Origin of the sequence: uncultured Fibrella sp., assembly GCF_964250085.1 — a bacterium.
Classification (GTDB): Bacteria; Bacteroidota; Bacteroidia; order Cytophagales; family Spirosomataceae; genus Fibrella.
Map to the genome: position 1 here is coordinate 1,211,104 of NZ_CAXUEC010000001.1, position 57,671 is coordinate 1,268,774.

General features: G+C 53.6%; 48 protein-coding genes (2 of these 48 only partly in view). 24 read left to right on the forward strand and 24 right to left on the reverse strand.

What is annotated here, in order from left to right; genetic code table 11:
* Positions 1 to 779 carry the 5' portion of an endolytic transglycosylase MltG gene (gene mltG / locus ACFE8Q_RS04855; protein ID WP_375444356.1) on the reverse strand. 265 nt of this gene lie to the left of the window's left edge, so the window shows 779 of its 1,044 coding nt (coding positions 1-779); the start codon lies at positions 777 to 779; the stop codon falls past the left edge of the window.
* A 324-nt stretch (positions 780 to 1,103) separates the two neighbouring features.
* Here mltG and ACFE8Q_RS04860 point away from each other — a divergent pair, with 324 nt between their 5' ends.
* The 3 genes from ACFE8Q_RS04860 to ACFE8Q_RS04870 all read left to right on the forward strand — a co-directional run bounded on the left by ACFE8Q_RS04860 (position 1,104) and on the right by ACFE8Q_RS04870 (position 3,010).
* Positions 1,104 to 1,811 carry a head GIN domain-containing protein gene (locus ACFE8Q_RS04860; RefSeq protein WP_375444227.1) on the forward strand — a complete coding sequence of 236 codons (708 nt, stop codon included), beginning with the start codon at positions 1,104 to 1,106 and terminating at the stop codon, positions 1,809 to 1,811.
* Between the two features lie 12 nt (positions 1,812 to 1,823).
* Entirely contained in the window at positions 1,824 to 2,534 is a 711-nt protein-coding gene (locus ACFE8Q_RS04865) for a head GIN domain-containing protein (RefSeq protein ID WP_375444228.1), read from the forward strand.
* A gap of 86 nt (positions 2,535 to 2,620) precedes the next feature.
* Positions 2,621 to 3,010, forward strand: a complete 390-nt coding sequence (locus tag ACFE8Q_RS04870) for a hypothetical protein (RefSeq protein WP_375444229.1) — start codon at positions 2,621 to 2,623, stop codon at positions 3,008 to 3,010.
* A gap of 29 nt (positions 3,011 to 3,039) precedes the next feature.
* Here ACFE8Q_RS04870 and ACFE8Q_RS04875 read toward each other — a convergent pair whose 3' ends face one another.
* The 5 genes from ACFE8Q_RS04875 to egtB form a co-directional block, all read right to left on the reverse strand.
* Positions 3,040 to 3,471, reverse strand: a complete 432-nt coding sequence (locus ACFE8Q_RS04875; protein ID WP_375444230.1) for a DsrE family protein — start codon at positions 3,469 to 3,471, stop codon at positions 3,040 to 3,042.
* A gap of 11 nt (positions 3,472 to 3,482) precedes the next feature.
* Positions 3,483 to 4,529 carry a c-type cytochrome gene (locus tag ACFE8Q_RS04880; RefSeq protein WP_375444231.1) on the reverse strand — a complete coding sequence of 349 codons (1,047 nt, stop codon included), beginning with the start codon at positions 4,527 to 4,529 and terminating at the stop codon, positions 3,483 to 3,485.
* A 60-nt stretch (positions 4,530 to 4,589) separates the two neighbouring features.
* A complete protein-coding gene (locus ACFE8Q_RS04885; protein WP_375444232.1) occupies positions 4,590 to 5,612 on the reverse strand; it encodes an SDR family NAD(P)-dependent oxidoreductase in 1,023 nt (340 codons plus the stop codon).
* A 69-nt stretch (positions 5,613 to 5,681) separates the two neighbouring features.
* The gene (gene egtD / locus ACFE8Q_RS04890; RefSeq protein WP_375444233.1) at positions 5,682 to 6,680 is read right to left on the reverse strand and encodes an L-histidine N(alpha)-methyltransferase; all 999 of its coding nucleotides are present in this window, start codon (positions 6,678 to 6,680) and stop codon (positions 5,682 to 5,684) included.
* Positions 6,681 to 6,798: 118 nt separating this feature from the next.
* Positions 6,799 to 8,013, reverse strand: a complete 1,215-nt coding sequence (gene egtB / locus ACFE8Q_RS04895; RefSeq protein ID WP_375444234.1) for an ergothioneine biosynthesis protein EgtB — start codon at positions 8,011 to 8,013, stop codon at positions 6,799 to 6,801.
* A 219-nt stretch (positions 8,014 to 8,232) separates the two neighbouring features.
* On the opposite strand from egtB, the gene ACFE8Q_RS04900 reads away from it, so the two are divergent.
* The 3 genes from ACFE8Q_RS04900 (at position 8,233) to ACFE8Q_RS04910 (ending at position 11,295) form a co-directional block, all read left to right on the forward strand.
* On the forward strand, positions 8,233 to 8,718 hold the full coding sequence (locus ACFE8Q_RS04900) for a DUF4385 domain-containing protein (protein WP_375444235.1): 486 nt from the start codon (positions 8,233 to 8,235) through the stop codon (positions 8,716 to 8,718).
* 100 nt (positions 8,719 to 8,818) lie between these two features.
* Positions 8,819 to 10,285, forward strand: a complete 1,467-nt coding sequence (locus ACFE8Q_RS04905) for an ATP-binding cassette domain-containing protein (protein ID WP_375444236.1) — start codon at positions 8,819 to 8,821, stop codon at positions 10,283 to 10,285.
* Positions 10,286 to 10,413: 128 nt separating this feature from the next.
* Positions 10,414 to 11,295 (forward strand): bifunctional 5,10-methylenetetrahydrofolate dehydrogenase/5,10-methenyltetrahydrofolate cyclohydrolase, encoded by an 882-nt coding sequence (locus ACFE8Q_RS04910; RefSeq protein ID WP_375444237.1) that lies wholly within the window; start codon positions 10,414 to 10,416, stop codon positions 11,293 to 11,295.
* Positions 11,296 to 11,439: 144 nt separating this feature from the next.
* Here the strand turns inward: ACFE8Q_RS04910 and ACFE8Q_RS04915 are convergent, their stop codons facing one another.
* The 3 genes from ACFE8Q_RS04915 to ACFE8Q_RS04925 all read right to left on the reverse strand — a co-directional run bounded on the left by ACFE8Q_RS04915 (position 11,440) and on the right by ACFE8Q_RS04925 (position 16,264).
* A complete protein-coding gene (locus ACFE8Q_RS04915; protein ID WP_375444238.1) occupies positions 11,440 to 12,264 on the reverse strand; it encodes a PepSY-like domain-containing protein in 825 nt (274 codons plus the stop codon).
* Positions 12,265 to 12,369: 105 nt separating this feature from the next.
* Entirely contained in the window at positions 12,370 to 13,161 is a 792-nt protein-coding gene (locus tag ACFE8Q_RS04920) for a hypothetical protein (RefSeq protein ID WP_375444239.1), read from the reverse strand.
* Between the two features lie 118 nt (positions 13,162 to 13,279).
* The gene (locus ACFE8Q_RS04925) at positions 13,280 to 16,264 is read right to left on the reverse strand and encodes a hypothetical protein (RefSeq protein WP_375444240.1); all 2,985 of its coding nucleotides are present in this window, start codon (positions 16,262 to 16,264) and stop codon (positions 13,280 to 13,282) included.
* Positions 16,265 to 16,395: 131 nt separating this feature from the next.
* Between ACFE8Q_RS04925 and ACFE8Q_RS04930 the strand changes: the two genes are divergently transcribed.
* Both ACFE8Q_RS04930 and ACFE8Q_RS04935 read left to right on the forward strand, forming a co-directional pair.
* Complete coding sequence (locus ACFE8Q_RS04930) at positions 16,396 to 16,971, forward strand: DUF4136 domain-containing protein (protein ID WP_375444241.1); 576 nt, start codon at positions 16,396 to 16,398, stop codon at positions 16,969 to 16,971.
* A gap of 152 nt (positions 16,972 to 17,123) precedes the next feature.
* Positions 17,124 to 18,368 (forward strand): ABC transporter permease, encoded by a 1,245-nt coding sequence (locus tag ACFE8Q_RS04935; protein ID WP_375444242.1) that lies wholly within the window; start codon positions 17,124 to 17,126, stop codon positions 18,366 to 18,368.
* Positions 18,369 to 18,490: 122 nt separating this feature from the next.
* On the opposite strand, the gene ACFE8Q_RS04940 is transcribed toward ACFE8Q_RS04935, so the two are convergent.
* Genes ACFE8Q_RS04940 through ACFE8Q_RS04950 form a run of 3 tightly spaced genes read right to left on the reverse strand, consistent with a single transcriptional unit; the run spans position 18,491 to position 20,090 of the window.
* Entirely contained in the window at positions 18,491 to 19,351 is an 861-nt protein-coding gene (locus ACFE8Q_RS04940) for a TraB/GumN family protein (RefSeq protein WP_375444243.1), read from the reverse strand.
* A 53-nt stretch (positions 19,352 to 19,404) separates the two neighbouring features.
* Entirely contained in the window at positions 19,405 to 19,836 is a 432-nt protein-coding gene (locus ACFE8Q_RS04945; RefSeq protein WP_375444244.1) for a hypothetical protein, read from the reverse strand.
* A complete protein-coding gene (locus tag ACFE8Q_RS04950; RefSeq protein ID WP_375444245.1) occupies positions 19,833 to 20,090 on the reverse strand; it encodes a helix-turn-helix transcriptional regulator in 258 nt (85 codons plus the stop codon). Before ACFE8Q_RS04950 ends, ACFE8Q_RS04945 begins: the two co-directional genes overlap by 4 nt.
* 296 nt (positions 20,091 to 20,386) lie before the next feature.
* Between ACFE8Q_RS04950 and ACFE8Q_RS04955 the strand changes: the two genes are divergently transcribed.
* A complete protein-coding gene (locus ACFE8Q_RS04955) occupies positions 20,387 to 23,764 on the forward strand; it encodes a methylmalonyl-CoA mutase family protein (protein ID WP_375444246.1) in 3,378 nt (1,125 codons plus the stop codon).
* Positions 23,765 to 23,812: 48 nt separating this feature from the next.
* Here the strand turns inward: ACFE8Q_RS04955 and ACFE8Q_RS04960 are convergent, their stop codons facing one another.
* On the reverse strand, positions 23,813 to 24,340 hold the full coding sequence (locus tag ACFE8Q_RS04960; RefSeq protein ID WP_375444247.1) for an NADPH-dependent FMN reductase: 528 nt from the start codon (positions 24,338 to 24,340) through the stop codon (positions 23,813 to 23,815).
* A gap of 56 nt (positions 24,341 to 24,396) precedes the next feature.
* Here ACFE8Q_RS04960 and ACFE8Q_RS04965 point away from each other — a divergent pair, with 56 nt between their 5' ends.
* The 9 genes from ACFE8Q_RS04965 (at position 24,397) to ACFE8Q_RS05005 (ending at position 35,376) form a co-directional block, all read left to right on the forward strand.
* The gene (locus ACFE8Q_RS04965; RefSeq protein WP_375444248.1) at positions 24,397 to 25,107 is read left to right on the forward strand and encodes a tRNA1(Val) (adenine(37)-N6)-methyltransferase; all 711 of its coding nucleotides are present in this window, start codon (positions 24,397 to 24,399) and stop codon (positions 25,105 to 25,107) included.
* A gap of 126 nt (positions 25,108 to 25,233) precedes the next feature.
* Positions 25,234 to 26,208 carry a glycosyltransferase family 2 protein gene (locus ACFE8Q_RS04970; protein WP_375444249.1) on the forward strand — a complete coding sequence of 325 codons (975 nt, stop codon included), beginning with the start codon at positions 25,234 to 25,236 and terminating at the stop codon, positions 26,206 to 26,208.
* 183 nt (positions 26,209 to 26,391) lie between these two features.
* Complete coding sequence (locus tag ACFE8Q_RS04975; RefSeq protein ID WP_375444250.1) at positions 26,392 to 27,033, forward strand: inorganic pyrophosphatase; 642 nt, start codon at positions 26,392 to 26,394, stop codon at positions 27,031 to 27,033.
* A gap of 217 nt (positions 27,034 to 27,250) precedes the next feature.
* On the forward strand, positions 27,251 to 29,035 hold the full coding sequence (gene sppA / locus ACFE8Q_RS04980; protein WP_375444251.1) for a signal peptide peptidase SppA: 1,785 nt from the start codon (positions 27,251 to 27,253) through the stop codon (positions 29,033 to 29,035).
* Between the two features lie 146 nt (positions 29,036 to 29,181).
* Entirely contained in the window at positions 29,182 to 30,804 is a 1,623-nt protein-coding gene (gene tssD / locus ACFE8Q_RS04985; RefSeq protein ID WP_375444252.1) for a type VI secretion system tube protein TssD, read from the forward strand.
* A 25-nt stretch (positions 30,805 to 30,829) separates the two neighbouring features.
* Entirely contained in the window at positions 30,830 to 31,744 is a 915-nt protein-coding gene (locus ACFE8Q_RS04990) for an ankyrin repeat domain-containing protein (protein ID WP_375444357.1), read from the forward strand.
* A gap of 172 nt (positions 31,745 to 31,916) precedes the next feature.
* Positions 31,917 to 33,281 carry a glutamine synthetase family protein gene (locus ACFE8Q_RS04995; protein WP_375444253.1) on the forward strand — a complete coding sequence of 455 codons (1,365 nt, stop codon included), beginning with the start codon at positions 31,917 to 31,919 and terminating at the stop codon, positions 33,279 to 33,281.
* Positions 33,282 to 33,384: 103 nt separating this feature from the next.
* Positions 33,385 to 34,425 (forward strand): hypothetical protein, encoded by a 1,041-nt coding sequence (locus tag ACFE8Q_RS05000; RefSeq protein ID WP_375444254.1) that lies wholly within the window; start codon positions 33,385 to 33,387, stop codon positions 34,423 to 34,425.
* Positions 34,426 to 34,536: 111 nt separating this feature from the next.
* The gene (locus ACFE8Q_RS05005) at positions 34,537 to 35,376 is read left to right on the forward strand and encodes a TIGR01459 family HAD-type hydrolase (protein WP_375444255.1); all 840 of its coding nucleotides are present in this window, start codon (positions 34,537 to 34,539) and stop codon (positions 35,374 to 35,376) included.
* Between the two features lie 8 nt (positions 35,377 to 35,384).
* Here the strand turns inward: ACFE8Q_RS05005 and ACFE8Q_RS05010 are convergent, their stop codons facing one another.
* On the reverse strand, positions 35,385 to 36,911 hold the full coding sequence (locus ACFE8Q_RS05010) for a DUF1501 domain-containing protein (protein ID WP_375444256.1): 1,527 nt from the start codon (positions 36,909 to 36,911) through the stop codon (positions 35,385 to 35,387).
* Positions 36,912 to 37,049: 138 nt separating this feature from the next.
* The gene (locus tag ACFE8Q_RS05015; RefSeq protein WP_375444257.1) at positions 37,050 to 38,744 is read right to left on the reverse strand and encodes a DUF1800 family protein; all 1,695 of its coding nucleotides are present in this window, start codon (positions 38,742 to 38,744) and stop codon (positions 37,050 to 37,052) included.
* Between the two features lie 328 nt (positions 38,745 to 39,072).
* Between ACFE8Q_RS05015 and ACFE8Q_RS05020 the strand changes: the two genes are divergently transcribed.
* The gene (locus ACFE8Q_RS05020; protein ID WP_375444258.1) at positions 39,073 to 39,777 is read left to right on the forward strand and encodes a VIT1/CCC1 transporter family protein; all 705 of its coding nucleotides are present in this window, start codon (positions 39,073 to 39,075) and stop codon (positions 39,775 to 39,777) included.
* Positions 39,778 to 39,813: 36 nt separating this feature from the next.
* Here ACFE8Q_RS05020 and dinB read toward each other — a convergent pair whose 3' ends face one another.
* A complete protein-coding gene (gene dinB / locus ACFE8Q_RS05025) occupies positions 39,814 to 40,869 on the reverse strand; it encodes a DNA polymerase IV (protein WP_375444259.1) in 1,056 nt (351 codons plus the stop codon).
* A 241-nt stretch (positions 40,870 to 41,110) separates the two neighbouring features.
* Between dinB and ACFE8Q_RS05030 the strand changes: the two genes are divergently transcribed.
* Entirely contained in the window at positions 41,111 to 42,805 is a 1,695-nt protein-coding gene (locus ACFE8Q_RS05030) for an AMP-binding protein (RefSeq protein WP_375444260.1), read from the forward strand.
* An 83-nt stretch (positions 42,806 to 42,888) separates the two neighbouring features.
* On the opposite strand, the gene ACFE8Q_RS05035 is transcribed toward ACFE8Q_RS05030, so the two are convergent.
* Positions 42,889 to 43,314, reverse strand: coding sequence for a LytR/AlgR family response regulator transcription factor (locus tag ACFE8Q_RS05035; RefSeq protein ID WP_375444261.1), 426 nt, complete (start codon positions 43,312 to 43,314; stop codon positions 42,889 to 42,891).
* Between the two features lie 231 nt (positions 43,315 to 43,545).
* Between ACFE8Q_RS05035 and ACFE8Q_RS05040 the strand changes: the two genes are divergently transcribed.
* The 4 genes from ACFE8Q_RS05040 to ACFE8Q_RS05055 all read left to right on the forward strand — a co-directional run bounded on the left by ACFE8Q_RS05040 (position 43,546) and on the right by ACFE8Q_RS05055 (position 49,538).
* Positions 43,546 to 44,355, forward strand: coding sequence for an MbnP family protein (locus tag ACFE8Q_RS05040; protein WP_375444262.1), 810 nt, complete (start codon positions 43,546 to 43,548; stop codon positions 44,353 to 44,355).
* An 18-nt stretch (positions 44,356 to 44,373) separates the two neighbouring features.
* Positions 44,374 to 45,465: a cytochrome-c peroxidase gene (locus tag ACFE8Q_RS05045; protein ID WP_375444263.1), complete on the forward strand. Its 1,092-nt coding sequence runs from the start codon at positions 44,374 to 44,376 to the stop codon at positions 45,463 to 45,465.
* A gap of 128 nt (positions 45,466 to 45,593) precedes the next feature.
* Positions 45,594 to 47,831 (forward strand): S9 family peptidase, encoded by a 2,238-nt coding sequence (locus ACFE8Q_RS05050; protein ID WP_375444264.1) that lies wholly within the window; start codon positions 45,594 to 45,596, stop codon positions 47,829 to 47,831.
* A gap of 72 nt (positions 47,832 to 47,903) precedes the next feature.
* Positions 47,904 to 49,538 (forward strand): NFACT RNA binding domain-containing protein, encoded by a 1,635-nt coding sequence (locus ACFE8Q_RS05055; RefSeq protein WP_375444265.1) that lies wholly within the window; start codon positions 47,904 to 47,906, stop codon positions 49,536 to 49,538.
* An 80-nt stretch (positions 49,539 to 49,618) separates the two neighbouring features.
* On the opposite strand, the gene ACFE8Q_RS05060 is transcribed toward ACFE8Q_RS05055, so the two are convergent.
* From ACFE8Q_RS05060 to ACFE8Q_RS05090, 7 genes are all read right to left on the reverse strand, one after another.
* Positions 49,619 to 50,863 carry a glycosyltransferase family 1 protein gene (locus ACFE8Q_RS05060; protein ID WP_375444266.1) on the reverse strand — a complete coding sequence of 415 codons (1,245 nt, stop codon included), beginning with the start codon at positions 50,861 to 50,863 and terminating at the stop codon, positions 49,619 to 49,621.
* Positions 50,864 to 51,104: 241 nt separating this feature from the next.
* Positions 51,105 to 51,545 carry a VOC family protein gene (locus tag ACFE8Q_RS05065; RefSeq protein ID WP_375444267.1) on the reverse strand — a complete coding sequence of 147 codons (441 nt, stop codon included), beginning with the start codon at positions 51,543 to 51,545 and terminating at the stop codon, positions 51,105 to 51,107.
* Positions 51,546 to 51,663: 118 nt separating this feature from the next.
* Positions 51,664 to 53,052, reverse strand: a complete 1,389-nt coding sequence (locus ACFE8Q_RS05070; protein ID WP_375444268.1) for a glucoamylase family protein — start codon at positions 53,050 to 53,052, stop codon at positions 51,664 to 51,666.
* Between the two features lie 69 nt (positions 53,053 to 53,121).
* Positions 53,122 to 54,786 (reverse strand): glucoamylase family protein, encoded by a 1,665-nt coding sequence (locus ACFE8Q_RS05075; RefSeq protein ID WP_375444269.1) that lies wholly within the window; start codon positions 54,784 to 54,786, stop codon positions 53,122 to 53,124.
* A 105-nt stretch (positions 54,787 to 54,891) separates the two neighbouring features.
* A complete protein-coding gene (locus ACFE8Q_RS05080; protein ID WP_375444270.1) occupies positions 54,892 to 55,794 on the reverse strand; it encodes a LamG-like jellyroll fold domain-containing protein in 903 nt (300 codons plus the stop codon).
* A gap of 55 nt (positions 55,795 to 55,849) precedes the next feature.
* A complete protein-coding gene (locus tag ACFE8Q_RS05085) occupies positions 55,850 to 57,385 on the reverse strand; it encodes a RagB/SusD family nutrient uptake outer membrane protein (RefSeq protein WP_375444271.1) in 1,536 nt (511 codons plus the stop codon).
* A 13-nt stretch (positions 57,386 to 57,398) separates the two neighbouring features.
* Positions 57,399 to 57,671, reverse strand: the 3' portion of a protein-coding gene (locus tag ACFE8Q_RS05090; RefSeq protein WP_375444272.1) for a SusC/RagA family TonB-linked outer membrane protein. The gene runs 2,754 nt beyond the window's last position; the window shows 273 of its 3,027 coding nt (coding positions 2,755-3,027); its start codon lies beyond the right edge, outside the window — the gene reads right to left on this strand; its stop codon occupies positions 57,399 to 57,401.

Genomic DNA, 57,671 nt, shown 5'->3' on the forward strand with positions numbered 1-57,671 from the left:
GTGAAATCATTGTTGGCGAAAACCACCGTCGGGTCAGCTTCGAGTTTGATGCCGCGTTTGAGGCGGTTCAGATACACACCCGCCACGCGGGGTTGCTCGTCGGCTTTGATGGTTTCGGCCCTGACAATAGACGCCAGCGTTTGCACCTCGGTCTGAGTGAGTCCCAGGGCCGCCGCTTTGGCCTTGCGGGCGGGCGTCCAGAACTTCTTATACTCGTCGGCCATCCGGTTCAGCAGGGCCGTAGGCTTGGCTGTCCAGAACAGCTCGTAGGTATTCGGAATAAACAGGCAGATAATCGTGGTGGTGTCGAGGCCGTAGTGTTTGCAGGTGTCCGGGTTGTCGAGCAGTTCACGCAACGCCGCCGGTCCAAACGCGAATTTGCTGCCTACCTTGTCGATCAGCTCACTTTTCAGGCGAATGCTGCTGTTGAAGGTCAGTTCGATGGGGTCCTGGCTGCCACTCCGAAGTTTCTTGATGGCTTCGTAGTTACCCATGCCCGGTTTCATTCGGTAATGGCCGACCTTTATTCGCTCGGGGTATTTCATTAGTTTCGAAACAAACCGGAAGGTCATCTCATTCTCAAGCACCTTATGGGCCTGCATCGAATCAATGACCGATTCGAAGGTTGCTCCCTTGGGAATATAGAGCGAAAAGGGCTTGGCGTCGTCGGTATGAGCGTTGATGTTAGGCGTCTTGGCTAGTTGCCAGGCGTAGAACGTAAACGAAACAAACAGGACCGTAAAGGCGATGTACAGGCCAATTTTGGCGTTGCGCGACAGTGTCATTGGGTGAAATAAGTCTGATGGTGCCTTCCGAAACAATGCGTTTATCGGCAGGCAGCGGCGCAAAGGTACGGCCCTGACGCAACAATGTGCTGACCGGCGTTTTTTTGTATCAGGCCACTGCTTACTTTTTGACAGGATTTACGGGATGAACAGGATTTGTTTTTGCTCTAGTTTTTCCAAAGCAAAAACAAATCCTGTTCATCCCGTAAATCCTGTCAAAAAGTAAGCAGTGGCCTGTACAACAAGCCGTTTGTCATAAATGGCTGCAACCTTTCGGCGTCAGCGTGCATCTTTCCAGTACATAACTCCATATTCCAGATGAAAACGCCTTTACTGATCACGTACCTGGCCATGTGCCTTACGCTAACGTCCTGCCTGTCGGCCCAGGATGTGAAACGAAACCAGACGTTTGCCGGTATAGCCGGGCTTGATGTAAGTGCCGGTATCAATGTGTATCTGACCCAGGGCAGTACCGAATCGGTTCGTATCGAAGCCAGAGGGTTCGAGGATGACGAAGTGATTTCGGAACTTCGCGGTGGCAAACTCGTGCTTACCATTCGGCGGCAGAACGGCTGGAAAGGGGTTTTTGGCCGAAATAATTCGGTGAAAGCTTATGTAACGGTGAAAAACCTGAATAGCATCGAGGTATCGTCGGGGGCTGATCTGGAAGGCGAAACCAACCTGGTAGCCGACGATCTGACGCTGAATACCAGCAGTGGGGCCGATGTGAAACTGGACGTTAAAGTAAACCGGATGACCGTGTCGGTCAGCAGTGGGGCCGACGTAACCCTCAGCGGATCGGCGGCAAAGCTAACGGCGTCGGTATCGAGCGGCGCTGATCTGGATGCCGATAAACTGGTGACCGACGTTTGTTATGCAGAAGCATCTGGTGGGGGCGACGCCAGGGTGCATGGTCGAAAAGAATTGTACCTGCGGGCATCTGGTGGTGGCGACGTAACATACAGTGGCCCCGGACAGTTGGTAAGTCGGAAAACCTCCGGCGGGGGCGATATCAATCGGGATTAAGCAATAAAACTCATGAAGACATCATTCTTAGGCCTGATCGTGGCCTTTTTACTGTTGGTAACCAGCCATGTTCATGCGCAGGATATCACCCTGAACCCCAGTGTTTCAGGGTTCACCACGTTGAAAGTCAGCACGGGCGTGCAGGTTTTTCTGACCCAGGGCGATTCAGAATCGCTGAAAATTGACGCCAGAGGCTTCGACAAGAAAGACATCATTGCTGAAGTAGACGGGAGCGAACTGAAGATCAGTATTCGTCTGCAAGGCTGGTTAGGTACCAATAAAGCGGATAAAAACACGAACCGCTACGTGAAAGCGTACCTGACGGCCCGTCAACTCCGCGAGATCACGGTGTCGTCGGGAGCGCAACTCACCGGTGAGGCCCCTTTTCAGGCGGAAAAGCTAACGCTGGCGGCGAAGTCGGGGGCAACGGTCACGATAGCCCTGAAAGCGACCGATGTTGAGCTAAGTTCGGGCGCGGGCTCTACCGCTACCGTAACCGGTTCGGCCAAAACGGTGAGCGCATCGGCCTCTGGCGGGGCAACGATCGAAGCCAACAAACTGATAGCGGCTACCTGCCAGGCCGAAGCCACAAGCGGGGCCAGCGTGCGGGTATACGCCGAAAACGAACTGTTCCTGAAAGCCTCGACGGGCGGAAGCGTAGATCACAGCGGCCCCGGCCGAATCGTGAGCCGCAAAACCTCTCTGGGGGGCAGCGCCAACTAACTTGTCATTGGGTTTCATTACCGGGTTGGGGGTAGAACCCGATAATGAAACCCAATGACTATTACGATCAATGACAGCGTAACTCAATGACCCTAAACGACATTGAACCCGGTATTCTACCGCTGGTTGAGGCACTGAACCGGACGGGGCTGGTCCAGACGTTTTCGAGTTGTGAAGGCCATTTCACGCCCGACGAACAGCGCCTGCGCGACCGGAATCATGCCGAGGTTCGTTTTCTCCCCGCGTCAGGTAAGTTGCCCGATCAATGGGTGGGTACGTTGCTGGCCCGGTTCAAATCTCGTCATGGATTGATGCCGGTGACCGTGGTGGGTTACAAACTCTTCACGCCCATCGACGAGGCTACCGTCGACGAAACGTACGTGCTGGAACTGCGCCCGTTCAATCGTTTCGACCCGCCCGCTACCAAACGGTCTGATATTGACCGCGCCATTCTGCAACTGGTTGAACTGATTTAGATCAGGCGGTGGCCTTGATAGACACCAGTTTATAAGCCGGCTTTAAGGTAGGCCCAGCCCTGTTCCTGCTTCATAATCAGCTCGGCCATGGCCATTGGTACGGTACCAACAAAGGGCAGAAGTTCAGCTTTGGTGACTTTCTGCATACGCATCGTGTTTTCGCAAACGACCATCTTCACGTTTTTCTTCTGAACCAGGTCCTGAAGCATACTGGCATACCTGGTCTTTTCGGTCATAACCATAGCAATACCACCGCCGTGGAAAACAACTTCTACTTCGGCGTCGGGCCAGCCTTCGCGCAGGTTGCGCAGGTTCGTAACGAGTGATTTCTGAGAGAGCGTGTCAGATGCCACAAACTGGAAAACAACTTTATGTCCTTTCCCTGTATCCTGTGCATTGCCAGTTTGATTCATGCCGAGGACAGTAAACAGGAGCGAAAGGATGAATAGTAGCTTCTTCATAGCTTGTCGGGTTATCGATTTGGTTGACGAGTTTGTATCTGTTGATCCTGCCAATTCTTTATTGGCTTGAATGGTCCGAATTTATGCTGTTTTTCGGAAAATGAATCTGCGTAGGGACCAAACGGATGATCAATTGGTTTGCCGGCGATGTTGGGCCAGTCACGGCTCAGATCTTTGGCTGGTCGCGGCATCGATTCGATGTAGGCGGCAATGTCCCAGGCCTCTTCGTCGGTCAACGTGGGTTTCTCCCAGGTGGCGCCCAGCGGCATATTGGTTTTAACGTACCCCGCCAGTCGTGAAATGCGGAAGAGACCCGCGCCCTGGTTGTAACTATGTGGCCCCCACAAAGGCGGAAACGTATAGCCTGTTCTGTTGGTATTGGCGACGCCATGCCCGGTAGTGCCGTGGCAGGAAACGCATTTCTGCTCATAAGCCAGTTTGCCATTGCCGGGGTCCGCCGCCCGGTCGAGGTAGGGCAGTTTCCAGATTCCTGATCCATTGGGCGTTTCGCCCCTGGGTACGTTGCTGCCAACGGAGAGGATATAGGCTACGATGGCCTTCATCTCCCGGCTGTTGCTGTCGAGAGTTTTACCGTTAAGGCTGCGTTCGATGCAGTCGTTTACGCGTTTTACAATGGTTTCAATAGTACCCGACCGTTCCCGGAATTTTGGGTAGGTTGCCGCCACCGCGCCGTAGTTATTGCCCCAAGGTTTGGTGCCGGCGTCGAGATGGCAATTCTGGCAGTTCATGCCGTTCGACAGGCGGGCCACCTTTCCCTTCGGACCCAGGTACGTTGCCGTATGCGCAATCAGGTCTTTTCCATACATTATCAACACCCCGTTGGTATCAATAGCTTTTGCGGGTGGCTGCCTGGGCAATTTCTGCCGCACGGTCCGTTGCGGGGCAGGTTTCTTCTGAATAAGCGTAGGAGGCCGGTCTGCTGGGCCGATTACCGGAACAAAGCTGGCAGTGACTGTGATAATCAGCAAACCCAGTAGCAGTGTCAATGCCGGCTGTAGTTTCTGAAATGGGTGAGTCAGGGTATCTGTTGAACGCATATAAGCGAGGTGGGGCGTTGGTTGGCAACAAGGTACGATAACTACCAATCCCCAATTCACTTAAATCAATTCATTATTGTGCTGGGCAGCTTCTTCGGTAAGAGTAGTCAGTGGATTCTGTGATAAGCTAGTTTCCAGCTCTTTGCCTTCTTTACGAATGCTATTATGACCTGACAGAGAAGGGTCGGGTAACAGAGTGTTGATGAAGGCGAGCGTGTCAGTGACGAGTCCGGGGAATAGCCCATGAACAGCACCCGCGAATTTGGCAGGCAACGAAACGATGCGCTCTGCTTCGCCGTATCGAGTTGCCTCGATAATTTCCGACGCTACCTTTTCGGCACTCAGCGACAGGCCGGGTAGCGAATCGCCGATTTTGAACCAGGCATATTCCTTTTCATGCTGCCCCCGCACCAACGCCTGCCGTGGGCTACCCGTGCGAATCAGGCCGGGGCAAATGGTGGTAACAAAAATATTGTCGCGGGCCACCTCCGCACGTAGTCCTTCTGAATAACCAACCAACGCGAATTTACTGGCCGAATACGGCAACAGGTGCGGAACGGACACCTTGCCGCCAAACGATGCTACGTTAACGATTCGACCTGCTTTGCGCGCCTGCATATCGGGCAAAACGGCGTTGGTTGCGTGGTAGGCCGCCCAGAAATTGGTGTTCATTGAATCGTGGAAATCATCATCGGTCGTGTTGGCGTACGGCCCGGCCATGATCACCCCGGCATTATTGATGAGCACATCCACCGGACCGAGCTGCTGATTGACATGCTCGAAAAAGTCGTCTAGCTGGTCTTTATCGGTCAAATCGCAACGGTGCGCATACACGTCGTGGCCGTGGGTACGTAGCTCGGCTGCGGCTGCGTCGAGTGCTTCCTGGGTACGTGCGCAGATGGCCAGGCGTGCGCCCTCCTGCGCCAGTTGCCGGGCTATAACCAGGCCCAGGCCGCGTGAGCCGCCGGTGATAACCACCACTTTATCCCGAAAATCGATCTGCCGATTGCGACGCTGTACGGCCCGGATAGCCACCAGAGCCCCCACGCCGACGATACTCCAAAGCAATGTATGTTTTGCCATAAACTGAGCTGTTTATACCGAAACAACGGCTGGCAAGTGGTGGTCGTGGAAGTGACTGAATGGCCCTTACTACCGGTTTTTCGTGTAGACCACGTCGGCGAAATAATGGCGGCAATCCGTGAACCAGTGCGAGAGCGAAAAGCCGGTTTGTTCGGCAAGCTGACCGATTCCCTGACGGGTAAACTTCCGGGAAATTTCGGTGTGGATGATCTCGCCGTAATCAAAGGCTACGGTCATGTCCAGCGCTTTGATGGTCACCGTTTGTTTGGTCTGACTGACCAGGTAACTCCGCGCCTCGCCTCGTTCGGGGTCGTATACTTCGTAGTGGTCAAAGGCGGCCAGATTGAAATCAGCGTCGAGTTCGCGATTAATCCGGCGGAGCAGGTTGAGGTTAAACGCCTTGGTCAGTCCCTGCCGGTCGTTATAGGCCGCATGAATAACCGCCGGGTGTTTTTGCAGATCGAAGCCCGTCAACAGCATGTCGCCCGGACGTAGCAACGCCGATAGCTGATGGTAGAAATCCAGTGCTGCATCAGGCGTGAAATTGCCAATATTCGATCCCAGAAACAGCACGATCAGCCGCGTTGAGTCTGCTTCGCTGGCGGTTCGTTGAACAATTTGGGCCAGTGCATCCGTGTAATCGCCATGCTGGGGCTTAACCGTCAGCGTGGGTAATTTCTGACGAAGGTCATCGGTGAGCTCATCCAGTACCGTTTCCGAAATATCGACGGGGGAATAGCTGAACCGGGCGTTTTGTTCTACGAAATGCGACAGCAACACCTTCGTTTTCAGCCCATCGCCAGCCCCCAGTTCGATCAGATCGAAAGGCCGGTTGTCGGCCGCGAACAGCCTGAGCCATTGCTCTTTGTAGTTATCAATGATTTCATACTCGCTACGCGTGAGGTAATACTCAGGCAGGTGCATGATTTCGCTAAAGAGTCGGCTGCCTTCGGCGTCGTAAAAAAAGCGCGACGACAGGCGTTTGGGCTGTTGAGTTAGTCCGGTGCGCACCTCGTCGGCAAGGGCTGAACTAATCAGGTACGTTGTATCGGTATGGTCGAGAAGCATGTTGTAAGGGTTATTCTCGGCTTCACCCCCGCCCCCCTGAAGGGGGCTACTGCTTTGGCTAAATAGGCGAAGCAGTGCATTAGCCCCCTTCAGGGGGGTGGGGGTGAAGCCGAGAGTACTAGCTAATTACCAGCCGTATGCCGGTGTATTGCCACTGTTTATCGGGTTGAAAAAAATTGCGATACGTGGGCCGGGTACGGTCCGATGTATCGGAATCGGGTGGCGTGGCTACCGAAGCGCCCCGCAACACCATCTGCCCACTCATGAACTTACCGTTATACTCACCCACCGCACCCGGCACGGTCTTGAAACCGGGGTAGGGGAGATACGCCGACGCAGTCCATTCCCAGCGTTGGCCCCAGTTCAGGTTGCCCAGCAAGGCGGCCGTTTCCCACTCAAACTCGGTGGGCAGGCGCAGGTCCCGCCAGCGGGCGTAGCCATCGGCTTCATAGAAATTGACATGGCAAACCGGTGCATCCGGGTCGATCGGTTCCAGACCGGCGAAGGTGTAGTTATGCCACGTGCCGTCGATTTTGTGCCAGTAAAGCGGCGCTTCGGCTTTCGTCGCGTTTACCCAGGCCCAGCCGTCGGCCAGCCAATGCTGAAACTGACTGTAGCCACCCGCTTCCATAAAAGCCAGATACTCAGCGTTGGTCACCAGATTGCCCGCCAGCGTGGTCTCATTCAAATAGACCTTGTGTACACCCAATTCATTGTCGAAACAGAAACCGTCGCCCTGATAGCCAATCGTGTACACGCCTTCGGGAATAGTGATAGCACCCGCCCTGGTGGGGCGAAGTGTACCTGGCTGCTGCGGCTTATGCTCGGTAACGGGTATGTCGAGGGCCGGGAACAGCGGATTGTGACCGAGTGTGTATTTGATATCGGTAATCAGTAATTCCTGATGCTGCTTCTCGTGTTCGAGCCCCAGCACAATCAGCGATTCCAGCGTATCAGGCAGGTCGCGTTCGGCCAGAAAACGGGTCATGTGCTCATCGACATACGCCCGGTAGCGATACACCTCGGCTACCGTTGGGCGGCTCAGATTACCCCGCATAGTGCGTAGCGTGCGCCGGCCAACGGTTTCGTAATAACTGTTGAACACGTAGTTGAACTGGTCGTTGAAAACCCGATAGCCAGGTACGTTCGGGATGAGCACAAACGTTTCCCAAAACCAGGTAGTGTGGCCCAGATGCCATTTGGGCGGGCTGGCGTCGGCCATTGGCTGCACTACAAAATCTTCAGTCTCCAGGCCCGCACATAGCCGGACCGATTGGTCACGTACCTGAAGAAATGCGTCGGCCAACGCCGTAGTTACTGACTGTACATGCATAAAACCAATGAGGTGAACAGCGTTAGCTTGCTGATGGGATAGATACTCTATATGTTGACTCGACAAGTCGATAGACTAAAGAACTACAAGGCAAACAAGTTAGGATAGGTTATGGTGTATGGAAACGAAAAAATAATACGCAGTGGGCCGTACACGCAGATCGGATAACCGTTGATTTCTAACCGCGTTATGAGATGACCAGCAACTTCATCAATCCAGATGGCTATTCCGAAACCCAACTATTATGATATCGACTTCCGCAAGGAGCCGGAAAAGTACCGGGTGAGCGTGGGCGAAATGGGGGTTCTCACGGCAATGCCCTACAAAGCTGAAATATTGCCATTTTGGCGATTTAAAGACCCCGAAGCCGCCCGCAAATCGTCGGAGAAGATTTACCAGCTCTTTCTGGATTATAAGGAAAAAGGCGATTTCATTGGCATGGACATGGCCCGTAAATTCCTGCAAATGGGCTACACGCGGTCGCGGCGGTACGCGAATCATAAAGGCGGCAAAAAATACGACGGTCCCGTTCCCGATGATAAAAAAGGGCAATCGGGAGCGCATGGCCGCGAGCAGTTACCGCGTAGTGAAGAAGATCCGGTAAAGGCCGAATCGGCCCGGATTTTTTATGCCAAGTACCTTGAGGCCCGTGAAGACCCGGACTATAAGCGGCAAAAAAAGGAATGGCAGGCGAAATATGGGTGAGGATTGCGAAGTTTGTGGTCTGGGAATAGCCTGAAGCTCCAGCTTTGGGAGGGTTGTATCCGTTATCTTTCCCGAAGCTGGAGCTTCAGGCTACTTCCAAATGCTCATTCAACTCGTTAACGCTACCTTCCGGCAAACAGACAATCAGGCGTACTCCCCCATCAACTGGACGTTAACAACCGGAGAACATTGGGCGATCATGGGTCCATCGGGTTCGGGCAAAAGCGTACTGCTCGATGCACTGGCGGGGCGAATTACGTTGCTCGGTGGCCAGTTGCTCCATCCGGTCGGCCCACTGAAAACAACGGTTGAACTGGTAGCGCGCGACTACTCGTTCGACTGGCGTATCGCAAGCGCGGCGCAGTTCTATCAGCAACGTTATAATACGCAAACCGTGGATGCGGCCCCCACCGTCCGCGACATGCTGCAAGGCCAGGTACGTCCTACCGGCACGATCGACCTTGCCTCAGCACCCGTATCGCCGCCTATCTATACCGCCGACTGGCTGGCTGAAATCGCAGACCAGCTCAACATAACGTACCTGCTCGACCGGCGGCTGACGTCGCTTTCCAACGGCGAAACCCGCCGGACGCTCCTGGCCCGTTCGCTGCTCAAACGCCCCCGTGTGTTGTTGCTCGATAATCCGTTTGTGGGACTGGACGCCGATAGTCGTGCCCAGTTGCATGCCACTATCGACCGGGTAGGGCAGTCGGGTGTGTCGCTGGTGATGGTTGTGGATGAGCGCGACGTACCTGCATGCATCACGAACAGGCTGGTGCTGGGCGAAGGGCCGGGTGTTGAAGGATCGGAGCAAAAGCATGGGAATTCCTTCGCGCCCTCCGCCCAGCACCCACACTCCCTTGCCCCAGGCCCCATCCCCTTTGCTACTTTCACCCATGCGATTCAGATGCGGAACGTGATCATCAGGTACGGCGATAAAACCGTTTTGCACGGTATCGACTGGGCCGTGCGACGGGGTGAGAAATGGGCCTTGCTGGGCGCGAACGGCTCCGGCAAAAGTACGCTGCTCAGCCTGGTCACCGCCGACAATCCGCAGGCATACGCCAACGATTTTGACCTTTTCGACCGGAAGCGTGGTACCGGCGAAAGCATCTGGTCGATCAAAGCGAAGATCGGTTTCGTATCGCCCGAACTGCATTTATATTTCCCCCGACAAACGAAGGTATGGGACGTGGTGGCGTCCGGCCTGTTCGATACGATGGGTCTGTTTCGAAAACTGACGCCTGAGCAACGTACCCGGATCGGTGGGCAACTCCAGCAACTTGGCCTGGAAGAACTACACGACAAACCATTGTCCGCGTTGTCGGTAGGGCAGCAACGATGGGTATTGCTGGCACGTGCGCTGGTCAAAAATCCGCCCTTGCTGGTGCTCGACGAGCCTACGCAGGGCCTCGACACCAGTCAGACCGATCACTTCCGGGCACTGGTTGAGCAACTTTGCATGACCAACCCCGACCAGACGCTGATCTATGTAACGCACTATCCCGGCGAATTACCCAATTGCATCACGCATACGCTTCGACTGGAAAGCGGACGGGTTGTGTGATCAGCTAACGCGAACTTGATTTGGGGACGCCTAGTCTGCATTATTAATCGTTGAAATGCGGACTAAAGTCCGCGTTACCTGATCTATTCTTTGCGACCTTTGCGGCTTCAACCGGCAGACAACGATTCATGATTCTTTTAGACGGTAAACTTCTTTCTGCACAGATCAAGCAGGAAATTGCGGCCGAGGTCGCACAGATTAAGGCCAGCGGCGGTAAGATTCCGCACCTCGTAGCTATTCTCGTTGGCACGGCGGGCCGCTCGGAAACCTATGTGGCCAGCAAGATGAAGAGCTGCGAAGAAGTGGGTATGCACTCGACGCTGATCCGTTTCGATGATGATGTGACCGAGGCTGACCTGCTCGCTGCCGTTGCCGATGTAAACAACAACCCGGACATGGACGGACTGATTGTGCAACTACCACTGCCCAAACAGGTTGACCCCGACAAGGTGATGGAGGCGATTGATCCCGCCAAAGACGTCGACGGGTTTCATCCAACCAACGTGGGGCGAATGGCCAAAGGCCTGCCCGCCTACGTGTCGGCCACGCCGCAGGGTATTCTGGAAATGCTGAAACGCTACGATATTCCAACCAGTGGCAAGCACTGTGTGGTAGTCGGCCGCAGCCAGATCGTGGGCTTACCTATGAGCATTCTGATGCAACGCAATGGCTACCCCGGTAACTGTACCGTGACGCTTACCCACTCGAAAACGCAGAACCTCGCCGAAATCTGCCGCACCGCCGATATTCTGATCGCGGCCCTTGGCAAACCCGAGTTTGTCACCGCCGATATGGTTAAAGATGGCGCCGTGGTCATCGATGTGGGCCTCGAACGCGTACCTGACGCCAGCAAGAAAAGCGGATTTGCTCTAAAAGGCGACGTGAAATTCGACGAAGTAGCCCCCAAAACCAGCTACATAACGCCCGTTCCCGGCGGCGTGGGCCTGATGACAATCTGCTCGCTGATGCAAAATACCGTCAAAGCTGCCCGGCGGGAAGTGTACGGATAACTGTCTGTAAGTTGGCTGCCCAAGTCTATATTGTATAAGCATAAGAGGCGCTGTCAGGTACGTTCCCGGCAGCGCCTCTTTATGTGTGGTTCGACCGACTTCCAGGCGCGGGTTGTTGGCTATTAACAACCAGAAACCAATTGCTTAATGATGACCTTTTAGAATCTGAATAAACGTACCGTCGGCGGCGAAGGTCAGTTCGGCGAGCTGGCCAGTGCTAAGCTGCACAAATACCTTAAACTGTCCCGTTGGATTTTTTCCCGCCAGTTTGATGCTTGACCCCGCGTAGTTTGTCAAGATGTAAGTCGTGATGGCGGCTGGTAAGGCGTTGATTGCCACAATGCTGTAGTTGCCTTTTACGCCGCGCACGACCTCCTGCGCAAACGTGCCGTCGATGTTGAACAGCAGCGCTTTGCGGGTTGTACCATCGGCCAGGGTGATCATGACAATATAGCCGCGAGTAGCATCTTTACCAGCTACATTGATTGTCGACCCCGCATAATTGGCGGTGATGTAGGCGGTAATAGCCGCTGGCAGATCAGTGATTGCTACCTGCGACAGGCTGTCGCGACCATGCCCGAAACCACCGGGGCCATGCCCGCCGGGGCCTTTACCACCGGGTCCATCGCGCAGGGCGAGTTCTTTGTTGAACGTACCGTCAGCGTTGAACAGCAACGTTTTCCGGTCTGAGTTCTGGGTGATCGCTACCAGGAAGTTACCGGCATCATCTTTGGCGGCATAATCTACTGTGGCCCCTGCATACGACGCACTGATGGCCGATGTGATGGCGGCGGGCAGGTCGGTAATGGCAATTTTGGTGATGGTCTTGCGGCAATGGAATCCAGTGGTATCACCCGTTAGTCGGGCAGAGGAGAGCGTGGTGTCGTCGGGAACTACCTGCGAGTTGTTACAACCCCAAAGAGTCAGGCTAAAAAGAGCGATAAAGCCCAAAAAATACGTCGTTTTCATTTTGCTATACGGCTATGTTTATGCCCTGATTACGACGCAAGAATCAGGAGCGTTGCAGCCGTTTACATTAATTTTTGATGAATACTATAAGCAGTTTAGATGCGTTTAATAGTGCCAGGTATTGTTTTTTGATGAGTTACAAACGGCACAAAGTGGAGCCAGATTACAGGCGTTATGCATGCAGGCCTGTAACAGAATAGATTTAGACGTAATGGCCCGCATGACCGAATAAACGAGCATGCCTTCGTAAGATAGTTCGTACCGTCTTCCTCTAAATCCTGTGGCAGACACATGAGCCTGATCGGTTCGTTTACTTTTTGCTACTACCGACTTATTGATCACTGCGTCAAATATGGTTTGCCCTTTCAAGCCACTCGCGCCATCCATAGTTAAGTCCATAGCCCTGAAGACTTTAAGCATAGCAGCGAAGCCGCCACCACTCTGTGGCCGCTGGTGATCAACAGTTATATTGTCGACCGGAAAGATAAAACCACACCGTAAACAAGGCGAAGATTCAATTGCCTTTGTGCTGGTAACTTTGCCATTTTTGTGTGGTAATGATCTGGATTTTACGTCGTAAATCGCTTTCCATACGGTGTCTGTTTTTACATCGCTGTAATCGCCATATCCCGTCTTGTCAAGGAATTTTGCATACGTTCTTAAATCGTCAACTGTTACTGACTTCAACACTTTAGGTGCAGGAGGAGCACCTGTTCCCAGCTTCATTTTTTTTGCGGGGTTGGCAACCTGTGCTTCTATCAGTTCTATGATCTGGCCTTTCTGCCGTAATTCATAGTCATAGAAAATCTCTCCGGTTACGCTTAAATCGCACACATCAGGATTGGCATTAACTCTGGACGTTAACAATGCCATGGCCGGTACAAAATTGTTGATCATGCTGAAGTAGGGGTTAGTGGCTACTAAACTGAGTAGCCACTAAAACTAAATCGAGTAACAGATCATCGACAATAAATTTATTAGAAGGATACTATTTAAGCTTCGTGGCCTACAAACATCAAAAGCCAATGTCCAGTATCAGCGGTTGGAGCAGGTATTGACCCGTTCGAATGCTATACGTGGTGCGGAGGCCCACTTCCAGCGGGGTGCGAAGGCGGATTGGGTTGAAGACAAAGGAAAGGTCGCCGCCAACGGTCCAGTCGTAGGTGCTGAAGGGCACAATAGCACGGGCAACGCCCCGGCTGTCATACTGTACCTGGTTGCTGTTGCCCCGCCCGTAATCGCTGAAAACGCCACCTTTGATGCGCTGAATGTAAAGCAGTCGGGTGAGCGATAGGTGCAAATCGGCGAGGGGCAACCGGTAATCGCCACCAACCACTACCAGATTGTCGAATGGAATGTAAGCGGCCCCGCGCGGGTAGAGCACACTTGCCTGAAAGCGGTACAGTTTGTTGGCGTCGGGGGTGCCCCACTGGTATTGATAAGCACCCCGCAGCGAGATGTATTGGTGCTTGCCAATGCCTGGCAGAAAGACGTTCATGGCTGTGCCCCACTGCATACCAGTCAGTTCGCCCGCTTTGGCCAGCAGCGTATGACGTACCTGCGTGCTCACCGCAACGCCCAGTCGCGGCCCTACGTCGCGCCGGTTCTGGCGCAATGTCAACGCGTAGTTGGCACCGTAGGTCATGGTATTCAGGGAGCCGTTGCCTGTTTCGGTAAACAACCGACCAGGTAACTCATAGCCACTAACCTGAAGAAATCCATAATAGGCCGACAGGTTGGCCGACTGGTTGAACCGCGATTGGGTAAGCTGGAACGGCAACCGAATGCCCGCCGAAAGCTGGTTATACCGCCAGGTATCGGTGCGGAGACTGTCGAGCGGATTATAGCGGTCGACGTAATACGAGGTACGTCGGTTGCCGGTTTGAAATCCGAAATCGAGCACCGGATACAGGCCCTGATAGCTCAGATTGGCCGCAAAACCGCCCGTTTGCTCGCTTTGGTTGTAGGTGTAGGCGGCCGTAATCTGCGTAGTCGCCAGCAAATCCTGCGACTGAATACCGACGTTCAATGCCTGCCCGTTCGACGAAAAAGTAGGCCCCCAACTGTAAATATTCAGCGGATGCGCCAGTCGGCGGTAGCGTTCCGGTGCCGAAACCGGCGATGGAGCAACCGAATCAACGGCGATGGGCGACAGTGTTTTTGCCCCGGCATCCAGCAACGGACCAAAGTAGCGCGTAGTCTGGTCGGGAACGGCGCCGGGCTTATCGGCCGGGGGCCAGGTGGCTGGGTCGAGGGGCATTTCGGCGATGCGGAATCCGTGCGTGTCGAAATCCTGAAAAGCAAGCCACTGGCCGCGTGAACTGCCAGCCGAAATGGCCGCGTGGTACGCCCCAAATGGCCGTGATGTGACCTGCACCACCTGCCCCGACGCCACATCAACCCCGTAGATATTGTCGATGCCCGATTGCGACGAGTTGAAGAGGATAAAGGCGTTGGTGTAGGGTTGCGGGTGGCTCAAATTCGAGTTAGACACGGGAAGCAAGGCTCGTTTCTGGCCGTTTCGCGTATCGATCAACTCAATGGTTTTTCCCGCTTTGGATAGCGTCACCGTCACCACTACCTCGTTGTTGAACCAGCGCGGATGAATGTACAGATCGTTGGTCGCGTTGGGTAGCACCGTTAGTTCGCGGCCGGTTTTAGTGTCGAGCACAACCAGGTGGTTCTGGTAGTCGGTATCGTTGCGAACGGCGATAAGCTTACTGTTGTCGGGCGAAAGGGCCACAGTCTTGTACCGGCTGCGGTGTGTCAGGCGGGTTAGCTTTCCAGAAGCCAGATCGAGCACCCGGATTTCGGCAAATACCTGCTGCCCCCAACGTGGATCGTACCGGTTTTCGATCCAGCAGGCTTTTTGTGGCGTAGCCGACAGCAGATCAGGGCTTTCCAAAATCAGGCCCTGCGTATATACCCGTTTTTCGACGCCATTGCGCGACAGCAAAACCAACTGTGAAATGTCGCCGAGGCCGCTTTTTACGCATAGAATGGTGCTATCGGTCAGGTACTGCGGGTTGCGGTAATTGGTGAAAACCGGGCGAGACGTATTGGCTTTTTCGGCTGAAACCGGGTACGTTGTCGCTGGTGTGAGGGTGAGCGATTCGCGCTTTTTTCGCCACGTCTCGATCAGGTCGTTCATCGCTTCGTTGTATAGATCATCAACGCGCGTTCCTGCCGGGTTTTCGCCGGATTTAGTGACCTGTTTCAGGCCGTTCGAGAACGAGAACGGGTAGAACGGAAACTGGGTGTAAATACGATTAAGCGCCTTGCTCCAGGCATCAGGGCCGTAGGTACGTTTCAGTTTAGTAGTCAGGAAATAACCCAACTCATAGTGGTTAGGTACGTTGTCGCGGAACGAGCCGCCAACCGCTTTGGCGTAGCTAAACGGCTGACGGGTGAGCAGGTTCGTTCGCATATTTAGTTCAAAAGCAGGCAGCCTGCCCCGACCACTGCGGGTCAAAATCGTTTCGGTGCCTACCGCGTCGCCTTCTACAAACCAGCCCGGTGTAATGACCTGTGCCGAGAAACCGAGCCCCTGTGCCCCCAGCAATGTATAAAGCACTCGCCCGTAACCCTGCAACGCTTTTTCGTACTGAACAATATGCCGGTATTCGTGTACGGCCAGCAGGTCGAGCCAGTTCAACGTACCCAGTAGCGACGGATCTTGCGGGGCCGACGTAAAAAATTCGGCCCGACGTGGGTAGAGCGTCGCGAAGCCGTTGCTCACGCTCGTCTGATTTTGCAAAATAACCGATAGTGGCCGTGGTCGCCGTTCCAGCCCCGCACTGACCGGCTCGTAGACCTGCTCCAGCCGTTGGGCCGTCCGTTTGGCGGGCTGCTCAAATCCTTCCGGGTACAACACCTTAAAATGCGGCGTTTCAACCCGGTACCAGCGGAGCGACGTGGGGTTCTGACTAAGAATCGGCAGCGTCTGGGCCGTAGCGGATAAAGTTGCCAAAAGGGCAGCGGCAAGGAGGCGAAATTGCATACAACGAAGTACGCGAAAAAACCGCAAGTCGAGGCAACGTACCTGGCAGTACAAGCCCTCTACCTTACGAAAAGCTAACCTTTTTAGAGTAATCCTTGTTAATCTATCAAACAACAAGACTCAACATACTGATGAAAAATGCCCTTTTATTGCTCGCCTTCGTGGTGGGCTTCAGCGCCTGTGCCCCGCGCGTTGCAGTCGACAAGGCAAATGTCGATTTCTCGAAGTACCGCACTTTTGCCTGGATGGATTCCGATGTAAAAGGCTCGCAAAACCCAGTCTATTATAATCAACTGGCCACCGAACAGGTTGAACAGACGGTAGCTGGCGAACTGGCCAAAAAAGGGTTGAAAGAAACAAATCGTCGACCCGATTTGCTGCTGGGCTACCATTTTTTTGTGGAAGAGAAAACCCGTACGGTTGCCAATAATACGGGCCCTTACGGCTATTATGGGCCATATACGGGTTGGGGCCGTTGGGGTTATGCTGGCTGGGGACCCGGCTGGAATGGCTTTGGCGGTACGCAGTATACACAGGAGAAATACGATGCCGGCACCGTAGTTGTGGATATGGTTGATACGCGCACCAAACGCCTGGTATGGCGGGGGGCCGTGCAGAATGCTGTTGGTGACCCAACCCGGATCAGTCAGAATCTGGCCAAACAGATCGAGCGTATCGTGGAGCAGTTTCCGCAGGTACGTGGGTAAGTTGTTGGTGATTTGCAAACGGCGCAAACAAACCAGTTTAGTTCTATCAATACTTAAAACCCCATCCCGGTTAACGAGGTGGGGTTTTTTGCGTTACTAGATCAGAACGCCGTGTTGCCTTGTAGCTTTGTGTCGTTAAACGATCGTCATTCTTGAATCTTCCCGTCTTTCTTGCCAGCCGGGTGCGCAACGCACCGTTGGGCAGCTTCTCGGCCACCGTTACGCGGGTGGGCATTGCCAGCGTAGCCATCGGACTGGCCGTGCTGATCGTTGCCTTTGGGATTTTGTTCGGTTTCAAGCGAACGATCCAGCAAAAGATATTCGCTTTTGGTGCTCACCTACAGGTTGTTAAGTTCTCCGGTAACGTCTCCTACGATGCGCCGCCCATCTCGGTAGTCGACCCGGCGTTTGCCCGGATAAAAGCGATTCCCGAAGTGCGCCATGTGCAGGGAATAGCCACAAAAGCCGGTATTCTGCAAACCACCGATGATTTGTCGGGCGTAGTGATGAAAGGCGTTGGCCCCGATTATGACTGGCAGTTATTCGCTGAATCGCTGGTGGCGGGCAAACTCCCCAACTTCGATTCGGCGGCGGTAAACGGGTATTCAACCCAACTGCTCATTAGCCGGGCCATTGCCAATCAGCTTCGGCTCGAGGTGGGGCAGTCGGCCATTCTGAATTTCACGGGGCTGGGCGAAGGCGCAACCGGACTTCGGCCACGTAAGATGACGGTTGTGGGTATCTACGAAACAGGCCTGGAAGAGGGCGACAAAACGTTCGTGATCGGTGATCGTCGACTGGTGCAGCGGCTCAACAACTGGGGGGCCGATTCGGTGGGGAGTTACGAAGTGTTCGTTCGTGATTTTGCGAGGCTTAACCAGACATTTGCGGGTGTACTGAGCCAGATTCCGCCCGAAATGCGGGTGATCAAAGTGACCGATCAATACGGTATGCTGTTCGACTGGATGGTACTGCTCGACCGAAATACGGCCGTGTTTATCATCCTGATCATGTTTGTGGCCTGCTTCAACATGGGGTCGGTGTTGCTGGTGCTCATGATGGAACGTACCCCGATGATTGGCTTACTAAAAGCCCTCGGCAGTCCTAATGCCTTGCTCCGGCGCATGTTTGTCGTTGTGGGCCTGAACATTGTAATCTGGGGGCTATTTATCGGCAATGCCATCGGGCTGGGCTTGTGCTGGCTTCAATACCGTTACAAGTTGATTCCGCTCGACGCCAAAAATTACTACATGAATTATGTCCCCATCGTCTGGGACTGGCCCGTGATCGGCCTCATTAACCTCGCCATCGTGCTGCTCATCGCCGTTGCCCTCTGGATTCCCACCCTCGTCGTCAATCGCATCGATCCGGTAAAAGCGCTGGTCTTCAAGAAGTGAGTTATTGGTTATTAGTTCTTAGTTAGTAGCCTTCGTTGTCACTCGCCACAGGCAAGCGACAACGAAGCGATGAGTTATTCGTATTGACAGGTACGTTCCTGGCCGTAGCTACTAATAACCATTCACTGAATCGCTTTCACCGTGTATCCCTGTTTCCGTAATAGCGCGATCACGCCTTTTTCGCCGCCGAGGTGACCGGCACCGAAGGCGAAGAACGTGGGTTTATCGGTGGCTGCTTTTTCGATGACTGGAATCCAGTTCTGGTTACGTTTCTCCAGCAGGTCGGCTTCGAAATCTTCCAGCCCATCGTATTTGCTCTCCTTCATTTGCTTCATCACCGCCGTAATGTCCTGCGATTTGTAAGCAGCCAGCAGATTGGCCAATTCCTGTTTGGCTTCGTCGGGCTTGCGCGCCATATCCACCAGCATCGACACTTGCTTGTCCATTGGAATCTTATCGAACACGGCCATCTGGTCACCAATCGTTTCGAGGCCTAAAATCTCTTTCTTGTCTTTCGAGGCCAGTTGCATTAGTGTCAGATCATAGGAGGCGGGTTGGCAACCCAATGCACTCATAGCTAGAAACGAGTACATGCCGATGGGCTTAATAGCCGACAAGGCTGCCATACTCATGCCTGAACTCTTTTTTAGGTACGTATCCAGCATCGTATAGTCATCGGCCGACATATAGTCTTTAAGCGTTTTGCCGTTGGTGAACATCAGGCCTTGCATCATGGTTGCTTGCAAGGTGGGGTCGTCCATGTCGATTTCCAGATACAATTGTTTCGTATCGGAAACGGCCTTCTTCATGGCATCGGTAATGACCAGATCGGTGGGGCAAACGAGGTGGAACGTGCCGTAGAGGTAGGAGGGAGCGGTGAGATTTTTGCCCGTTACTGCATAGAGCAACGAATTGTCTTGTGCAGAAACGGTGTGAAAAAAAGCACTGATCGTAACCAGGCAGGTGGTGAAAAAGCGGTTCATTTGTGTGTTGGCGTTAGTAATTGATTGCTCATTAAGTTAAGTTGGTTTGTTGACTATATCTCTGATTCTGTCCAGGCCAGTATAGCCGATGGCAACACCAGAACGACGATCCACACGCCCCAGAAGAATGGATTTAACTGGTCGTAGCCGCTTAGCACAGGCCAGTGAAAATCGGCAGCCAGCATCAGGTAAACCAGTAGGCTAACAATAACCGCGCTCACAATGGCATACGCTAGTTGGTAAGCCCGGTTGCGAACAAGCACCTGACGTTCATCGAGTTGTTCGTCGGGGGCATTGCCAAACTGCCAGAGTTGAGTGCCCCGGTATAAATAAACCGAGAGGCCAACAAAGGGTAAAAGCCCAACTATAGTGGCCAGACTACTCGCCAAGCCCATCCAGCGCATGGTGAAAAACAGAATTGGATAACTTACCATCTGAAGCACTGTGGCTAGCCTGCGCTGGGATAACGAAAGGGTTCTGGTCATTGTATTTTTTGTTTTAGGTTGGCTAATTCTTCACTCAATGGACGCATCGGCTGGCGCGAAAAAACGATCTCGATGGGTAGGCCAAAGACCGCGCACAGGTCCATTGCCAGGTCGAGGCTGGGGTTGTATTCGCCTCGCTCCAGATAGCCGATCGTCTGGAAATTCACGCCTACTTTATCGGCCAGGTCTTTCCGCGAAAAACCGTGTTCTTCGCGCAGAACGGCAATGCGGTTGTATATCTTTTCGCCTCTCATACTTGTTGATTGTGTAGCAAATATAAGTCGTATTGTTGTAAATACACAACAATACGGTAGGAATTTATAGTCAAAAATTGATTTTTTGGGATAGCCGGATCTTTATTATGATGAGCGGAGCTACCCGGTAGCCAGCTATCGATCAGCCTGATGTGTTATACGTGCTTATGATCATACTGGCGATGGTCGCATAAGACCACATTAGTATAAAGAGGAGAAAGGATGGCACGAATCCGGTATCTTTGAGGTATCTCAGATGGCTTTGACCAGCTATCTATATGTTATGACTTTCGACTATGATATCTTCATCTGAACAGCCAGCCTCCTCGTCCATCAACGTACCTGCGCCAACTACCCGGCTTCGACTGGTTACGGCGGCTTCCCTATTCGACGGGCACGATGCAGCCATTAACCTCATGCGGCGGTTACTCCAATCGTCGGGAGCCGAAGTTATTCATCTGGGTCACAACCGGTCGGTGGCCGAGATCGTCGACTGCGCCATTCAGGAAGACGTTCAGGGTATTGCTATCACGAGCTATCAGGGTGGGCATATCGAGTTTTTCAAATACATGTATGACCTGCTTCAGGAACGGGGCGCGGGTCATATAAAAATCTTTGGCGGTGGTGGTGGTACGATTCTTCCCCGCGAAATCGACGAGCTGCACGCCTACGGAATCGCCCGGCTTTACAGCCCCGACGATGGCCGCACGCTGGGCCTTCAGGGCATGATCGACGATTTGCTGGCTCGCTGTAAAGAGGGGCGGAAGGCTAAGGACGATGGCTCCGAGCTTCAACCTGACCTTGCTGATTTTTCGACCATCGCCCGTCTGATCACGCTGGCCGAAAACGGTCAGCCATATGCCCTTCACACTTTGCCGCCCGCCCTACGCCCCGTGCCCGTTCTTGGCATCACGGGTACGGGGGGCGCGGGCAAATCGTCGCTGGTCGATGAATTGATTCTGCGCTACCTGCGAACGTACCCAGACAAGACGATGGCCGTTATCTCAGTCGATCCGTCGAAACGGAAAACGGGTGGTGCCCTGCTCGGCGACCGTATCCGCATGAACACGCTAAACCCGGCGGTCAGTCAGGGGCGGGTGTACATGCGGTCGCTGGCTACGCGGCAGGCCAATCTAGCCCTCAGCCGACATGTGCAGGATGCCATCGACATCTGCAAGCATGCGGGTTTCGACCTCATCATTGTTGAAACATCGGGTATTGGGCAGTCAGACACAGAAATTACCGAACATGCCGACAAGACGCTGTATGTGATGACGGCCGAATATGGCGCGGCTACGCAGTTGGAAAAAATCGATATGCTCGATTTTGCCGACCTCATTGCGATCAACAAATTCGATAAGCGCGGTTCGCTCGATGCCCTCCGCGATGTCCGCAAACAGTACCGCCGCAATCATAACGACTGGGATACAGCGGATGAGCAACTGCCCATTCTGGGCACTATGGCTTCCCAGTTCAACGACGCAGGTATGAACGAGCTGTTTAGTAGGGTGATGAAGGAGTTAGGATTGGGAATATCGGATTTGGGATTTGGCGTTGCTGAGGAATTGAGCGTATCCGCAACGCCAAATCCTAAATCCGCCATCCCAACCCCCAAACCCGCCGCCATTATACCGCCCGACCGGGTACGTTACCTGGCCGAAATTGTGGAAGAAAGCCGCCGCTACGATCGGTTCGTTTCGGAACAGGCCGGGTTGGCAACGAAGTTGTATCAACTGGACGGTGTACTGGCGATGGGCGGTGACGTTCAGACACTACGCGATCAGTTCGCCACGCAGCTTCATCCCGAAGCCGGTAAACTTCTGCACCAATGGCCAGCCATGCAACAGCGCTACACGGCTGACAATTACGAGTTTACCGTTCGTGATAAAGTGATACGGCAGCCGCTTTACACCGAAACACTCTCGCACCTGCGCATCCCGAAAGTGGCGTTGCCAAAGTATTCAGACTGGGGCGACGTGCTGCGTTGGCTGATGCGGGAGAACGTACCCGGCGAGTTTCCGTACACGGCGGGTGTGTTTCCGCTCAAGCGCGAAGGTGAAGACCCAACCCGAATGTTTGCCGGTGAAGGCGGCCCCGAACGAACGAACCGCCGCTTTCACTACGTCTCGAAAGGTATGCCCGCCAAACGGCTGTCTACCGCCTTCGACTCGGTGACGCTCTATGGGGAAGATCCTGCCCTGCGCCCCGATATTTTTGGCAAAGTAGGCAACTCCGGCGTTAGTATCGCCTCGCTCGACGACGCCAAAAAATTGTATTCCGGCTTCGACCTCTGCGATCCCGCCACCAGCGTCTCGATGACCATCAACGGCCCGGCGCCCATGTTGCTGGCCTTCTTCCTCAACGTTGCCATTGATCAGCAGGTGGAAAAATGGATCAAAGAACATCCCTTCACCCGTAGGGGGATAGAGGTCGGGGGTGAGGGGGTAGCCTACTCCGGCCCACTCCCCGACGGCAACGACGGCCTCGGCCTGTCGTTACTTGGCACAACCGGCGATAAAGTCATTCCGGCTAATGTATATGAGCAGATCAAAGCCGATACGTTGCGTAAGGTGCGGGGAACGGTGCAGGCCGACATTTTGAAGGAAGATCAGGCGCAGAACACCTGTATTTTCTCTACTGAATTTGCTCTGCGCATGATGGGCGACATTCAGGAATATTTCACGCAAAACCGCGTTCAGAACTTCTATTCGGTGTCTATTTCGGGTTACCACATTGCCGAAGCCGGCGCGAATCCGATTAGTCAACTGGCGTTTACGCTCTCGAATGGATTCACATTCGTTGAGTATTACCTGAGTCGCGGGCTGCATATCGACGACTTTGCGCCTAATCTGTCGTTCTTCTTTTCTAACGGAATGGACCCCGAATACACGGTGTTGGGGCGGGTGGCGCGGCGCATTTGGGCCAAGGCGATCAGGCATAAATACAACGGCAATGACCGGAGCCAGAAACTGAAGTACCATATCCAGACGTCGGGGCGGAGCTTACACGCACAGGAAATCGCTTTCAACGATATCCGTACCACGTTGCAGGCGTTGCTGGCGATTTACGATAACACAAATTCGCTGCACACCAACGCCTACGATGAAGCGATCACTACCCCAACGGAGGAATCGGTCCGTCGGGCAATGGCGATTCAACTGGTGATCAACCGCGAATTTGGGCTCACTAAAAACGAAAATCCGTTGCAGGGCTCATTCGTGGTGGAAGAACTGACCGACCTGGTAGAAGAGGCCGTGTATCAGGAGTTTCTGGCCCTCAATGAGCGTGGCGGCGTACTGGGCGCGATGGAGCGGATGTACCAGCGCAGCAAAATCCAGGAAGAATCGATGTATTACGAAACGCTGAAACACAACGGGCAGTTGCCCATCGTCGGCGTCAATACGTTCCTTGATCCCAACGGCTCACCGACAATAACGCCCGCCGAAGTCATTCGTAGTACCGACGAAGAAAAACGCGCGCAGGTGGATAACGTCCGGGCATTTCGGGAACGGAACAGTGACGCTGCCGACGCCGCCCTGCATCAACTTCAGCAAACGGCCCTGACCGGCGGCAACCTGTTTGCCAGTCTGATGGATGCCGCTAAAGTATGTTCGCTGGGCCAACTCTCGCAGGCGTTATATGCCGTTGGCGGGCAGTACCGGCGGAATATGTAGGGGCGTTGGCGTATGGCTTTTTGCTAGATAAAGCGCGAAGCGATTTATCTAGCAAAAAGCCATTAACTCATTCACCAACCGTTGCAAGGCTTGCTCTGTCCCAGCATCTATAATCTCGCCGCTGGCATCCATTTTATTTCGGATTGAGGAAAGGACCAGCGAACAGCCAGTGGGAATGTGTGCGTTCAGGGCCATGAGGGTAGGCAGGAGCGAGGCCATCGCCCGTTCGCCACCTGCGTAGCCGGGCGACGCGCTGATCGCGGCCAGCGGTTTCTGGTCGAAGAGGACAGTTGATACGCACCAGTCGAGGGCATTTTTCAGTACGCCGGGGATGCCGAAGGCGTATTCCGGTGTGCAGATAATCACCGCCTGCGCCTGCCCGATGGCCTCACGCAAGGCCCGAACCCCTTCAGGTACGTTGTCAGTATCGCGTTCGGGACTGAAATGTGGCAGGCTATCCAGTCCGTCGAAAATGGTTAACTGCGCTGAAGATGGAAGTAGCCGCGCCACCGCCTGTAGCACCTGCGCGTTGGTGGAGCCGACGCGCAGGCTACCCGATATACCAAGAATATTCATGCTATTTTTAGCCACAGAGGTCACTCATGTAACTCCACGGCTCGAAAAAACCTCCCATGTTTCGCTTCAAACAATTTACCATTCAGCAGGACCGGACAGCCATGAAAGTCTGCACCGACGCCTGCGTACTGGGAGCCTGGGCCGATGTAGCCGGAGCCCGCCTGCTCGATATTGGCACCGGCACGGGCCTGCTGGCGCTCATGGCGGCGCAGCGGAATCCGGTGGCCCAAATTGATGCCGTTGAACTGGACGAGGCCGCTGCCCGTCAGGCCACCGAAAACGTTGCCGCCAGCCCGTTTGCCCATCAGGTACGTGTCTGGAACACCGCCATTCAGACGTACCTGACTCCTGAACCACGCTACGATCATATTCTGACGAACCCGCCGTTTTATACCAATTCACTACGCTCGCCCGACAAGGCTGTAAACCGGGCATTGCATACCGACGACCTGCCTTTTGCTGACTTGCTCACGGCGGTTCGTCGCTTGCTTCGGCCCACAGGTATGTGGTGGGTGCTGTTGCCGCCGCCCGAATCAGACCGGTTGACCCGGTTAGCGGCCGAGTTGCCGGATAGGCTGCAACCGGTTCGTCAATTGCAGTTGTGCCACCATGCACAAAAACCGGTATTCCGCCACCTGACGGCCTACCGCTTCGCCGAGTCATCCATTAATTTTATGCCTGAACATCTGGCCATTCATGAACTGGACGGACGTACCTACACGTCAGATTTTCGCGCCTTATTACAACCCTACTACCTGATATTCTGAAATCTTCCGAACTTTACGACTGTTTGTTGTTTGAGGTTCGTGGTTTGCCGTTGTACTGCCAGTTCACCATTGTACCAATAGCAGCGCAACAACAAACTTCGAACCACAAACCAAGAGTAAAGCGCAATGCAACTGACCATATTGATTCCGCTATACAACGAAGATGAGTCGCTGCCCGAATTGCACGACTGGATCGTTCGGGTCGTGACGGAACATAATTACTCGTACGAACTGCTTTTCGTGGACGATGGCAGTACCGACCATTCCTGGGAGGTGATTGAACGGCTGGCCGAGCGGAACCCCAACGTGCGGGCCATCCGGTTTGCACGCAATTCGGGGAAGACCGCCGCCTTACAGATTGGTTTTCAGGAATCACGCGGGCAAGTGGTCATCACGATGGACGCTGACTTGCAGGATAGTCCCGACGAGATTCCGGAACTGTACCGTATGATTACCGAAGATGGGTACGACCTGGTGTCTGGCTGGAAAGAAAAGCGGTACGACCCGATCACTAAAACACTGCCTACCAAGCTGTTCAACGGGGTAGCCCGCTGGATTTCGGGCGTGAAGCTCCACGATTTCAACTGCGGCCTGAAAGCGTATCGGCAGGAGGTCGTAAAATCGCTGAACCTCTACGGCGATATGCACCGCAATATTCCAATCGTAGCCAACTGGAACGGGTATAGCCGTATTGGCGAGAAAGTGGTGCAGCACCGGGCGCGTAAGTACGGCACCACCAAGTTCGGGCTTGAACGGTTCGTGAATGGCTTTCTGGATATGCTCGTGATCGCTTTCGTTCATAAGTTCAGTAAGCGGCCTATGCACCTGTTTGGTGGGCTGGGTACGTTGTCTTTTTTTCTGGGTATGGTGATGTCGCTGTTTGTGGTTGGCCAGAAATTGTACAATATTTCGCAAGGCATCCGTTACCGTAATGCAACCGATAATCCACTGTTTTATTTCGCCCTGATCGCCATCGTTTTAGGCGTCCAACTGTTCCTGGCGGGCTTCCTGGCCGAGTTATATATCCGGCAATCATCGAACAAGACCAGCGAGTACCAAATTGCCCGAAAGATAGGTTTTTCGGAAACGGTGACGGTTTAAGCTAACTCTCGTCTTATCTTTGGGTTATAACTTTGGCAGGTCTAATTTCAGGATGCTGCGCAGGGTCGTCCCGGTATTGAGTAGTCCGTCGATTTATAATCGAAAACGGCTGCTGACTACCGGGATGTGTCATTTATACCACCGCTGATTCGCGGAATAATACAAAAATTTCAATTACCAATTATGGAAGCTGAATTCTCAACCAAAGAAATTGACACCGTTGTCAAGGCGCAGTCGAAAGCTCATCCCTGGCATGGCATTACCCCCGGCGACTCTGCTCCCGAACTGCTTACTGCCTTCATCGAAATTGTGCCAACCGATACGGTGAAATATGAAATCGACAAGCAAACGGGCTATCTGAAAATCGACCGGCCGCAGAAATACTCCAACATTGTACCGTCTCTGTATGGCTTCATTCCGCAGACTTTTTGTGGCGAAGGCATTGCCAAACTGGCTTCCGAAAAAACCGGCCGCACTATTGCCGAAGGCGACGGTGACCCCCTCGACATCTGCGTATTAACCGAATCGACTATCACCCACGGCGACATTCTGCTGCAGGCCCGGCCTATTGGCGGTTTCCGACTGATTGACAAAGGCGAGGCCGATGATAAAATCATCGCCGTACTGAAAGGTGATGCGATGTATCAGCCATTCAATGACTTATCTGAACTACCTGAAAGCGTAGTTGAACGGCTACAACACTATTTCCTGACCTACAAAAACCTGCCCGACCAACCCACAGTGATGGAATTGGCCAGCATCTACGGCCGCGAAGAAGCCTATGAAGTGATCCGTACGGCCATCGAAGATTACAAGGCGATGTGAGGTTTAGAGTCCAAAGTTTAATGTCTAAAGGGCGCTGCTACCGAATAAAACGTGAAGTAGCAGCGCCCCTTAGACCTTAAACTTTGGACCCAAGAAACAACTATCAAACCCGGTTTCTCCCATTCATCCCCCATATTACGCATTCAACAAAAAGTGGCTCACTTCTAAACAGTGAGCCTTTATTTTTGGTGTATATACAATAACATGTAAACTACCTATGCGCCAATTTTTGAAATACCTTCTGGCTACCTTGCTGGGGCTATTCATTTTTACGTTTCTGGGCATCATCATTTTTGCGGGCATCATTGGTGCAGCATCATCGAAAAAAGAAACGACCGTTGCCAAAAATTCAGTACTGAAACTGGATCTGAACGAGCCCATCCGGGAGCGTAGCGCCGACAATCCGTTTGCAGCGTTTGGCGGCAATGGCGACGCCAGCGTATTGGGGTTGATCGAAATTAAGGAGGCACTGAAAAAAGCCAAAGACGACGACAACATCCAGGGCGTGTACATCGACGCGCAAAATCCGCAGGCGGGTTGGGCCACCCTCGAAGAAGTACGCAATGCCCTGATCGACTTCAAGAAGTCGAAGAAATTCGTGTATTCCTACGCTGAGGTGATGACCGAAAAGGCATATTACATCGCCTCGGTTGCCGATAAAGTATACCTCAATCCGGCGGGTGATCTGGAATGGAATGGCATTGCCGCTGAGCTTACATTCTTCAAAGGCACCCTCGACAAGCTGGGTCTGAAACCGGAAATTTTCCGCGTAGGTACGTTCAAGAGTGCCGTAGAGCCGTTTTTGCTCGACAAGATGAGCGACCCCAACCGCCTGCAAACGGCTTCGTTCCTGAATTCGATCAATGATCATTTCCTGGTGGGCGTGTCGAAAAGCCGGGGTATTCCAACTGCTACATTACGGGGTTACGCCGATAGTCTGAGCATTCAGACGCCCGCCGATGCCCTGCGCTACAAACTCGTGACCAATACCGGTTATTTCGACGAGCTGGAAACCGACATGAAGCGGGCGATGAAAGTCGACGATAAAAAGAAGATCGAGTACGTTGGCCTGGGCAAGTACAAAAATGCCGAATCGGATAGTGAGGGCGACGACGATGACGACGATAAGCTGATCAGCAAAAACCGGATCGCGGTGATCATTGCCAATGGCGATATCAACTCGGGCGACGGCGACGAAAATAGCATCGGATCAGACAAGATCGCGGGCGAAATTCGTAAAGCGCGGCTGAATGAAAGCATTAAGGCTGTGGTGTTGCGGATCAATTCGGGCGGCGGTAGTGCGCTGGCTTCCGACGTGATGTGGCGCGAGGTGCAGCTAACCCGCAAGGTGAAACCCATCATTGCGTCGTTTTCTGATTATGCCGCTTCGGGTGGTTATTTTATGGCCATGGGCTGCAATAAAATTGTGGCGCAACCCAACACCATCACGGGCTCGATCGGTGTATTTGCGTTGATGTTCAACACCGAGAACCTGTTTAAAGACAAGCTCGGTGTCACCTTCGACCGCGTGTTGACCAACCCCCACGCCGATTTTCCCAGCGCCACCAAACCGCTGTCAGACTTTGACCGGAAGGTGTTACAAACCAGCGTAAACCGGATTTATGCCAGTTTCACCAAGAAAGTAGCCGACGGCCGTAAGCTTTCTGTCGACAGCGTGAAAGCCATTGCTGGTGGTCGCGTCTGGACGGGTATTCAGGGCAAGGCGATTGGGTTGGTGGATCAGTTGGGCGGGCTCGATGAGGCCGTGAAAGTAGCGGCGACCGAAGCTAAACTGAAAGATGATGATTATCGTCTGCGCTATTATCCGGCTCAGGAAGACACGTTCAAGAAAGTGATGAAATATTTCGGTAACGGCGACGACGATAACGCACGCGTTCAAACGGCCCTTGGTCCGCTGGCACCGGTGGTGAAGCAGTTGAAAAAGCTGCAAAGCCTACAGGGTGTTCAGGCCCGGATGCCGTTCGAGATTGATATTCGGTAATAGCCGACCAACATAACGTACCTGGAGCAGAGGCCCATATCAGTTGATATGGGCCTCTTTTTGTGCGTAGGATAATATGTATGTAGATATATAGGCTAAATAGTACTAAATAGACGCTTTTACCATCGCTTTGTCCTCTTCTGTCAATGGCGTCTTTTGCAGCGTACCTCAGCGTCGGCTCAAGTACCTACCGACTATATTCATACGATCTGGCTATTCAACAGGAAACCGACTCACTGGGGCGGCCATCGTCGGCTACACAGGGTGGGGTTATCACCTGCACGCTTGATGCGCCCAACGACGGTTTTCTGCATCAGTGGATGTTTTCGCCTACGATGCAGGCCGACGGTAAACTGGTTTTAATGCAGGAATCGCCGGAATCGACGTTAAAAACCATCTCTTTTTTCAACGCCTACTGTGTCAATCTGGATATCAAGTTTCGGCCGGGCGCGGGTGGTGCGGGTAGTTTTGTGAATACGCTGCGTATCTCGCCGCAGCGGGTTGCGGTGGGGGCCATTGTCCTCGATAACAACTGGCCGCTGGCTTCACACGGAGCGGGCGAAACCTTTCAACTGGCCAACTACCAGCGCAACGGGGCTGTAACAACCCCGCCCAAACCCCGCAAACCGCCGATTTGCGACGACATAGCGGCGTCTACCGACATGAAGAAGTCGAAGAAGGAGCGGTACAATGCCCGATTGGCGGTTATCGATGCGTCGTCGGCGAAACTGAAAGAGACAAATCTCAGACCTTCGTCGCTGGTGATGCCCGCCGATGCAACGCGGGTAGCCCGAACAGGACAAACTGGTAGCAATCAGCCTGCCGATACGATGTATGCGCAGGCGGCGGTGGCCAACAAGCGGTTCGAGTTGAACAACCGCGCCATTGAACGAGCCAAACTTACGAATGCCATCTACCTGATGGACAAAAAGAAATTCTACGAAAATCAGGTACCACCCCAACCCGAAAAATTCCGGGCCATGCTAGCCGCCCAGACCTGGCCGACTGAGCCCGGTGGACTACCGGAAGGATGGGAAATGACCGAACGATCAGTTGCCGGTGAAGAGCCGGTATATATGGTTGCCAGGTCGACATTTGAGAAGGATGCCCGGCCAGTGCTTGTGTTTCGGGGAACAGACAATGCCGTGAATGCGCAGGAAGATTGGAAAACAAACCTGATGCAGGGAAATGGACTTGAGACCAGGCAATACAACGGGTCAATTAACCTGGCAAAGCGACTGGCCAGAACTTACAACGTAACTGGAGGCATTGAAATAGCTGGTCATTCAAAAGCGGGTGGCCAGGCGGCAGCAGCAGGCATACTTACGGGGGCAAAAACCTATACATTTAACGCGGCTGGCGTACATCCACGGACAATTAGTCGGGAGGATGATGGTAAGACGCTCGATGATGCTAAAGCAATCGGTGCCGATGGACGACCTGTGGTTGATGCATTCAATTTCCCACACGATGTGCTGAATAATATCCAGGATACGGCGATGCCTATGGTAAAAGGAGGGTTGCTGATGGCTCCCTCATTCATTGCTAAATCAGCCGGCATTGGGTTGACACTAAACAATACGATGCCGATAGCCGCTGGTGTAAGACATATTGTTCCTGCACAAACTAGTCTGGGCGCTAAAATTAGTAGCCCATGGAATCCCATGAAGCGGGTTGAGTATCATGGAATGCCTTACCTGATAGACTCAATGGAAAAACAAAAGAAGGATGATCTTAAAACGTTATCAACATACATGGGCTGTCAGTAAAGCTCTTTTCCCGCTGGTTGTAGCTATGCTTCTACTGGTGGGTGCCTGTGCTTCCGTAAATCAAACTACAATGGACCCCAAGCGTTATTTCGATGGCACAGCCTTGACCCTGGCTAAAGCCATTCAGCAGAACCAACTCGATGAGGTAAAGCAATTTGCCAGGCAGGTTGAGCTAAATAAACTGTATCGGGAAGACATGACGCCATTGATGTGGGCAATGGCCGTAAACCAGCAAGAGGCTTTTAGATTGCTACTACAGGCAGGGGCAGATCCTAACCTGAAAGATAAAGACGGTACGCAACCTGTAGGGATAGCCGCGGGGGCTAACGATAACAATCTGTACCTGACGATTTTGTTGCAGAGTGGCGGTAATCCGAACAGCATGCACCATACAGAACCTGCATTACATGTGGCTTTCGACAGCGAATATTATCAAAATGTTGATTTACTGCTCGCTGCCGGTGCCAACATTAATAGTCGGGACAGGCATGGCAACACCATTCTGATTAAAGCCGGTTATCAGGAAAAGTTTGAGAAGGCCATCGACCTGATCAACAAGGGAGCCGACATACACGCTGTTGCTTCCTCGGGTGGCGGTATTGCGCTGGAAGTGCAGGAAAGTACACCCAAAGTGGGATCGCCCGCTTATCAGGCGCAGGCTCGCTTGAAGAAGCTGCTGGTTGGGCGGGGCATTAAATTTCCCATACCAGACCCATCGGCAAAACCCTATGCTGAGCTATTGATGCGTTGGAGCCAAACGCCGGAAGGGCAGACATGGCAGCAGAAACGTCGGCAACTGGCAGATGACCCAATGGGTTTCGGTAGCGTGTGGGTAGAGACCGATCGGGCGGCGTTTGCCGCGTTCAAAGCCTGGATGAAGGCTAACGACATTCCTGAACCAGCTCAACCGAGAGCAAAAGCGATCGGACTCAACGAGTGAGTTGGTAGTGTAGTTTGCGAAGAGAATAGGGGCCAGCATTGGGGAGGCGAGTTGAACCAACGTACCTGAGTATAGACCTGCTGCCAATAAAACCAGCGCTATACTCATGCAGACCGTGTTTGTCTGGTGAATTCATTTACTTTAGCACTCCGACCAACCTCGCTCTACGCGCATGGATGCCACGCAACTGCTTGCCTACCTCGACGAACACGATATTCCTAAAGTCAAATTCGCCTTTGCCGATATCGACGGCGTCCTGCGTGGAAAGATCATCAGCCGCGAAAAATTCCGGGCGGGTCTGTCTGAGGGATACGGCTTCTGCGACGTCGTTTTTGGTTGGGACAGCAACGACGTCGCCTACGACACCGGAATCATTACGGGCTGGCATACCGGCTACCCCGACCGGCCGGTGCGTATTGATCTGGGTACGTTCCGGCGTATTCCGTGGGAGGGTGACCTGCCGTTTTTTCTAGCTGATTTTAGTGGGGGAGATACCGGCCGCGCCGACCTGCCCGCCTGTCCGCGTTCACTCATGAAGCGGGTATCGGCGCTGGCTACCCAGATGGGCTATCGGGCCGAAATGGCTCAGGAGTTCGAGTGGTTCAATTTCCGCGAAACACCACACACGCTCGAGCAAAAAGGATTTCGAAATCTCACACCGCTTACGCCCGGCATGTTTGGCTATTCGATGTTGCGCCCATCGATGGAGAATCAGTTTGTGGATGAACTGTTTACCCTGCTTGGCCAGTTTGGTATCCCCCTTGAAGGGCTGCATACCGAAACGGGGCCGGGCGTGTATGAAGCGGCCATTCACCACGATTCAGCCCTGAAAGCGGCCGACAAAGCCGTCTTATTCAAAACTGCCGTGAAACAGATCGGTTACCGGCACGGAATTCTGGCCACGTTTATGGCTAAATGGAACGCCGACCTGCCCGGTTGCAGTGGTCATATTCACCAGAGCCTATGGTCGGCAACCGACACGAAAAACCTGTTTTTCGACCCGGCTGCTCCTGATCGTCTAAGTGCATTGGCCCGACAATACATCGCCGGGCAACTATATTGCCTGCCTCACATCCTGCCTATGTATGCGCCCACCATCAACAGCTACAAACGGCTGGTGGAAGGTGCCTGGGCACCAACTACGCTAACCTGGGGATTCGACAACCGGACGGTGGCCATGCGCGTGTTGAACCATGCTGAAGCCTATACCCGCGTGGAAATGCGCGTGCCCGGCTCCGATACGAACCCGTATCTGGCCATGGGCGCGGCGCTGGCGTCGGGCCTGTACGGTATCCGGCATGGCCTCTCGCTCGACGTACCCGCCACCGTTGGCAACGGCTATGAGAATACAACCAATGGCCGCCTGGCTGCAACCCTACGCGATGCCACGTACCTGATGCGCGACTCGGCCGTTGCCGCCGAACTTTTCGGCGACGGCTTTGTTAACCATTTCTGTCAAACCCGCGACTGGGAATATCGGCAATATGCCAGCCAGGTTAGTGACTGGGAATTGAAACGGTACTTTGAAATCATCTGAAAAACTGTTTACCGTTCACCGTTTGCTGTTTACGGTTGCGCTGCTGGTCCAGGATACGTACCTGGGCAGCGCAACCGTAAACAGCAAACGGTGAACTGCCTTTATGCGCCTCATCGACTATCCTCCTATTATACGCCAGGCCTGGGCGGCATTTGATCCTACTCAGACGGTGCAGGCCGTAGAAGACATCAGTGCCAAAGTCTCTACCAATCACGTTTTCCGGCTGACACTCGATTCGGGTGATCGCGTAATTGCTAAGCTGTCTTATTTTGGCAAATTCGAGCATTTCAAAGACGATCATCGGATCATTCATGCGCTGGCCAATAACCTGTTGTATCCTTTTGAGAACGTGCTGGCCAAGTCGCTGATGAAGAACGGGCAGGTGTTTGTGTACCGCCATCAGAGCGAATCGATCGACGCGTGGGTCGTTTTTTACAACCCCATCCGAACGATGGAGCGAATGCCCCGCCGCCTCGACGAAATGCATATCCGTAAACTGGGAACCGAGATTGCCCGGTTTCACCTGGCCTGTGCACGGGCTTCGTCGGTGCTGCCAAAGTACTCAAAAACGCTCCGTTCCGATGTGCAGGGCCTGCTCGATCTACTCGACACCGACGCGGGTAAGTTCGAACATCGGATGCACGAAGAGACCCTGCGTAGGCAATGCCAGTTATTTCTGGAAAACAGGAAGCGGCTGGTCGATAAAAAAGTAGAGACCATGCCCGTTTTCGTCGACTGGAACATTGGTAATTTCTCGGTGACTGAAGACTTGAAACTGTTTTCACGTTGGGACTACGACTGGTTCCGCATCAGCTACCGGGTGATGGATTTCTACTTTTTTAGCCGGGTCTGCTCCGATGCGGGTGATCGCACGGTATTTTCGTACTACATTGGTCCAATGGCCGAAGAACGGTTTGGCTGGTTTCTGGAAGAGTACCACAAGGTGTATCCGCTGACTGAGCGTGAGATTCGCTTTTTGCCCGAAGCCTACCGGTTTTTCATTCTAAACTACGTGATCAAGTACGGCCGGTATTTTTTCCACCGAACCTACGCCACCAAACTTCAGCGCGAAGCCTACGACATCTATTTCCCATCCATCGACACCTTCGATGTGACGCCGATTTTAGAACGGCTTGGCCTTTGAAAGGTGTTTACTGTTTTCTCTTTTACTGTCTTCTGTTGCGCTGCCAGTTTACAGTATGTTGAAATACCAATGCAGCAGAAGACAGTGAACAGAAACCTGTAAACGTATACCATGATCTCTTTCGCCTCCCTGATTGACCAGTATAAAGCCGTTTTCTTCGATGCCTATGGCGTACTGAAAAATGCCCACGGGCTCATCCCCGGCGTCGACCGCACCATCAACGCGCTGATCGAGACGGAGAAACCATTCTATATACTCACCAACGACGCCTCGCGTAGCCCCGAACAACTGGCCGATTCCTACGCGCGCCTCGGCCTCCCGCTGGTTACCGCCGACCGCATTGTGTCGTCGGGAATGCTGGCGCGGGAGTATCTGCAATTGAAAGTGAGCCACGGAACGGTGGCCTATCTGGGCACCGACACCTCGGCCCACTACATTGAGAACGCCGACCTGCATGCGCTGCCCATCCGCAAGGTAAACCTCAACGATGCCTCCGATATTACGGCGCTGGTACTGCTCGATGACGAAGGATTCGACTGGAACACCGATCTAAACAAGACCGTGAACCTGCTGCGAATACGAAATATTCCGGTTATTGTCGCCAACACCGACGCCACGTACCCTGTATCGGGTAATCGGGTTGCGGTGGCCATCGGTGGCGTTGCCGACATGCTGGAACGCATCGTTGGTAAGCAGTTTATCCGTTTCGGAAAGCCTGATGCTCAGTTATTTATGTTCGCCTATGACCTGTTGCGCGAACAAATGCCCATCGGCAAAAACGAAATCCTGATGGTGGGCGATACGCTGAAGAGCGATATCCTCGGCGGCAACAAATTCGGCTTCGACACGGCGCTGGTCCTAACCGGAAACACGCCCGCCGAAGACGTCGACCTTCGCATTAAAGCGACCGGCATCATTCCCACCTACGTTTGCGAATCAGCCGCGGTGTAGATACGTACCTAACCTGTCACCCGAACGGTGAAAGGGCCGGTGTAGCGAATCTTGCCATCCAGCTTGATGTTCCGAACGGTGAGGGGAGAATCTACGGTGAGGATATGCCCCGCGTTGACGCGCACAAACTCGGTCGCCATCGGTTTGCGACCCACCGACCAGACCGATTTGTCGGCCCAGTTGCCGGTTTTTACCGTTTCAACGAAGTTGGAGAACAGCGAAACCGTTGGGAATTCGAGTGTGGTTGGTGAAGTTTTAAACAGCAGTGTGTTCGTTCTGGCTATTCCTGCGCCAAACCAGTCGTTGAGCAGGTCGGTATATACGCGGCGGAAATCGATCTGATACGGAATGTTGCGGCTGCCATCACTACCCACAATCAGGTTGCTCAGGTCGGGATTGACACCGATGGTGCTGTGCGTCACGTTTCGACCGAAAACAAACATGGGTGCGGCCATACCATGATCTGTTCCTTTTGAGTTATTGGAATTGGCCCGTCGCCCAAACTCTGAGAAGGTCATGCCGATCACTTTATCGGATGTACCCTGTAGACCCAAATCATCCTGAAATACCTTAATGCCCGACGATACTTTGCCCAGCAGCGTAGCGTGGGCACCAATGGTGTTGTCGGTGGTATCGACCTGAGCGGAGTGGGTATCAAATCCACCGATGGATACGAAGTATACTTTCGTTTTGAGCCCGCCGTGAATTAGCCGGGCCACGATTTTGAGCTGGTCGGCCAGCGAGTTCAGGCCTGCCGTTGGGTACGTTGCCAGCGTGACTCCTGCATCGTAAGCCGATTTGATCTGGCCCGCGTAGCCGACCGCCAGGGTCTGTTGCTGCCGTATATGCGCAATCTTGTCGCCCGCATCGCAGCAGGGCAGGTAATCGGGAGGGGCGGTTGTACTGCTGCCTACCAGCGTATAGAAGCTGTTGGGGTCATTGATCGCTACGCCCATCGACTGCACCGGACCAAGCAGGGTGGTCGAGGTTAGGTAGCCAATTTGCAGGGCCAGCGGGTCTTCCATCGCCGCACTGGGGTAGTTCTCAGGGTAGCCCGGAAAGCGATTATCCAGGTAACGGCCGGCCCAACCCGTATCGGCGTACTGATCGCTCGCCACGCCCGTCATCCAGATATCGCCCGATCGCTGGTGCGACTGGTCAGGGTTGGGGTACCCTGCCGAGTGGATAATCGTCAGCTTACCGTCATTATAGAGGTCGCGCAGGCCCGTCATGGCCGGGTGCAGACCGGTAGCGCTGTTGCCCGAAAGCGCCAGCACACTGGTTTGTGGAATGGCGATGTTGCTTCGTAAACTGTTATAGGCCGAATACTGGTCGACCGGGATCACCATGTTTAGGCCATCGTTACCGCCGTTGATGTTGATAATCACCAGAATACGGTCAGCAACGGCGGCATTAGTGGCCAGCAACGAGTTGACCAGCACCGAATTACGGGCCAACGCGTTGATGCCGAAGCCGTTCAACGCGATAGGCAGCGCCAGTGATGTTGTGGTTGTTAGAAATTTACGGCGGTTCATAATTAAGTGGTCATTAGGTGGTCATTAGGCTGCGCCGTCACTAGGTGGTCATTTGTTGTTAACGATTGATGCCCGCTCAATTACAACGAATGACTATTTAATGACTATCAATGACAGCGTAGCCTAATGACCATAAACCTAAACGATGTGATATTCCGCTAGCCTGAACAGGTACTTCTGAAGGGCTTTAAGGCGGTTGTTAACAGCATTCTTAGCATTGGTAATAGCCGAGGCGGAGTAATTGGCTGGGTACGTTACTGTTCGTCGGTACAGATTCCATTCGAATTCCCAGGTCGACCGGGGAATACTCTGCATCATGATGGTGTCGATCAGAAAATCTTTCTGAACACTAACCAGGTCCGTGACGAGTAGGTTGGGTAAAAAGCCGTCGAGCACCTGAACACACGTAACGGGCGGCGTATTTGGTGCCTGCGCGGTGTTGGCGGGAATGTCGCCAAAGTTGGGTTGCAAGGCCGTTGCTCGTGCCAGTGGGTTGATGTTCAGTACCGTAGTCTGGTAGATCGTCTGGCTGTTGGCGAGGCGGTCGCTACCATCGTTGCGTACGGCCATCGTGTTGGTGTTGCTCCAAAGCTTGGTATAACCCGTTTGGTAGAAGGCGTCGTAACCGAACACGCTGGGTTGATCAAGCAGATCGAGCTGTAGGTCGCGCATCTTGTTGTAAACAAACTCCATCGTTTTTCGGAAGTTGATGACGGGTGTCACGGGCGCAATGGGCAGTTCGTAAAAACGCATCAACCCCACCATAAAATCGGCGGGTGACTTCACCAGTGACCCAACATTGGCTGTATCGAAGAAGACCTGGCTGGTAAGAAGTTTTACAAGAACGGGCTGAATCTGGTAATTGCTGCTCACCAGCAACTGCGCCAGCGGTATGATTACGTTCGTCTCCATCTCCGGCGTGACCGTGTCATTGACGTACCAGCGGTAGAGCTTTCGGCAGATGTGTCGCGATGTTTGTGGATGGTTGAGCAGCATCGTCACCAGATCGACCAGCTCCAGATCGCCAGCCGTTGTGCCCGTTCGGCCGGTAATGACGGTGTTGCTGTATTTGGCCGAAAACGTTTTGTTGGTGCTGTCGTGCTTGGTACTGGTGAAGGTGGTGGCGAATGTGGTGGCTCCTTCCTTGTAGTAGTTGCTGTATTTCCAGCCGGTCAGCACGCGGGCGGCGTTGTGCACGTCGTCTTCTGTATAGTTGGGCGTACCATTGGCGTCGACGGCACCTACGGTAAACAGTTCCTGCAATTCACGGGCGTAGTTTTCATTGGCCTTACCTGCTCCCGATTCGTTCTGGTCGCCATTGAGAAAGCGAAGCATGGCGGGCTCTTTGGTCATTTTCGTTACCAGATCGCGGAAGTTGCCCAGCGAATTATCACGCAGGAGTTTTAGGTAACTCCACACAAACCGGTAGTCGTTGGCCACTTCGCGGGTTGTAACGAAGTGATTTTGCCAGAATAGCGTCAGCTTGTCGAGCAGATTCACCGGCCCCGGCTGAATCATCAGATTGAGCCACCAGTATTTGATGTAATAGCCATATTTGAAATTATTGGCGCCTACGAAGGGAAGGTATTCGCCAGCAGGTGTGGTTGCGCTTTGCAAAAAGGGTTGCCCGGCCGTAGTGGCTGTCTCGTCCAGATCAACCGGCGGTGATGGGTTGTAATTAACGTTGGTTAACAGCGTCTGCACGGCCTGCGTGGCAGTTTTGCCTGTAAACGTGGCAATCTCGGCTGGGGTGGGGCCAAAGGTGGCCCGACGTAGCAGGTGTGCGGCCATTTTAGCCGTCAGCGTCGGTACATAAAGGTCTAGATAAGGCATACGGCGAGCCCGGCAGAACGTGAACTAGTTACCGGCTACTAGGTAAAATAAATGCGTATTCAATCCAGTCCGATAGTCAATTGCTCAATAAATAGCAACCAATCAGACCCTGTTTGTCAGAACTGGACGTTGTTTGTTCCTGAAAATACTGGTAATGGTCGTATGAATCAATTTCGACATGAAAATAAATTGATTCTTAACACATTCTCGTAAACGAACGTACCTGGTTGATAAGAGTAAACCACCACTGAAAAGAGAACCTTTCGCTCATACAAACTCGTACTGAATGTACCTGATTGATAAACTATAGTAAGCAACACACAGAATCATGGCAGATACCGGGCATTTATATCATCACGAAGAACACCTTCAAAGCTCCGATTTTATTGCTGATATCGTCATTGGCATGGCCGATGGACTGACCGTTCCGTTCGCGCTGGCGGCGGGGTTGAGCGGTGCCGTGGCCAGTTCGTCGCTGGTGGTTACAGCGGGTATTGCCGAAATTGTGGCTGGCTCTATCGCGATGGGGCTGGGCGGGTACCTGGCCGGCCGCACCGAAGCTGATCATTACGAGTCGGAACGGCGGCGCGAAGTTGATGAAGTAGAGCGGGTGCCGGAACGCGAAAAGCAGGAGGTACGTGATGTTTTCGCCGAAATGGGCCTAAGCCCCGACCTGCAAAACGTCATCGCTGATGAACTGGCCAAAGATAAAACAAAGTGGGTCGACTTCATGATGAAGTACGAACTGGGCCTTGACGAGCCCGACCCGAACCGGGCCACAAAAAGCGCGCTGACTATCGGCCTGTCTTATGTGGCGGGTGGTTTGGTGCCTTTAGCGCCTTATTTCCTGGTGAACGTACCTGCCGATGCACTGCTGTACTCGTGCATTGTTACGCTTGTTTGCCTGTTTATTTTTGGCTACTTCAAGAGTAAGGTCACCGGGCAACCGCCGATCAGCGGTGCGTTTAAAGTAACGCTCATTGGCGCGCTGGCGGCAGCCGCTGCCTTTGGTGTCGCCCGGTTGTTTGGTTGATTTCATAGCCACCATTTTTCATCCGGGCTACTTCCGTCAGAACCCAATCTCCAGTTGCCTGCCTGCCTCATTCCGGTCTACTGAACCGTCGGTCGATTCCAGGTTCGATACCGATACACCCAGCAGCCGAACGCCTTTTGCCAGCGGCATCAGCGTATTCAGCAGGTCGTGAGCCAGGTACGTTAGCTGCGCTTCATCGGAGATAGGCGAGCCGAAGGAACGGCTTCGGGTTATCTGCTGAAAATCAGCGTATTTGACTTTAAGCGTCAACGTTCGGCCAACGGTTTTCAGGCGCTGGCAGTCTTGCCAAAGGTCGGTAATGGGGCCATGTAAACCAGCGATCAGGTCGGGCCATTCGGTCAGGTCGGTGCTGAAGGTGGTTTCCGAGCCGATGGACTTACGCTCGCGATCGGGCGTGACGGGGCGGTCGTCGATGGCGTTGGCGATGGCATGGTAGAAGTGGCCTGCCTTACCAAAATGCCGAACCAGAAACGCCTCCGTTTGCCGCCGCAAATCCAGACCAGTGGCAATGCCCAACTGATTCATTTTCGCTGCGGTGGCCGGTCCAATGCCATGAAACTGCCCAACGGTCAGGGTCTCCACAAAAGCCAGCCCCTGACTAGGTTTAATCACAAACAGTCCGTCGGGTTTGTTGTAGTCGGAAGCGAGTTTGGCCAGGAACTTGTTGTACGATACGCCCGCCGAGGCAGTCAGGCCGGTAGTGTCTTTGATGGCTACTTTAATTTGTTGCGCAATCTGCGTAGCCGATTCCATTTGCCTGAGGTTTTCCGTGACGTCGAGGTAGGCTTCATCAAGCGAAAGCGGTTCAATAAGCGGTGTGTATTCGGCGAAAACGGCTCTGATTTGTTGCGAAACAGCTTTGTAAACGTCAAAACGGGGTTTTACGAAAATCAGCTCGGGGCATTTGCGCCGTGCCGTGCTGGATGGCATGGCCGAACGTACCCCAAATACACGGGCTTCGTAGCTGGCCGCGGCCACAACGCCCCGCTCCCGCGAGCCGCCCACCGCAATTGGTTTTCCCCGTAAAGCCGGGTCATCGCGCTGCTCTACCGACGCATAAAAAGCGTCCATATCAACGTGTATGATTTTGCGATACGCCTGCTCCACTGCCGCTTCGTATAATACAAGACGAATATATGGCTGGAAGTCGGGAAAAAGTAAAAGAAGTTCTTAGTTGGGAAAGTCGACTTTTCCTGACCTTTTCTACCTTTAGTAAAACCATTCTGGCTTAAATCGTATTTTTGCTATATAACTTACAATCTCACAGATAGTCGCGTGCACTACCACACGGCTTGTTACGTGAAGCCTAAACATGGAGTCGACAACCAACACCCACCCCTGGATCAAGTTCTATCCTAAAGGCGTACCCGCCGAAATCAACCCTGACACGTACCCGTCGTTGGCAGCCCTGATCGAAGACGGCTGTCGTCGTTTTGCCGATCGGCCCGCCTATGCCTGTATGGGTAAGCAGGTTACATTCGGGGAAGTTGACGAGCAGTCGAAGCAGTTTGCTTCATTCCTGCAACACGACCTTGGCCTGAAACCCGGTGATCAGGTGGTGATTCAAATGCCTAACCTGCTGCAATATCCCATTGCCATGTTCGGTATTCTGCGGGCGGGCCTGACGGTGGTGAACACCAATCCCTTGTATACGCCGCGTGAGATGCAGCATCAGTTCAAGGATTCGGGCGCCAAAGCCATTGTGATCCTGGCCAATTTTGCATCTAACCTGGAGAAAATTATCGACCAGACTGATATCAAGCACGTGATCGTAACCGAGATTGGCGACCGGCTGGGTTTTCCGAAGAAGCTGATTGTCAACGCGGTGGTGAAATACGTGAAGAAGTTGGTGCCCGCTTATAACCTGCCAAACGCCATTTCATTCAACGACGCCCTGAGCCGGGGCAGTCGCCAGCCGATGACGCCGGTACCGCTCAAAGGCACAGACCGGGCATTCATCCAATATACAGGCGGAACAACCGGTGTTTCTAAAGGAGCAGTACTGACCCATCGTAACATCCTGTCGAACGTAGAGGGCCAGTATGTTTGGATGGCCCCGGCGGGGGTGCCGGCAGGGCAGGGAATCATTGTTGCAGCCTTACCTCTGTACCATGTTTATGCGTTGACAACCAACGCGATGGCTTCGCTACGGAGCGGCGATATGAACCTGCTTATCACCAACCCCCGCGACCTCAACGCCTTCATCGACGATCTGAAAAAATACAAGATCACGGCCTTTACCGGCCTCAATACGCTCTACAACGGTCTGTTAAATCATCCGCGCATTAATGAGGTCGACTGGAGCCATCTGAAAGTAACCTCGGCGGGCGGTATGGCGCTGCAAACATCGGTAGCCGATCGCTGGCAAAAGATGACCGGCAATATTCCGGCCGAAGGCTACGGACTGTCAGAAACATCACCTGTGCTGTGTTCAAATCCGGTGGATGGCACATCGCGGGTGGGTACAATTGGTGTCCCCTGGCCAAGTACCGATATGAAGTGTATGCTGGAAGATGGCACCGAAGCGCCGCAGGGACAACCGGGCGAGATATGGGCGCGTGGGCCGCAGGTGTTTCAGGGGTATTACAACCGCCCCGAAGAAACAGCCAACGTAATGGCGGGCGAGTGGTTTAAAACCGGCGATATTGGTGTCGAGGATGCCGACGGTTTCTTCAAAATTGTGGATCGTAAGAAGGACATGATTCTGGTGTCGGGCTTCAACGTGTATCCCAACGAGATTGAAGATGTGGTGTCGCAGTGCCCCGGCGTACTTGAAGTGGCCTGCATTGGCGTACCAAGCTCAAAATCGGGTGAAATTGTGAAGGTGTTCGTTGTAAAGAAGGATCAGGCGATTACCGAAGCGCAAATCACCGCTTACTGCAAAGAAAACCTGACAGCCTATAAGGTGCCGAAACAAATTGAGTTCCGTACCGAATTGCCCAAATCGAACGTAGGCAAAATCCTCCGCCGCCCCCTGCGCGACGAAGAACTGGCGAAACTTAAATAGGAGTTAGTGTCAGGTTTACAGTGCTTCGCTGATTTACCTCCTTAAATGGAGAATCAATGAAGCACTGTAAACCTGACACTAATCTAATCTGCCAACGTCTGCACCTTCTGCTGGAAGCCTTCCAACTGGCGGAAGAAGATACTGGCTTTTCGGCGCGACACGTCGATGCGGTCGCCGTTGGTTAGCTGCACCGTGAGTTGATTGCGGCTGGGATGTGCTTCATCCAGATACATCAAATTTACGATGTTCTTCTTGTGCGGACGGGCAAATACGTCGGGTGCCAGCCGGGAGGCCATCTTTTTCAACGTCAGCGATACCATCAGCCGGGTGCCATCGCTAAAGTGAAACATCGTATAATTACCCTCGCCTTCCAGACGGACGATCTTGTGCATAGGCATCGCCTTGCGGTACCCCCAGAAAGGGAGCGTGAGGTCCGACATGTCGAACAGACGGGTGAGGGCTTCGGGTGTAATGCCCGAGCACACAGAAGCGAAGGAGTTCGCGTTCATGATGAAAAGTATATATTGTGGATAGATAAAAGTACTGGTGCAATATTCACCAAAAGCGCTTGATTGTCAATACCCTGAACAGAGTATCTTTTTTGCCGTTTACTAAATTTAAGACCCTGCCGTTTACCGCTGACACAGCCTTAAATCATCCTTAATATGGCTCGTTCCGGCAACATACAACGTTGTTTCAGCGTTAGTCAGCCATAGAACCGGCTGGTAATCTGCTCACTTATGCAACGTCTTTTCGGGTTGTTTTTCGCCTTGTCGGGCCTGATCGCGTGTCAGACCAAAAATGACGTAGCTACGTCGGTCGGATCAGTACAGCTTACATTCGACAACAGGGTTGGCAGCAACGACCTGGCACTGGGCACTGGCACCTACCGGAACAAGGCAGGTGAAACATTTACCGTTACGCGTTTCGATTATTTTGTCAGCAATATCCGCTTACTCAGGGCCGATGGCGCAGCGTACACCGTTCCGCAGGACGACAGCTATTTCCTGATTCGCGAAGCTGACCCAACATCGCAGGTAATCACGTTGAACAACGTACCTGCGGGCGACTACACCCAACTCGAATTTATGGTGGGCGTTGATAGCCTGCGCAATACCGCCGACATCAGCAAGCGCACGGGCATCCTCGACCCGGCCGGTAGTCACACCAGCGGTATGTACTGGGACTGGAATTCTGGCTACATCCATTTAAAAATGGAAGGAACCTCGCCCCAGGCACCGCTCGATGCCACTGGTAACCGTAATTTCCGGTACCATATCGGCTTGTTTGGCGGCTATCAGGCCCCTACGCTCAACAACACCCGCGTTGTGCGCGTACCCATGAGCGTGAACGGAGCGGGAGTTCGAACCAGCGCAGCTATGAAATCGTCGGTCGTAATTAACACAGATGCCGGGAAACTAGTCGACGGGCCAACGCCGATCAGTATTGCCACGTACCCAGACGTAATGGTGTCGCCGATTTCGGCCACGATTGCCAATAACTATGCTACCATGTTTTCGTTCGGGTCCTCTGGAACCAGTTCGAAGTAGATAAACTGCTGATTACTTGTGAGACATATCCGTATTGTTGCCCTTCTTTTTAGCATAGCCCTGTGGGGTTGGGTGGCATCGTGCGGACCAAAAGGTACCACTGATGAGCCAGTAAAACCCGACCCGCCAACTACCGCCGGCACGCCCTACGCCTGGAAAGCGCCCGCCAATTTTCCTGATCCGGTCTACGATTTTGCCAACAACCCGTTGACTAAAGAAGGCGTAGCCCTTGGCCGAACGCTGTTCTACGACGCCACGCTTTCCAAAGACGGCACGATCACCTGTGCGTTCTGCCACTCACCGTTTACCGCCTTCTCGCACACCGACCATCCGCTGAGTCACGGGATCAATGATCAGATTGGCACGCGTAACGTACCTGGCATTGAGAACGTGGCCTGGCGGCAGAACTTCTTCTGGGATGGCGGCATCGTCGACCTTGATCTACTGCCCATTGCGCCCATCCAGAACCCCGTTGAAATGGGTGATTCGCTCGGTAACGTGCTCAAAAAAGTGCGCACCAGCGGTCGCTATCGACCGTTGTTTAAAGCGGCCTATGGCACCGATTCCATCACGTCGGAACGGTTTTTGAAAGCACTGTCGCAATTTATGCTGACGATGGTATCGGCCAATTCGGGTTACGACAAGTTTGTTCGGAAAGAAGCCGACGCCGCCCTGCCTGATGCCGCTCAACGTGGACTTACCCTGTTTCAGGTCAAGTGCGCGGGTTGCCATAAGGAGCCGTTTTTTACCGATCAGAGCTTTCGGAACAACGGCCTGCCGAAGATCGCTACGGCTAAGATTGACGACCTGGGGCGCGGTGCCATTACGGGGCAAGCCGCCGATAAGTACAAATTTCGCGTACCCAGCCTGCGCAACATCGAATTTACACCGCCCTACATGCATGATGGTCGGTTTAGCACGCTCCAACAGGTATTGCGCCACTATGCAACCGGCGTGCAGGATAGCCCCCAACTCGACCCGTTGCTGAAGCAAAACGGCCAACTGGGCATCCCGATGACTCAGCAGGAACAGAACGACATCATCACGTTCCTGCTCACACTGACCGACTATTCGTTCATCAGCAATCCCGATCTCCAGCCATTGCGCTGAACTTACTGACAGGATTGACAAGAAGGCTTTTCTGTTGTCGGGCTGACAAAACCGCGTCAGTTCAACGGATAAGCAGTATCCGCTTAAATCTAGTTAATCAGCGTTCTATTTGGGTATATCTTGCGGGTATGCAACACCATCAACGCTTCCTGCTTCCTCTGTTTCTGTTCTGGGCCACCTTTGCCGTCGCCCAACCCGCCACCAGTGTGCTGGTCACCGACCTAACCCGCATTAAGCAGGTGGGTGGTATTCAGGTTTCACCGAATCGGCAACAGGCCCTGTATACCCTGACGACCATCGAGCCAACGCCTGACCAGCCGCTGGAATACGACTACCGCACGCACATCTACCTCACCAACCTTCAGCCCGGCACCGACAAAGCGCTGACACGTGGCGCCGAGAGTGCCCGGCAGGCTGTGTGGTCGCCCGATGGTAAACAGATTGCTTTCGTGAGAACCGTCAAGGGAAAATCGCAGGTGTTTGTGATGCCGCTCGACGGGGGTGAGGCCTACCAACTGACAACGCTGGCATATGGCGCAGGCAGCCCCGTTTTTTCGCCCGATGGCAAACGGATTCTGTTCACCACATCGGTATCGTTTCCCGAGGTAATGGCCGACACGTTATTGAACCCTGAGCGTCGGGGGCCACGTTGGTCGCTGGAAAAACCGGGTATGGCAGCGGCTGATATGTTGCCAAAAAAGGACGCACCGAAAGCAAATCCCGATGGGTCGCTGGCCGAGATTAGAGCGTACCTGGCCAAAGATGTCGAGGATAAAAAAGCCAAAGTGATCACCCGCCTGAACTTCCAGGGCGAATCGACCACCGAACCGGTCATGAGCTTTGCTCACCTCTACGTCGTGGAGGTACGCGAAGGCGCAAAACCGACGCCCATTACCCGTGGCTTTGCTTCCTATCAGGCGGCTGCCTGGTTGCCCGACGGACAGGCTATTCTGGCCGTGACCGACCGCGATCCGGCACAGCACCCCGACCGGGAAGTCGACAACGCCATTGTGGCCATTGCTGCCGATGGCTCAGGTACGTTGACGCCGGTCTTGAGCGAAGCAGGTAAATCGTTCAGCTCGCCGGTTCCCTCGCCCGACGGCCTCAAACTCGCTTATCTGGCGGGCAATTCGCGGGGGGTAGGTTTCCCAAATCTGGCGCTGGCCGACCTGAGTAATATGACCGTCAGCAATGCGAAAGTCATTGAGTTCGACCGGGCGGCGGGCAATTTTGTCTGGGCCAACGTACCCATTGGGCAAGCTGAAGCAAAACCTGCACGTGGCGCTAATAAAACAGCAACGTACCTGGCCTTATACTTTACTGCCAGTGCCGACGGAGGCATTCCGCTGTTCCGGTTGAACACCCGCACCAACACCATCGATCGCTTGACGACACCCGAATCGGGCGTGACCAATTTTGATGTCAGCGGCGGCACAATTGTATTTGCTAAAACGGAAGTGGCCGATCCCTCGGCCCTCTACACCGCCTCGCTCGACGCCACTACGCCCAAAAAACTAGCCGCGCCTAACGCTGACTGGCTGGCTGGCAAGGTGCTCAGTTATCCGAAAAAGGCCGTTTACACCAACTCAAAAGGGCAGGCAGTCGACTACTGGATCATGAAACCGGCCAAATTCGTAGCTGGCAAGACGTACCCGCTGGTGCTGAATATGCATGGTGGCCCAACGGCTATGTGGGGACCTGGCGAACCATCGATGTGGCACGAACTGCAATACCTCTGCGCCCAGGGCTATGGTGTTGTCTACGCCAATCCGCGCGGGTCGGGGGGCTATGGGCAGGCGTTCCAACGGGCCAACTACCGCGACTGGGGCACCGGTCCGGCCGAGGATGTACTGGCGGCGGCTACGGCGGCAGCTCGTGAACCGTGGGTCGACACAACGCGGCAGGTCATCACGGGCGGTTCTTACGCGGGTTACCTCACCGCCTGGATTGTTGGGCATGACAACCGGTTTAAAGCAGCTTTCGCGCAACGGGGCGTCTACGACCTCACCACGTTTATGGGCGAAGGCAACGCCTGGGCGCTGGTGCCTAATTACTTCGGGTATCCGTGGGAAAACGGAGCGAAAGAAGTACTGGACGCCAATTCGCCGTACTCGTTCGTCCAGAATATCAAAACGCCGTTGCTGATTAAACATGGCGAGAACGACCTGCGTACGGGCATTATCCAATCAGAAATGATGTATAAGAGCCTGAAGGTGCTGGGCCGCCCCGTCGAATACGTTCGTATGCCAGGCGCTACCCACGAACTGAGCCGAACCGGCAACGTTCGCCAGCGCATCGACCGTATGCTTCGCATCTATGAGTTTTTTGAACGCTTCGTCGGCGAAAACGGCGCGCAGGTTAAATAACAGGTATCAGTAGCGTTGCTCAGGTACGTTGCTGGTTGCACCATTGACAACTGATCGTTGTTCACTGATCTCATGCACACCAACTATTATTTTCTGCGTCAACTGGCTCCTGTACTTCAGGCCCGATTGCAGGGGCTTTTTTTCATGGAATGCTTCAGCCAGGATCGCGACGAGGTGGTGCTGGCGTTTGCGCAGGCGCGGGGGAAAGCCAATTATTACAAGCCGGTTTTCGTGAAAGTCACCCTTCGTCCCGATTTTTCCGGGCTGCTTGTTTCCGACGATGTGCGCCGTGCCCGTACCAACAGCGTCGATCTGTTCAATAACCTGACGGGCAATGAAGGCGGCGATGACCCAGACCGGCCCGGCATGGAAACACCGGGCAAAGCGGTGCTGGGGGTACGTTCCTTTCTGAACGAACGCTGTTTAGCCATTGACCTCGCCGATGGGTACACACTGCTGTTTAAATTCTTTGGTAACCGGCCAAACCTGCTGATCTTCAACGAAAACGATGTTGAAGACCTGTTCAACAGCAAGCTCGTTGCCGACCGGAATTTAAAACTCGACAGCATCGACCGGCCGATCGATCAGAGTGAAACAGCCTTCATGGCGGCGGCTGGCGATTACCGTAAACTGTTCCCCACCTTCGGAAAACTGGTACGGGCTTACGTGGAGAAGCGGGCACAGGAAGCCGGTACGGGCGTTACCTGGGCTATGTTGCAGGACGTGCTGCGCGAGTTAGACCAGCCCACCTATTCGCTGATCCGGTTCGAGCATCACCCGGCCTTGTCATTAGTGCCTCTCGCTGAACCGATACGTACCTACAGCGACCCGATCGAAGCAACCAACGGGTTCTTTATTTCTTACAACGGCCAGAACGTTGTCGACCGGGAGCGTGCCGACGTGCTTCGCCTGATCGATAAGCGGCTGAAACGGGCGCGTGCGTTGCTGGACGCCAACCTGCAACGGCTCATCAGCCGCGACGATGGGCCAAGCCATGAGGAACTGGGTAACCTGCTGATGGCTAACCTGCACAACGTACCTGTGTTGCCCGGCGGCCGCTCACCCGAAACAATCACCGTCGAGGATTTTTACCGGGATAACCGCCCCGTCACCATCCGGCTAAAAGTCGATTTGTCGCCGCAACGTAACGCGGAGGGCTATTACCGGAAAGCAAAAAACGAAAAGATAGAAGCCGAACATCTGACGCAGCAGATCGACTATCGCGAGAAAGAAATTGATGAGCTTCAGGCCCACCGGGCGGTGATCGAGCCGATGCAATCGCTGAAAGAACTGCGCAGGTATGTCAAGCAACACGGCTTACTTGGTGATGCGCCAGCGAGTACTGATCCAGCCGAACTGTTCAAAGAAGTTCAGTACGAAGGGTTCGTGATCCGAATTGGTCGTAACGCCAAAAACAATGACCTGCTCACCCAGCGCTACGCTTACAAAGATGACCTGTGGCTACACGCCCGCGATGTGAGCGGGTCGCATGTGGTGGTGAAATACAAGGCGGGTAAACCGTTTCCAAAAACGGTGATTGAGCGGGCCGCCGAACTGGCGGCCTGGTATTCGAAGCGACGAACCGACAGCCTGTGTCCGGTGATTGTGACGCCGAAAAAATTCGTCCGTAAACCAAAAGGCCTGGCTGAGGGCCAAGTCGTGGTGGAAAAAGAAGATGTAGTACTGGTTGTCCCGAAAGGAGAGTAGGAACAATGATTAAGTATCAACTGGCTGACGCAGCTATATTCGTGCGAAGCCAATTGACACTTAATCATTGTTCATTGTATTCACACGTTTTTGCAGATGCATTGGCTCATGTCCTGCCAGGTTTTATCCCAGGAGTTTTCGCTCAGGAACTGGTCCACGGCTTCCCAGCTTTTGGGATGTTCGCCGTTGAGTGCTTTCTCAATGGCGGCCTCAAACTCAGCGGCTGTCGAGGCTATCTGCGTAAATCCACGTTCGCCGTAGGTACGTACCACATCGCGAATGGGCGTTGATACGGTTGGCAGGCCAGCGGCCAGGTATTCGGGCGTCTTGGTTGGGCTGATAAACTTCGTCGACTCGTTGAGGGCGAAGGGTAGCATGGCCACATTCCAGCCGCTGAAATAAGCGGGTAACTCTTTGTATGACTTCATGCCCAGGTAATGTACATTTGGCGTGTGGGGCAACGTAGCGGGATCGATTTTCACGATGGGGCCGATGATGATAAACTGCCAGTCGGGGCGTCGCTGAGCCAGGTCGCGCAGCAGATCCACATCGAAACGCTCGTCGATCACGCCCGAAAAACCAATGCGTGGCTGCGCAATCTGAGCCTGATCGGCCGGATCGGCCTGACCGCGCCGGGCTTTCGAGAAATGAGCAAAGTCGATGCTGCTCGGAAACGCGTGCGCGTGGGGATGACGCGTCCGTTTAGCTTCATAAAGGCTGTAACCACCGGTAAAAACTTGGTCGGCCCGAGCCATCAATTTAGTTTCCTGATTAAGCAGTTCGCGTGGTGCGCCCAGAAAGGCCGACAACTCATCCATGCAGTCGTAAACGGTATGGGTGGGCGTCAGGTGATCGCTGAACAACAGCGCCATAGGTGTGTAATACCAGGCAACGTAGTCTACTATACGTTCTGATTCAATCAGTTGATCGACCATCCGGCGCTGGTAAGCGAGCACATCCTGATGGGGTGTTCCGTGGGGAATGTGAGGAACAACGATGTTAAGGTTTTCACCTTCCGAGCGCACATCAACGCGCAGTTCGTTGCCCCAGATGGGTTCTTCCAGAAACCAGACCGTCATCTGCTCGCTGGCGCGGCTCAGCAAATGTTGAGGACGCTGATACACGAAATTCCAACGCAGATGCGAAAAACAGATCAGATGCTCGGGTAGTGCCGTCCGGCTAACCGATGCATCAGACGAGCGGCCCGATTTGTTAGTTTTGGTTGAGTCTGTCGTACTCAACAGGCTGGCTACTGATGAGATTTTAGACAGTTGTTCATTTGTTGATACGTCCGATGAAGACGCTGGGTAGTCACTAAGTTTCATGAGAAAGCGACGGAAACGGTTAACAAAGGGCCAAACCCGTTCAAGCAGGGCATACGCCTAACCGTAGCAACGCAATCTTTCGCGTGGTTAGTAATTACTCCTGAAAACGTATTGATTGACGAACGGCCTAACGGCGACGTGTACAACAAGAACCCGCCGTTCCCGACAATGTTAAGCGGCCTAAAAGATACTTAGGCAATGGTCCGACACGGAATGCATACAAGAAGTTAACTGCGTGCGTCTAGTACGCTTTAGTGACCACTTTTCCCTGGTTCAATTCCCACAGATACCCGTCAGGATCAGAGAAATAGAGCTGTACCACTCCGTCAAAACGAGTTTGTTTATGGAAGGTAAGATTATGGGCTTTCAGGTATGCTTCCGACTTGTCGATGTTATCGACGAAGAGCGCAATGTGGCTGGCGTTTTTGTCGTGGATGATCTCTTCCGTGCGCCCGGCCATGAGGTGAATCTGCTGCCCATTGCCCAGATCGAACCACGACCGGATAGCTTTCAGGTTTTCGGGTACCGGAATAGGTTTCAGGCCCATCACATCCCGAAAAAAGGCCGTACTAACCGCCATATCTTTCACATGCAGAGCCAGGTGATTATGACCAACGATACCTAGTTTGTCTTGAGCAACAGCCAGTTGTGCCAGAAAAAGGAAGACGATAAGAAAACGCATGGATGATTTCATCTGGAAGAGGAAGTATGTAGTTTGACCGTTTGTAGCTATGTATCAGTCAGTAAACTGACGTTGTCTGCTTTCCTACTTAACGACGAGCCAACAAAATAGGTACGTGTCAGTTCAGCCAGCTTCCTTTGAATCCTGCCCGCGTCAGGCCGCGCCGAATATGCGGATTGCGCTTCATCAGGTTCCAGACAAAATTAGTACGCAGATTTTCGGCCATTAAAACAATTGGCCCCTGGTCGATACCCAGGTAATCGATGTCGAACCAGCCGTTTGTTGTGGGGCCGTTGGCAAACGCTGAGCGATAACGGTATGTAGGGTTAAAGGCGTCGCGGAAGCCATACTGACCATATAGTTGGCTACCGTATCTTGCCTTCATAGTCCGTAACGCGGGCAAACAAATTTCGGGGGCAAAGGCCATTGATCCTCCGGCGGCCGTGGGGGCAATGGTGCCATCATCTACTACCTGCTGACTGGCGGCTCCGCGGGCGCGATACGAGAAAAACGTGCGGCCAGCCACCGTCGTGTCTTTGGGGCCATCGCAGGCCGTCAGCCCCCAGATGGTGGCGTTATAGTCGCTCCAGTTGGCGGGATTGGCCAGGCAGTAGGCTCGGTTTGCGTAGGTTGCCCGGCGCGAATTCTCGGCGTAATCGATGCCTTTTTTTGCCATGTAACTATCCTTTATACCTCGAAAGTCGATCCAGATATGCGAGTACTGATGCCCGAATAGTGGGTCGAAATTGACGTGAGCCTGATTCTGAAACGTTGCCCATTCGTAGCTCGTTGTCCAGGCTGTCCAGGCGTCGGTGCTGATGGGGTGGGTGGGTGAACCGAGGGCCAGTACGTACAAGAGCATGGCTTCGTTGTAGCCTGTCCAGTCGTTGGGAATGAATCCTTTTTCGGGATGCCACCCCATCGACACCACGGCGGGCGATTTGGCTTTTGGATTTCGGTTCTGAAACCACGTCCAGTCGGCTCGTGCGTAAATCTGTTCGGCTAGTTTACGGATTTCTTTTTCCGCAGGTACGTTCTGGTCAAAGTACGTCTGGGCGCTTAGAATACCGCCCAGAAGCAAAGCCGTGTCGATGGTCGATAGTTCGACCTGTTTGAAGCGTTTCCCCGTTTTCATGTCCAGAAAATGGTAGAAAAAACCTTTATAGCCCGTTACGTCAGTTGCTTTTTCTGATTGCGTGGCCGTGGCGAAGAAGCGCAGGGTGGCCAGTGTCCGGTCGGCGGCTTGCTTCCGGGTAACGTACCCACGTTCAACGCCAACCAGGTACGTGGTAAGGCCGAAGCCAACAGCGGCTACGCTGCTGAACGAAGGCGTTGGCGCGCGGTCGGGAATGAGGCCGTTGGCCGGATTGGCCGTTTCCCAGAAATACCGGAATGTATCGTGTTGCAGACTATCTAAAAAGGCATTGTCGGCCGTGGTAAGCTTGTATGCCGACTGGGCCTGAGCAAGCCCGATGGTACAGGCAAACAGGAGGAAGAGGAGTTTCATGAAAAGGGTTTAGTAAGGAAAATCAGGCGGGCTGTTTTTAGTAGGATTCATACTGGTAAAGCCTCACGCCTAATTCAGGTTTGGACTGGCGAAGCCGAGTCCTTTCATGCCTTTTTTTACTTCGGGGCAACTCATGAACAGGTTCCATAGAAGCCCGCTGCGCTGGTTTTCGATCATAACAATGATCGGTCCCTGATCGATGGCGAGATACGAGTTGGCAAACCAGATATTGGTCAGATTAAACGCGTCGACGAAGCCCTGATCCTTCCAGATTTTGTCGCCCAGTTTGTAATAAAAGAAACGGAGCGCCCGCATCGATTCGGTAGGTGTGTAAGGCATCGACGATAGTGCTGCCGTGGGCGAGATGGTGCCGTTATCGTTATTGGGTTCGTGGGCCGAGTAGCCGTTTTGTTCATCACTGGCGGTTAGCCCCCAGCAGTCGGCGCTGTAGCCTGCGTAGCCTTTCGGATTGGTCTTGCAGTAGGTGTAATTGATCTGCGAGTGCGCCGTATTCTGCTGCCAGTAATCAGCGTAGGTATCCGTTAAATCATGCGGATTGATGCCCAGAAACGAATAGTGTGAGAAGAACAGCGGGCCGCCGTAGGCCGGGCCAAGGGGTAGTTTTATGCCGTAGTAACTGTTGCCGTTAACCATTTTGCCGTTCTGCGCCCAACTCGTGGTATACACCGCTTTTGAAATAGGCGATGTGTTCGACGAGGCGGCCATGACGTAGGTGATCAGGGCTTCGTTCCAACCCCGGATGGGCATGTTCATATCCCAGTTGTAGTTGGGCGACCAGTGCCAGTAGAGGTTGGTTTCAGCCCCGCTTTTAGTAAACCAGTTCCATTCCACGCCATCCCAAAGCGCGTTGATCGACTTGCGCAGGGCAATTTCGTCGGCGTTGGTGGGGCTGTTGAAATACTGCCGGGCGGTGAGCAATCCCTGCATCAGATACGAGGTTTCGACCAGATCGGCACCGTCGTCTTTTTGGCTGAACGGAATCGTTGCGCCGGTAGCCCCATTCAGCCAGTGGGGAAACGCGCCGTGATGGCGTTTGGCGGTTGTTAGAAAACCGGTAATTTTTTGCAGGCGTGCCAAACCATCCTGCCGGGTAATGAAATTGCGGTTGATCGCCGCCACAATAGCCATCACGCCAAAGCCCGTTCCGCCCGACGTGACCACATCGCCCGACGAATTACGTTCACGAGCCATGCCCGAAACGGGGTGGCCAAAATCCCAGAAATAAGTGAAGGTTTTTTTCTGCACCAGGTCGAGCAGGGCGTCGTCGCTGATGCGGGGAAATTTATCGGTACTATCAAGCGCCGTAGTCAGGGTGACGACAATACTCGAGTTCAGGGCGGTGCTTCGTTGCGAGGTGAGCGAGGGCAACACCTCCAGTGTGTAGGCCGTTAACGGGCGGAGCGGTTGCTGGGGCGTCAGGGTCAGGGTGGTGTCGTTTCCCGAAAAAGCGTAGGTCAGCGGTACTACCTGGGCGTCTGATTTCTGAGTGAGTCGAACCGCCGTTGAAATGCCGTCTTTCTGCACCGGCGCTGAAAACGACAGCGTAATTACCGGACTGGCGCTGACATTCCTGAAGCTCTGACTAACCGACGACTGCCCATTGACAAGCGCCGCCCGGTAAAAGAACGACTCAGGTACGTCGGGCGTCGTTTGTGTCTTGCAGGCAAACCCTACCAGCAAAATAAGGAGTGACAGTAGGGGTATGGTTCTCATAATACGTTGATTGGTTGATGCTTATGCAAAGAGGGCGTACGCAAGCGTAGAGACGCAATATCTTGCGTCTCTACGCGCGTCAGCAATACATCGTGGCGTCTAGGCTTACCGGCCAGCGGCTTCCAGTTGATACAGTGAGTTGATATCGCCCACCGTAAGGGCTTTGCTGTAGATGCGTACTTCGTCAAGCTGGCCCGTCATTGGCACCTGCCAGCTATCAGCAGTGCCACCGCCCGGCAGGTTGGTACCCCATGCGCCCATAATCACTTTCGTTACTGGATACAGTGCCAGATTACCAAGTGGTGAGCCATTATACGTGCGGGTTTCGTAATCGGGATTGTTGATTTTTTTGCCGTTACCGTACAGGGTGATCTTAGAGGTGCTGGCATCGTAAACAGCTACGAAATGCGACCATTTTCCACCGGCTTTAAACGTCTGATCACCCCCCTTTTGCGACGAGTTGATGTTATCCTGAAAGGTAGCGTTACCATCTGATGCTTTATGAACCAGCAGCCCTTTTACGTCAAGCGTATCAATAGTTGGCGCATACCGGCCTGTTTCAGCCAATAGGTTGACGCTGCCCGCCCATTCGTTGGCTCTTGCCAGTGTAAAGAATGACGATGGTGTGCCCGAACCACCTTTATTGTTCTTTACATTAACCCATAAACTAACCGTGAAACTAGGAAGGCCGGCTGAGTTAAGCAGACTGGCCGGTGTTGGAAAAGCAACGTACCCAGATGCCAGATTGAGCGCCTGCCGTTGACCACTCGCGCCTGTTGTGAACGAGGCATTCACCGCCGCTGATGGCGCCGTACTTGAAATGCGCTCATTGTTAGACCCGTCAAACGGCCAATGTGCTATCAAATTCGAGGTAGCTATGTCATTCGAGCTATTGTATCCGCCGATGGCGGGAAGGGTTGCTGTCTCGTCTTTTTTGCACGATGAAACGAGCGTTGTGCCTGCCAGGAGGGCAGCTATAACCCATGTACTCTGTGTTGCAGTTTTCATAATTTAATTTTTTAAGCTGATTATTAACTGATTTGGATTGGTGTTTACTCGTTGATTAATATCCGTTGTTCTGGTCCAGTTTGCCGCCGCTGAGCTGAATTTGCAGGCTGGGCACAGGCAATAGTTCGTTCTTACCCGCCACGAAATTTTTGCCGGCTGCTTTCATCACCTGCGCTGCCCGGCCTTGCCGAACGAGGTCGAAAAAGCGGTCGTGCTCCATGGCCAGTTCTACGCGGCGTTCGTTCCAGATGGCGGTGTGCAGGTCGGCTTGACTGGCGGCTTTGGTGGCGGCTAAACCAGCCCGCGTGCGAACCTGATTCAGGTACGTTGCTGCGGCGGCCGATTGCCCCAGTTCGTTGGCGGCTTCGGCGTTCATCAGCAGCACATCGGCGTAGCGGAGTAAGCGAATGTTTTTCTGCTTCTGGTCGCGGTTGCCCAGATACGGCTCGATATTCTTGTTTTCGCTGGCATAGGCCTTGTAATTGTAGTAGGCGTTCTGCACCGAATCGCCGCTGGGAATTCGGAAGCCATCGAACAGCAACGTACCCAGCCCCCGGCCACTGCGGTCTATGGCAATGATGGTGGCGGCTTTGCGCCTGTCGCCCACTTCATAGGCGTTGACGAGGTCGGGCGTGGGGGTGCAGAAGCCAAAACCTAGGTCTGTCCATCCACCTTTGGGGCCAACGCGTGGCCCTTGCCAGGTGCAATACCCGCCCGCCGCAATGTCGGAGTTGTTGAACGTGCCGCTCTGCGTTTCAAAAATCGACTCTGCATTGTTGGCTCCTGCGTAGCGCCAGATCAGCGAGTAGTCGGGCACCAGCGAATACTGGCCGGAACTGATTACGGCCTGGGTCAGGGTCTGCACCTGCTGCCAGTTTTTGCGGTACAGGTACGTCTTTGCCAGCAGTGCCTGAGCCGCGCCCTTGTTGGCATGGCCCACCGCCGACTGGGTACGTATCGGCAGGTTGTCGATGGCAAATTGCAGGTCCTGGGTAATGACACCGTAGATCGTGTCGACGGATGCACGCGTTTGAAAAGCCGGGTCGGTGTTGGCATCCTGTGCATCTTTCGGCACCCGGACTACCTTTGGCACTTTACCAAAGAAGCGCACCAGATTGAAGTAGTAATAGGCCCGGATAAACCGCACCTCGCCAATCAACTGGTTTTTCGTGGCGGGAGCAAGCGACGCCGTCGACAGGGCAACCAGCGCCTGGTTGGCCCGAGAAATGCCACTGTAGTAGCCATTCCAGAGGGCGGCTACAAACGTGTTGGTTGGCGTTGTGGTGAAATTGTCGATGTCGTTGAGGGGCGGCTGGTCGCCGGGAGTACTGCCCTTGTCGGCATCGTCGGAGATGATATTGGTGGCGGCAATAAAGCTGATGCCGTGCACGTCGCCGCCTGCCCCGCCGAAGGCTTCTCCGTTGAATAGGCTATTGTAAACGCCCGTTACCAGGTTGACAGCCAGATTTGGGTCGGTGGCGGTGGTTGCCTGCCCCTGTACAGGTACGTCGAGGAAGCTTTTCTGGCAGGAAGCCGTTAGTAACGCGGCCGTGAAACCAGTGCTAAGCAGGAGTATGAAGTTGCGTGTCATTGGTGCGTCGAGATTAAAAGCCAGCGTTCAGGCCAATGGCGAAGGTTTGCGTGGTTGGGTACGCATTGAGTTCAATGCCCTGACTGGTGGGGCTGCCAACCAGTTCTGAGGTGAAGCCGCTGTATTTTTTGATGGTCAGAATGTTTTGCGCTGTCACGAAGACGCGCAGGTTGCTGAGGTGAATTTTGTCGGTCAGCGCCTGTGGTAGCTTGTAGCCCAGCGTGGCGTTGTTGATCCGGGCAAATGAACCCGATTCGATGAAGTACGTCGACGCGGGCAGGTTACC

Bases quoted from the DNA above. Each gene is read 5' to 3' on its own strand.
- ACFE8Q_RS05080 (WP_375444270.1), bottom strand. From the start codon at position 55,794: ATGAAAACTGCAACACAGAGTACATGGGTTATAGCTGCCCTCCTGGCA.
- ACFE8Q_RS04860 (WP_375444227.1), top strand. From the start codon at position 1,104: ATGAAAACGCCTTTACTGATCACGTACCTGGCCATGTGCCTTACGCTA.
- ACFE8Q_RS05060 (WP_375444266.1), bottom strand. From the start codon at position 50,863: ATGAAACTTAGTGACTACCCAGCGTCTTCATCGGACGTATCAACAAAT.
- ACFE8Q_RS04975 (WP_375444250.1), top strand. From the start codon at position 26,392: ATGGAAGCTGAATTCTCAACCAAAGAAATTGACACCGTTGTCAAGGCG.
- ACFE8Q_RS04950 (WP_375444245.1), bottom strand. From the start codon at position 20,090: ATGAGAGGCGAAAAGATATACAACCGCATTGCCGTTCTGCGCGAAGAA.
- ACFE8Q_RS05065 (WP_375444267.1), bottom strand. From the start codon at position 51,545: ATGCGTTTTCTTATCGTCTTCCTTTTTCTGGCACAACTGGCTGTTGCT.
- egtB (WP_375444234.1), bottom strand. From the start codon at position 8,013: ATGCATGTACAGTCAGTAACTACGGCGTTGGCCGACGCATTTCTTCAG.
- ACFE8Q_RS05010 (WP_375444256.1), bottom strand. From the start codon at position 36,911: ATGAACCGCCGTAAATTTCTAACAACCACAACATCACTGGCGCTGCCT.
- ACFE8Q_RS04965 (WP_375444248.1), top strand. From the start codon at position 24,397: ATGTTTCGCTTCAAACAATTTACCATTCAGCAGGACCGGACAGCCATG.
- dinB (WP_375444259.1), bottom strand. From the start codon at position 40,869: ATGGACGCTTTTTATGCGTCGGTAGAGCAGCGCGATGACCCGGCTTTA.
- ACFE8Q_RS04990 (WP_375444357.1), top strand. From the start codon at position 30,830: ATGCTTCTACTGGTGGGTGCCTGTGCTTCCGTAAATCAAACTACAATG.
- ACFE8Q_RS05030 (WP_375444260.1), top strand. From the start codon at position 41,111: ATGGAGTCGACAACCAACACCCACCCCTGGATCAAGTTCTATCCTAAA.
- ACFE8Q_RS04900 (WP_375444235.1), top strand. From the start codon at position 8,233: ATGGCTATTCCGAAACCCAACTATTATGATATCGACTTCCGCAAGGAG.
- ACFE8Q_RS04970 (WP_375444249.1), top strand. From the start codon at position 25,234: ATGCAACTGACCATATTGATTCCGCTATACAACGAAGATGAGTCGCTG.
- egtD (WP_375444233.1), bottom strand. From the start codon at position 6,680: ATGCTTCTCGACCATACCGATACAACGTACCTGATTAGTTCAGCCCTT.
- ACFE8Q_RS05005 (WP_375444255.1), top strand. From the start codon at position 34,537: ATGATCTCTTTCGCCTCCCTGATTGACCAGTATAAAGCCGTTTTCTTC.
- ACFE8Q_RS04930 (WP_375444241.1), top strand. From the start codon at position 16,396: ATGAAAAATGCCCTTTTATTGCTCGCCTTCGTGGTGGGCTTCAGCGCC.
- tssD (WP_375444252.1), top strand. From the start codon at position 29,182: ATGGCGTCTTTTGCAGCGTACCTCAGCGTCGGCTCAAGTACCTACCGA.
- ACFE8Q_RS04870 (WP_375444229.1), top strand. From the start codon at position 2,621: ATGACCCTAAACGACATTGAACCCGGTATTCTACCGCTGGTTGAGGCA.
- sppA (WP_375444251.1), top strand. From the start codon at position 27,251: ATGCGCCAATTTTTGAAATACCTTCTGGCTACCTTGCTGGGGCTATTC.
- ACFE8Q_RS04915 (WP_375444238.1), bottom strand. From the start codon at position 12,264: ATGAAAACGACGTATTTTTTGGGCTTTATCGCTCTTTTTAGCCTGACT.
- ACFE8Q_RS05085 (WP_375444271.1), bottom strand. From the start codon at position 57,385: ATGACACGCAACTTCATACTCCTGCTTAGCACTGGTTTCACGGCCGCG.
- ACFE8Q_RS04960 (WP_375444247.1), bottom strand. From the start codon at position 24,340: ATGAATATTCTTGGTATATCGGGTAGCCTGCGCGTCGGCTCCACCAAC.
- ACFE8Q_RS05040 (WP_375444262.1), top strand. From the start codon at position 43,546: ATGCAACGTCTTTTCGGGTTGTTTTTCGCCTTGTCGGGCCTGATCGCG.
- ACFE8Q_RS05035 (WP_375444261.1), bottom strand. From the start codon at position 43,314: ATGAACGCGAACTCCTTCGCTTCTGTGTGCTCGGGCATTACACCCGAA.
- ACFE8Q_RS04865 (WP_375444228.1), top strand. From the start codon at position 1,824: ATGAAGACATCATTCTTAGGCCTGATCGTGGCCTTTTTACTGTTGGTA.
- ACFE8Q_RS04910 (WP_375444237.1), top strand. From the start codon at position 10,414: ATGATTCTTTTAGACGGTAAACTTCTTTCTGCACAGATCAAGCAGGAA.
- ACFE8Q_RS04880 (WP_375444231.1), bottom strand. From the start codon at position 4,529: ATGCGTTCAACAGATACCCTGACTCACCCATTTCAGAAACTACAGCCG.
- ACFE8Q_RS04925 (WP_375444240.1), bottom strand. From the start codon at position 16,264: ATGCAATTTCGCCTCCTTGCCGCTGCCCTTTTGGCAACTTTATCCGCT.
- ACFE8Q_RS05075 (WP_375444269.1), bottom strand. From the start codon at position 54,786: ATGAGAACCATACCCCTACTGTCACTCCTTATTTTGCTGGTAGGGTTT.
- ACFE8Q_RS05055 (WP_375444265.1), top strand. From the start codon at position 47,904: ATGCACACCAACTATTATTTTCTGCGTCAACTGGCTCCTGTACTTCAG.
- ACFE8Q_RS05070 (WP_375444268.1), bottom strand. From the start codon at position 53,052: ATGAAACTCCTCTTCCTCCTGTTTGCCTGTACCATCGGGCTTGCTCAG.
- ACFE8Q_RS05000 (WP_375444254.1), top strand. From the start codon at position 33,385: ATGCGCCTCATCGACTATCCTCCTATTATACGCCAGGCCTGGGCGGCA.
- ACFE8Q_RS05015 (WP_375444257.1), bottom strand. From the start codon at position 38,744: ATGCCTTATCTAGACCTTTATGTACCGACGCTGACGGCTAAAATGGCC.
- ACFE8Q_RS04955 (WP_375444246.1), top strand. From the start codon at position 20,387: ATGATATCTTCATCTGAACAGCCAGCCTCCTCGTCCATCAACGTACCT.
- ACFE8Q_RS05020 (WP_375444258.1), top strand. From the start codon at position 39,073: ATGGCAGATACCGGGCATTTATATCATCACGAAGAACACCTTCAAAGC.
- ACFE8Q_RS04885 (WP_375444232.1), bottom strand. From the start codon at position 5,612: ATGGCAAAACATACATTGCTTTGGAGTATCGTCGGCGTGGGGGCTCTG.
- ACFE8Q_RS04940 (WP_375444243.1), bottom strand. From the start codon at position 19,351: ATGAACCGCTTTTTCACCACCTGCCTGGTTACGATCAGTGCTTTTTTT.
- ACFE8Q_RS04920 (WP_375444239.1), bottom strand. From the start codon at position 13,161: ATGATCAACAATTTTGTACCGGCCATGGCATTGTTAACGTCCAGAGTT.
- ACFE8Q_RS04995 (WP_375444253.1), top strand. From the start codon at position 31,917: ATGGATGCCACGCAACTGCTTGCCTACCTCGACGAACACGATATTCCT.
- ACFE8Q_RS04905 (WP_375444236.1), top strand. From the start codon at position 8,819: ATGCTCATTCAACTCGTTAACGCTACCTTCCGGCAAACAGACAATCAG.
- ACFE8Q_RS04945 (WP_375444244.1), bottom strand. From the start codon at position 19,836: ATGACCAGAACCCTTTCGTTATCCCAGCGCAGGCTAGCCACAGTGCTT.
- ACFE8Q_RS04875 (WP_375444230.1), bottom strand. From the start codon at position 3,471: ATGAAGAAGCTACTATTCATCCTTTCGCTCCTGTTTACTGTCCTCGGC.
- ACFE8Q_RS05050 (WP_375444264.1), top strand. From the start codon at position 45,594: ATGCAACACCATCAACGCTTCCTGCTTCCTCTGTTTCTGTTCTGGGCC.